This is a genomic window from Endozoicomonas sp. ALB115 (assembly GCF_049310245.1).
Classification (GTDB): domain Bacteria; phylum Pseudomonadota; class Gammaproteobacteria; order Pseudomonadales; family Endozoicomonadaceae; genus Endozoicomonas.
In genome coordinates this window covers 1-44639 of sequence record NZ_JBLYZG010000046.1, presented here as the reverse complement: position 1 = coordinate 44639, position 44639 = coordinate 1, and the positions used below count along the sequence as shown (strand labels likewise).

General features: G+C 47.2%; 35 protein-coding genes. 15 read left to right on the top strand and 20 right to left on the bottom strand.

What is annotated here, in order from left to right; genetic code table 11:
* Positions 1-1100: L-lactate dehydrogenase (locus ACO6VE_RS17825; protein ID WP_422462644.1), on the top strand; the 1100-nt coding region annotated here is incomplete at its 5' end.
* A gap of 119 nt (positions 1101-1219) precedes the next feature.
* Here the strand turns inward: ACO6VE_RS17825 and erpA are convergent.
* The 3 genes from erpA to ACO6VE_RS17810 all read right to left on the bottom strand — a co-directional run bounded on the left by erpA (position 1220) and on the right by ACO6VE_RS17810 (position 2878).
* Complete coding sequence (gene erpA, locus ACO6VE_RS17820; RefSeq protein WP_101747158.1) at positions 1220-1573, bottom strand: iron-sulfur cluster insertion protein ErpA; 354 nt, start codon at positions 1571-1573, stop codon at positions 1220-1222.
* Positions 1574-1689: 116 nt separating this feature from the next.
* A complete protein-coding gene (locus tag ACO6VE_RS17815; RefSeq protein WP_422450407.1) occupies positions 1690-2136 on the bottom strand; it encodes a bactofilin family protein in 447 nt (148 codons plus the stop codon).
* A complete protein-coding gene (locus ACO6VE_RS17810; RefSeq protein ID WP_422462642.1) occupies positions 2108-2878 on the bottom strand; it encodes a DUF6776 family protein in 771 nt (256 codons plus the stop codon). Before ACO6VE_RS17810 ends, ACO6VE_RS17815 begins: the two co-directional genes overlap by 29 nt.
* 661 nt (positions 2879-3539) lie before the next feature.
* Between ACO6VE_RS17810 and ACO6VE_RS17805 the strand changes: the two genes are divergently transcribed.
* Positions 3540-4181, top strand: coding sequence for a CDP-alcohol phosphatidyltransferase family protein (locus ACO6VE_RS17805; RefSeq protein WP_422462640.1), 642 nt, complete (start codon positions 3540-3542; stop codon positions 4179-4181).
* A 246-nt stretch (positions 4182-4427) separates the two neighbouring features.
* Here the strand turns inward: ACO6VE_RS17805 and ACO6VE_RS17800 are convergent, their stop codons facing one another.
* From ACO6VE_RS17800 to ACO6VE_RS17790, 3 genes are all read right to left on the bottom strand, one after another.
* The gene (locus ACO6VE_RS17800; protein ID WP_422450404.1) at positions 4428-5255 is read right to left on the bottom strand and encodes a hypothetical protein; all 828 of its coding nucleotides are present in this window, start codon (positions 5253-5255) and stop codon (positions 4428-4430) included.
* Positions 5256-5661: 406 nt separating this feature from the next.
* Positions 5662-6528 carry a hypothetical protein gene (locus ACO6VE_RS17795; RefSeq protein ID WP_422462638.1) on the bottom strand — a complete coding sequence of 289 codons (867 nt, stop codon included), beginning with the start codon at positions 6526-6528 and terminating at the stop codon, positions 5662-5664.
* Positions 6529-6581: 53 nt separating this feature from the next.
* Positions 6582-7421: a hypothetical protein gene (locus ACO6VE_RS17790; RefSeq protein ID WP_422462636.1), complete on the bottom strand. Its 840-nt coding sequence runs from the start codon at positions 7419-7421 to the stop codon at positions 6582-6584.
* A gap of 277 nt (positions 7422-7698) precedes the next feature.
* Between ACO6VE_RS17790 and ACO6VE_RS17785 the strand changes: the two genes are divergently transcribed.
* From ACO6VE_RS17785 to ACO6VE_RS17765, 5 genes are all read left to right on the top strand, one after another.
* The gene (locus ACO6VE_RS17785) at positions 7699-8688 is read left to right on the top strand and encodes a GNAT family acetyltransferase (RefSeq protein WP_422462634.1); all 990 of its coding nucleotides are present in this window, start codon (positions 7699-7701) and stop codon (positions 8686-8688) included.
* 352 nt (positions 8689-9040) lie between these two features.
* On the top strand, positions 9041-9814 hold the full coding sequence (locus ACO6VE_RS17780) for a hypothetical protein (protein ID WP_422462632.1): 774 nt from the start codon (positions 9041-9043) through the stop codon (positions 9812-9814).
* Positions 9815-10195: 381 nt separating this feature from the next.
* On the top strand, positions 10196-11092 hold the full coding sequence (gene ylqF, locus ACO6VE_RS17775) for a ribosome biogenesis GTPase YlqF (protein WP_422462630.1): 897 nt from the start codon (positions 10196-10198) through the stop codon (positions 11090-11092).
* 88 nt (positions 11093-11180) lie between these two features.
* A complete protein-coding gene (locus ACO6VE_RS17770; protein WP_422462628.1) occupies positions 11181-11825 on the top strand; it encodes a hypothetical protein in 645 nt (214 codons plus the stop codon).
* Positions 11826-12055: 230 nt separating this feature from the next.
* Positions 12056-12634: a disulfide bond formation protein B gene (locus tag ACO6VE_RS17765; RefSeq protein WP_422462626.1), complete on the top strand. Its 579-nt coding sequence runs from the start codon at positions 12056-12058 to the stop codon at positions 12632-12634.
* 282 nt (positions 12635-12916) lie between these two features.
* On the opposite strand, the gene ACO6VE_RS17760 is transcribed toward ACO6VE_RS17765, so the two are convergent.
* Positions 12917-14212 carry an ankyrin repeat domain-containing protein gene (locus ACO6VE_RS17760; protein ID WP_422462625.1) on the bottom strand — a complete coding sequence of 432 codons (1296 nt, stop codon included), beginning with the start codon at positions 14210-14212 and terminating at the stop codon, positions 12917-12919.
* A gap of 236 nt (positions 14213-14448) precedes the next feature.
* On the opposite strand from ACO6VE_RS17760, the gene ACO6VE_RS17755 reads away from it, so the two are divergent.
* The gene (locus ACO6VE_RS17755) at positions 14449-14628 is read left to right on the top strand and encodes a hypothetical protein (protein ID WP_422462624.1); all 180 of its coding nucleotides are present in this window, start codon (positions 14449-14451) and stop codon (positions 14626-14628) included.
* Positions 14629-14822: 194 nt separating this feature from the next.
* Positions 14823-15038 carry a hypothetical protein gene (locus ACO6VE_RS17750; RefSeq protein ID WP_422462622.1) on the top strand — a complete coding sequence of 72 codons (216 nt, stop codon included), beginning with the start codon at positions 14823-14825 and terminating at the stop codon, positions 15036-15038.
* A 9-nt stretch (positions 15039-15047) separates the two neighbouring features.
* Here ACO6VE_RS17750 and ACO6VE_RS17745 read toward each other — a convergent pair whose 3' ends face one another.
* The 7 genes from ACO6VE_RS17745 to ACO6VE_RS17715 all read right to left on the bottom strand — a co-directional run bounded on the left by ACO6VE_RS17745 (position 15048) and on the right by ACO6VE_RS17715 (position 23862).
* Positions 15048-15458 (bottom strand): type II toxin-antitoxin system VapC family toxin, encoded by a 411-nt coding sequence (locus tag ACO6VE_RS17745; protein ID WP_422462620.1) that lies wholly within the window; start codon positions 15456-15458, stop codon positions 15048-15050.
* Complete coding sequence (locus tag ACO6VE_RS17740; RefSeq protein WP_422462618.1) at positions 15455-15679, bottom strand: FitA-like ribbon-helix-helix domain-containing protein; 225 nt, start codon at positions 15677-15679, stop codon at positions 15455-15457. The genes ACO6VE_RS17745 and ACO6VE_RS17740 overlap by 4 nt, the downstream gene beginning before the upstream one ends.
* Before the next feature lie 366 nt (positions 15680-16045).
* Positions 16046-16579, bottom strand: coding sequence for a hypothetical protein (locus ACO6VE_RS17735; RefSeq protein WP_422462616.1), 534 nt, complete (start codon positions 16577-16579; stop codon positions 16046-16048).
* Positions 16580-16810: 231 nt separating this feature from the next.
* Complete coding sequence (locus tag ACO6VE_RS17730) at positions 16811-18598, bottom strand: sodium:solute symporter family protein (protein WP_422462614.1); 1788 nt, start codon at positions 18596-18598, stop codon at positions 16811-16813.
* Between the two features lies 1 nt (position 18599).
* A complete protein-coding gene (locus ACO6VE_RS17725; RefSeq protein ID WP_422450348.1) occupies positions 18600-18884 on the bottom strand; it encodes a DUF4212 domain-containing protein in 285 nt (94 codons plus the stop codon).
* Between the two features lie 314 nt (positions 18885-19198).
* Positions 19199-22732: a hypothetical protein gene (locus ACO6VE_RS17720; RefSeq protein ID WP_422462612.1), complete on the bottom strand. Its 3534-nt coding sequence runs from the start codon at positions 22730-22732 to the stop codon at positions 19199-19201.
* A gap of 374 nt (positions 22733-23106) precedes the next feature.
* Positions 23107-23862 (bottom strand): enoyl-CoA hydratase-related protein, encoded by a 756-nt coding sequence (locus tag ACO6VE_RS17715; protein ID WP_422462611.1) that lies wholly within the window; start codon positions 23860-23862, stop codon positions 23107-23109.
* A gap of 419 nt (positions 23863-24281) precedes the next feature.
* Between ACO6VE_RS17715 and ACO6VE_RS17710 the strand changes: the two genes are divergently transcribed.
* Positions 24282-25409, top strand: coding sequence for a hypothetical protein (locus ACO6VE_RS17710; protein WP_422462609.1), 1128 nt, complete (start codon positions 24282-24284; stop codon positions 25407-25409).
* Between the two features lie 230 nt (positions 25410-25639).
* Positions 25640-28723: a DUF4116 domain-containing protein gene (locus ACO6VE_RS17705; protein ID WP_422462608.1), complete on the top strand. Its 3084-nt coding sequence runs from the start codon at positions 25640-25642 to the stop codon at positions 28721-28723.
* 12 nt (positions 28724-28735) lie between these two features.
* Here ACO6VE_RS17705 and ACO6VE_RS17700 read toward each other — a convergent pair whose 3' ends face one another.
* Positions 28736-30241: a PDZ domain-containing protein gene (locus ACO6VE_RS17700; protein ID WP_422462606.1), complete on the bottom strand. Its 1506-nt coding sequence runs from the start codon at positions 30239-30241 to the stop codon at positions 28736-28738.
* 250 nt (positions 30242-30491) lie between these two features.
* Here ACO6VE_RS17700 and ACO6VE_RS17695 point away from each other — a divergent pair, with 250 nt between their 5' ends.
* A complete protein-coding gene (locus ACO6VE_RS17695) occupies positions 30492-31403 on the top strand; it encodes an HAD-IIA family hydrolase (RefSeq protein ID WP_422462604.1) in 912 nt (303 codons plus the stop codon).
* A 137-nt stretch (positions 31404-31540) separates the two neighbouring features.
* On the opposite strand, the gene ACO6VE_RS17690 is transcribed toward ACO6VE_RS17695, so the two are convergent.
* From ACO6VE_RS17690 to ACO6VE_RS17675, 4 genes are all read right to left on the bottom strand, one after another.
* Entirely contained in the window at positions 31541-32668 is a 1128-nt protein-coding gene (locus ACO6VE_RS17690) for an LDL receptor domain-containing protein (protein ID WP_422462602.1), read from the bottom strand.
* 343 nt (positions 32669-33011) lie between these two features.
* Positions 33012-35645, bottom strand: a complete 2634-nt coding sequence (locus tag ACO6VE_RS17685; RefSeq protein ID WP_422462600.1) for a hypothetical protein — start codon at positions 35643-35645, stop codon at positions 33012-33014.
* Positions 35646-35832: 187 nt separating this feature from the next.
* Complete coding sequence (locus tag ACO6VE_RS17680) at positions 35833-36894, bottom strand: LDL receptor domain-containing protein (RefSeq protein WP_422450339.1); 1062 nt, start codon at positions 36892-36894, stop codon at positions 35833-35835.
* Positions 36895-37075: 181 nt separating this feature from the next.
* On the bottom strand, positions 37076-39781 hold the full coding sequence (locus ACO6VE_RS17675) for an SEL1-like repeat protein (protein WP_422450338.1): 2706 nt from the start codon (positions 39779-39781) through the stop codon (positions 37076-37078).
* 489 nt (positions 39782-40270) lie between these two features.
* On the opposite strand from ACO6VE_RS17675, the gene ACO6VE_RS17670 reads away from it, so the two are divergent.
* Positions 40271-40894 (top strand): hypothetical protein, encoded by a 624-nt coding sequence (locus ACO6VE_RS17670; protein ID WP_422450337.1) that lies wholly within the window; start codon positions 40271-40273, stop codon positions 40892-40894.
* A 47-nt stretch (positions 40895-40941) separates the two neighbouring features.
* Here the strand turns inward: ACO6VE_RS17670 and ACO6VE_RS17665 are convergent, their stop codons facing one another.
* Positions 40942-42156, bottom strand: coding sequence for a hypothetical protein (locus tag ACO6VE_RS17665; RefSeq protein WP_422450336.1), 1215 nt, complete (start codon positions 42154-42156; stop codon positions 40942-40944).
* A 66-nt stretch (positions 42157-42222) separates the two neighbouring features.
* On the opposite strand from ACO6VE_RS17665, the gene ACO6VE_RS17660 reads away from it, so the two are divergent.
* Together ACO6VE_RS17660 and ACO6VE_RS17655 are read left to right on the top strand one after the other, a co-directional pair.
* Positions 42223-43245, top strand: a complete 1023-nt coding sequence (locus ACO6VE_RS17660) for a CobW family GTP-binding protein (RefSeq protein ID WP_422462598.1) — start codon at positions 42223-42225, stop codon at positions 43243-43245.
* Positions 43246-43580: 335 nt separating this feature from the next.
* Positions 43581-44501 carry a hypothetical protein gene (locus ACO6VE_RS17655; RefSeq protein ID WP_422450334.1) on the top strand — a complete coding sequence of 307 codons (921 nt, stop codon included), beginning with the start codon at positions 43581-43583 and terminating at the stop codon, positions 44499-44501.
* Positions 44502-44639 lie beyond the last annotated feature (138 nt).

Genomic DNA, 44639 nt, shown 5'->3' with positions numbered 1-44639 from the left:
GTCTGCAAATAAAAACATACCTGAAATCAGCCGCTGGTGCTTTTTTTTTCAAATTTGTTGATTTCTACCCACAGTTATCCCTGAAGAGCCACTTTCTTGAGGTATGCACATATTTCAGCTTATTGTTGCCAGGGCATACTTCAAAGACGCAGGCACTCACCATGAATACGAATAAAATTGGCATTATCGGCACTGGCTTTGTTGGCATGGCGGCCGCCTACTCCCTGTTCCAACAAAAGCTGGCCAATCAAATTATTCTTGTGGATAAGAACCAGGAGAGAGCCCATGGCGAAGCACTGGACCTGATGCATGGCCAGCCACTGGTGGGACGCTGCGAGGTCACCGCCGGTGACTTTGCCAGTTTGGAGGGGGCAGGCATCATCGTTATCTGCGCCGGTGTCAGTCAATCCAGCCCCGATGAGAGTCGCCTGCATCTGCTGCAGCGAAACATCAAAGTGTTTGAAGCCATCGCCAGAGAGCTTGACCAGCATGCACCCCAAGCCTTGTTGCTGATTGCCAGCAACCCAGTGGATATTCTTACCCATGCCATGCAAAGCCTGAGTCATCGTCCCAATAACCTGGTGATTGGCACCGGAACCCTGCTGGATACCTCCCGCTTTCGAACCCTGCTGGCCAACTACTATGATGTCTCACCCCAGTCCATTCACGCTTATATTCTCGGGGAACATGGTGACTCTGAAGTACCGGTCTGGAGTTCCGCCACCATTGCCGGGCTTGGCATCAAAGGCAATACGATTAATGGTCGTGAATACGATCCCGAAGCCCTGGCAGGTATTGTCACCAGGGTCAGAAAAGCCGCTTACGAGATCATTGCCAACAAAGGCTACACCAACTGGGCGATTGGTCTGGTTATTGCCTTTATCATTCGCATGGTACTCAATAATCAGCGCAGTGTTCTTCCGGTCACGGTCCGGCTGAATGGAGAATACGGCATTAGCGATATCTGTCTTAGCCTGCCAACCGTTATTGGCAGTGACGGCGTGGAGAGTATTATTGCCCCTAAGTTGGATGAGGAAGAACTGGCGGGCATTCGACAATCGTCAAACACCCTTAAAGTCTCTATGGATCAGCTGGTATAAGCCCCTTTTGTACGATCGGTAAAACACACAGATCACGCAGGACACATCAGAAGGTTTCCTCTGTGACCGGCGTGATCTTTGTGATTCTCAAAAGCCCTAAAGCGTTTCAGGCTATTCGTTCATATCGAGAACGAGGACCCACAGCCGCAGGTCGACTTGGCATTGGGGTTTTTAACCAGAAAGCGAGAGCCTTCCAGCCCCTCTTCATAGTCAATCTCCGCGCCCACCAGGTACTGGTAACTAAGGAAATCAACCACAATGGCTGCGCCATCTCTGGTAATCAGGGTGTCATCATCAGCAAGATTACTGTCAAACGTGAAGCCGTACTGAAAACCGGAACAGCCGCCACCGGTGACATATACCCGGAGCCTTTGATTTTCTTCGGTCTCATCTGCCAGCAATTCACTTACCCTGCGGGCAGCAGCTTCCGTAACACTGATTGGCTCCGGTATCACTGTTTCTACTACGCTCATTGACCCTCCCGTGCCGCCGCCCAGGCTCATGGCCATCACCTACTGATAACCCGTTAAGGCAGCGACCCGTCATTTACTCATTAGCGGGCTATTATCGGAGTAACCAACTGTTACAGTCAACTATCCACCGTTTCAATCACTTCCGCTGCAGGCATCTCCTGGTCAGCACGCTCCAGCAGAGGCTGAGGTCCGGCTGGCACACCATTCGAGTGATGCTCAAGACTGCCATTAACCTGAGACCCTATGGTCATTTCTATCACGTTGTAAAACACATTACCGGTAATCACGGCCCTGGAAGCAAGCTCCAGATGTTCTTCGGCAAAAACATTGCCACGAACATGGCCATCGACCACCACACGCTGGACACGAACATCACCTTCCACACTGCCATTATGGGCAATGGTTAACATGCCCTGATCAGCTGACACATTACCTTTAACACGCCCTTCAATATGCACGGAACCGGAAAAGTGAATATCGCCGGTAATGATTGTTTCTGACGATATGAGCGTCGTACTGCCATGTTTCGCGACGTTACCCGCTGTTTTGCTCTTGCCGAACATCCGCTAACAGCTCCTTATCCCATTGATAAATTTGTTCAAAACTCTGTTTGATTCCGCTGGTGATCCGCACCATAACCTTGACCTCTGTCGGCTGAAAACCTTCCGGTACAGTGAAGTCAAAGTACTCTCTGTCACTGGGCAGAGCCTGAAAATAGCGAAACCCCAAACCTGCGACAGCCTGATCCGACGCGATCAGCTTCTGCAGCGGTATGGTCTGTGCTTTGCCATCTTTCTCGCCAATCAGGGATACCGATAGTGTTCCTTTCAAAAACGGGTTGCTTCTCGCCACCTGGGAAATCACCAGTCGAAGACGGTACTGACCGGATTCATTCCCCCGAAGTAAACTGAAGCCCGCCACCCGCACACCGGTAGACATGTCTTCCGGAGCCAGGATGCTTTTGAAAAAAGTCAGCTCTTTATGCAGCAGCTCTTTCTCTTCCTCAAGCTTCTTTACTAACAGGCGAACATTATTGACCGCTTCACGATCCATTTTGCTGGCACTTTCCAGAATGCCCACTCGCTGCCGGAGCTCTCTGTTCTCTTCCTGCAATACTCTGGCCCTGTTCTCCAGAGTGGTATGCTGTTGCCGAAGCTGGTTCAGATTCTGGCCTGCATGATTTCCACCATACCAATAGGCAAAACCACCCAGCAAAGCAATAAATACCAATAGAAAAATTCGAATTAACTGATCTCGTTTCGGGTCATGGCGTATAACCCTGAGTTTGCTACTGTCGGGATGCAAAGCTATCCACCTTTTCCTGACCATGACTCGGGCCCATTAAATAGTTAAGAGCCAATGAGCCTGCAACCTTCCTTCAACAGCACCTATTAAAAGGATGCGCCTTATTCTGAAGAACTTAACCCGGATATTTCATAAACATGCTCCCGCTCTCGCTTGTCCTTTGCCGCTCTAAGGGAATTTTGTTCAGTCGACCGTACTCCCCGGTACGGCGCTCCCTCACAAAATCCCTTAGAGCGACAAAGTCCTCGGCTTTGGCATCCTGCGTCGCCCTATCTCCCACATCCATGTGGTCGTACGCGAGATTCGGGGCAGTTTATGAAATATCCGGATTAACAGCGGGACTATACACAAGCCGAAAAAACATAACAAACAAACCGGCAAACTTTCGCCACACCCAAAATTCAGTCCTGGCCAAACATCTAAAGAAGCAGTTTGGCACAGAAAAAAGCCAGCGGTATGATGCACTTTTAAGTAGTTGGCCAAATGGAATCGTATTTTCTGGCTAAGTGGGCAGTTACTATGCAAGGCACAACGTAGGGAGCATAGCCGTAGCTATGTGACCGGAGTTGTAACGCCGCAGAGTGACTGCCCACTTAGTCAGAAAATACGATTTCATTTGGTTAACTACTTACCGTTCATCAACACTGCCTTCTGATATTACATGATCGATAAATGGACAACCGCACTTATTCAGCCACCGTTGAGATTGGCTGCGTTGCAGTTAAAGCATCGTGGCATCACACCGGACCAGGTCACCGTTGCCGGTTTTATGATGGGCATGCTGGCAGTCCCATTGCTGGCCTTTGAGCTCTACTCACTGGCTTTAGTGATGATTCTGGGTAACCGGATACTGGATGGTCTTGATGGAGCACTGGCCAGACTGGGCAACCCCTCAGATGCTGGCGGGTTTCTGGATATTACCCTGGATTTTATTTTTTATTCGGCCATTGTCATGGGCTTTGCCCTGGCGTCACCGGCACACAATGCGGTGGCAGCGTGCGTCCTGATTTTCTCCTTTATGGGCACCGGAGCCAGCTTTCTCGCTTATGCCATCATGGCTGAGAAACATCAGCTGTCAGACCCGCGCTTCAAACACAAATCCCTGTATTACCTGGGTGGTCTGGCCGAGGGTACAGAAACCATTGCGCTGTTTGTGCTTTTTTGTCTGCTGCCCGGTTATTTTCCACAACTTGCCCTGGGTTTTGCCGTTATATGCATTTTAACCGCCGCTCTCAGGGTCTGGTCTGGTTACCAAAGTATTGAGCAGGCAGAGAAAGAAAAGCACCAAAAGCCAGCCTCCTAGCCCGGATATTTCATAAACTGCCCCGAATCTCGCGCCGGACTTTGTCGCTCTAAGGGATTTTGTGAGGGAGCGCCGTACCGGGGAGTACGGTCGACTGAACAAAACTCCCTTAGAGCGGCAAAGGACAAGCGAGAGCGGGAGCACGTTTATGAAATATCCGGGCTAGGGATTGAGCCATTTTTTAGAGTGTTTTTAACAAATTCAGGAAACTGCATTTGCAGCAACCCCTGATTTGGCCTTGGATACTCAAGCTAAATTTTCTTCACCAAGCGTTGCTATAAGGTTTCTTACATAATCTTCAGTGAGCTCAGCACAGCAGGTAAGCAACCTTCTTTCTACCGGACGTTTGGTAAGCTCATCTACATCTGATACGTGCATATCTTCAACTTTATGGAGTCCATTAAAGATGATGCTATCGCCAGGTTTTTCGTATTCAACTGTTTTTATGGTTTTTCCTACAGGAACGCACTTAGTATCTGATTCTTCTGCAAAACTTAATGCTCCACCAGAAAAACCATTGTTTTGTTGGATATAGGGGGATAAAAGAGTTGTCATGCTTAAAGAAGAGGCATCTTTATGCCAGGGCATATTACATATCTCTTGTTGTGCCGGGGTAAATATATACCTGAGCACTCCACAATGAACCTTCACAGTAAAATTCTTCCAATTGAGTTGGCGCCCCATGGATTGTAAGGCCTCTTTACACATTTCATTTATTGACTCTGTATGTGGCGCAAAATTTTGGTCAAAGCCCTCTGTACCTGAAAGCTTACCATTTTCATCAAATGTTACTGTTGAAAATACACGGTTCACATTTTCAGCTCTAATGTTGACTCGCTGCATTTGATTTCCATTGTTAAGGAACTTACAGGTAGGCAAACTATCAATTTCCTGATGTGCTTTTTCCATGGCTAATTTTGAAACAGCATTAGGCACTTTAATAATTATTTTTCCAGCATAATTCTTTCTTTCAGATTCTGTTACCTTTTGAGACATTAATATCTCTTCAACATAATCAGCATTAGCTATATTAGCTGCAATTAAATTTTCTTGAAATGGTTTAGCTGAATACATATAAAAATTCCTTACTATCTTAAAATATCATATTTAGATTTTAAGGTGGAATGATCTGACAGTGTGTTTAATAATTTTCACTGCGAGGGGTTAAGATAACTGACACCATTGAACAAAGAGAAATTATCCAAATGGCTGTAATCTTTCAGGTCAGGAGATTAAATAAGCTGGCTAATCGTCCACTATAAAATCAAGCAATTTCAATATAGTCTAAATTTTAAAAACTCCCAGCACGCCCTAAAAATTAATTTGCAAGCAATTAAGTTCAACTGGTTGGCACCTGACACAACTATGATTCGGGCGGTAGCCAGCCGGTTAATTTAAACTGTATTCTCCACCTGCCCATACCAGCCTTACAAAAATCCAGAAGGCTGAACCTGCAACACCCCTTGGTTTTGGAGTTAAGTTAAACTAAAGCTAAATTTTCTTCACCAAGCGCTACTGAAAGATGTCTTACATCATCTTCAGATGGATTAGTAAAGCAAACAAGCAACAATCTTTGCACGGGGCGTTCTTTAAGCTTCTTTTCATTCAATACATACATTTTTTTAACTTTATGAAGTGAGTTAATATTATCAAAGATGAAGCCGTCTCCTTGCTCTTTGTATTCAAATGTTTTTATGGTAGATTTTTCAGGAATACCAGAAGAACTTCTAGGAAGAGTACTAGAAACATTTGAATCTTTTGCAAAACTCAATGCTCCACCACAAAAACCATTATCGTGTTGATTATATGGAGATAACAGTGTTGTCATGGATAAAGTACATTTATCTCTATGCCATGGCATATTACATATCAATGTTTGTTCACTGGTGAATGGGTACCTGATCAAAGAGCACCAAGCCTCCACAGTACAATTCCTCCAGTGGAGTTTGCGCCCCATTGTTTGCAAGGCCTCTTTACACATTTTGTTTATTGAATCTGTATTCGGCTTAAAATTTTTATCAAAGACCTCTGTATCTGAAAGTTTACCAGATGCGTCAAATGTTACTGTTGATGGAAATAGATATTTATTATGTTTTTCTGGATCAATGATTGTGATATCCTGAAATTTATTTCCTTTGTTTTCAAAATCGATTGTAGCTAATCTATCAATTTCCTGAAACGCTTTTGCCAAGGTTGTTTTTGAAACAGTATTTGTTACCTTAACAATCACTCTTCCAGAATTATTTCCCGCCTTTATTGATTCCTTATTATCAGATAAGGATGAACCTTCAAAAGAATCAGTGAAAGCCACTGTAGACTCAGCACTTGATGATGCGGTTGAATACATATTAAAATTGCCTACCTGTTTTATAACTCATATCTGAATTTTGGATTAGGTGCTCAGACTAAATTTTCTTCACCAAGCGCTTTTGATAGAGCGATTACATCACCTATAGATGGCCAGGCAAAACAAAGAAGCAGCAGTCTTTCTACGATTTCTTCTCCATCCTTAATTTCACGCAATAGATGCATGTTTTCAACTTTATGCAATGATTTCAAACCATCAAAGATGAAGCCATCTCCCGGCTTTTTGTACTCAAGTGTTTTTATGGTACCCGCTACAGGAACTCCGGGAGAAAATAAGGAATTTTGTGCAAAACTCAATTCTCCACCAGTAAAACCATTGCCGTGTTGATAATATGGCGATAAAAGTGTTGTCATGGATAAATTACATCCATCTTTATGCCATTCCATATTGCATACCTGTGTTTGTTCAGGGGTAAATTGATACCTGAGCACATTACAACGAACCCCAATAGAGAAATCCTTCCAGTTAAGTTTTTGCCCCATTGTTTGCAAGGCCTCTTTACACATTGCCTTTATTGAATCTGTATGGGGCGCAAATTTTTTTTCAAATGCTTCTGTATCTGAAAGTTTACCAGCTGCATCAAATGTTACCTGTGTTGGATACTGTGAAACCTTGGTGTATTCTGAAGCAACAAGTTCAACCTGTCGTATTCTATTGCCACTATTGACAAAATCAGAAGTAGGTAAATTTTTAATTTCCTGAATAGCTTTTGCCAAGGTTAATTGTGAAACAGCATCTGGTGCTTTAACAATTATTCTCCCAAACTTGCTTGCTTTTTCGAATGATAAGATTTCATCAGACAAGGATGGATCTTCGATAGAACCAGATGAAGCCGCAGTAGAATGAATACTGGATGCTGTAGTCGAATACATCTTAAAAATTCTTTCCTTTTTTTATAAATCATATTTAGAAATCTCATGATAGTCTAAATTTTAAAATCCCACTTATCACTCTAGTCAACCAATTGATCCATTTTGAAAGGCAATAAATATACCCGGAACAACAAATACTGCGTGAGATTCGGGGCAGTTTATGAAATATCCGGGTTAAGCAGCAAGAATAACAACTTTCAGCATGTAAAACCTGCATCTTGAAACTGTCTGGTTATATAGCCTAAAGTCAATGCTATTGAATTACAGAGAATAAAACATGGATACCATTATCCGGCACGCCGAAACTCCTGACTTGCACGCTATTGGAGAGTTTTTCCGCGACCCGGGAGTAACCCGCCAGACCAGCCAGATCCCTTACCGCCCCCAGGCGTATTGGCACAATCTGTTCAATATGGACGACAAGAACCATATACAGCTGGTAGCCGAGTCCTCAGGACAAATCCTTGGCCTTCTCGGGTTACAAATACAGGACAACCCACGACGCAAACACTGCGCAAGTTTTGCTATTACCGTGCATCCGGATGCCCAGGGACAAGGCATCGGTAAACAGCTCATGTCGGCCATGGTAGAACTCGCCGACAACTGGTTGAACCTGGTGCGGATCGAATTAGACGTTTATACCGACAACTCCCGGGCTATCAGCCTCTACCAGGGCTTCGGTTTTGAGATAGAAGGTGAAAGCAAATGTGATGCCTTTCGCGATGGACAACTGGTCAACAGCTACCGGATGTCCAGAATCCGATTACCCGTAGCAACCCCGAAACCAGAGCACGCGCAGCAGCATAAAGCCCACCCCGGAATGACTGTTCGCGCCTTCAAACCTCAAGATACCGAAGCGGTTATCAGGCTATGGCAGCAGTGTGGTCTGACCACTCCACAGAATAATCCACAACGTGATATCGATCGAAAAGTGGCCATCAATGACGGCCTTTTCCTGGTAGGCCTGATCGAAAATGAAATCGTTGCATCGGTTATGGGGGGTTACGAGGGCCATAGAGGCTGGGTGAACTATCTGGCCGTCGCTCCCCAATGGCAACAATATGGACTGGGCAGAACCCTGATGGAAAAGTTGGAAAATCGTCTGGCAAAGCTGGGATGCCCAAAGATCAACCTGCAGGTACGCAGCGCCAACCAACAGGTTTTGGCCTTCTATCAATCCCTGGGTTACCAGACAGACCAGGTCATCAGCCTGGGAAAACGTCTGGTGCAGGAAAGCGCTAATACGCCTACACCCCGTTCACCCTGAGCGGAGTCGAAGGATGGGAGCACCGCACTTCGACAGCGCTCAGTGTGAACGGTATGGATATCAACGCTTGCCTAGTACATCTCTTCAATAATAAGGTTGAGACGTATAATCTTCGTTCACCCTGAGCGGAGTCGAAGGGTGATTGGCACGGTCTTTATTCAGAGTATGGTATTTACGCCCTTCGACTTCGCTCAGGACGAACGGAGTTTGGGCGTCATTGATAGAGGGAACCCATCAAATACATTGAAACCATGTACCAGGAGGCTGACGGGAATAGATTCCAAAAACTCTTTGCAACTCTCAGAGCAGAAAACAGTCTGATATTATGATTCCACATAATATGTAATACATCATGACTATTATCAGACGGCTTATCTCAATACTGGTTCTGCTCTCGTTTGCCACGGTGGGCAACACCGCCTCACAACGCCCTGTAGCCAACGATTTATCGTCGGCAGACTCCCGGCCCAAGCCAAAAGAAGTGGCATTCTCCCCCCGGAAACTCCGGCTGATTGACTATAATCCTGTGTCCGGAAACTACCTGTTCCGGGGCAATATGCCCGTTATCAAAGGCCGGTTTGCCTATCAAAAGCTTATTGACACCATGAACCGGAGAAGTATTGAACAGCTCCATACCCCCCTTCCCGAAAACATTTATATTTATGATTTTTCGTTGATCAGCAAGCTCGGTGAACGTCATTTACTGAAACAGGAACAGATGTTTGCCCAAATCAACCCGGACTTGATGCAGCTGATCCACCATCCGGTTTATGGTGCTGCTTCCAATCCCGACTATTACCCGACGTCAGTTCTCCACATCATGCTCAAACTTCCCTTTATTGGTGATGTATACAAACTGGTAGACAAGCTCAACAAATTACTTAATCAGGAGTACAGCAGGCCTGCCGCCATTTTTGTTCACTGTCAGGCTGGCAGTGACCGGACAGGCATGGTCATTGGCACTTATCAGATGCAGTTTCTGGGCAAAAGCTACCTTGAAGTGATTGAGGAAGCAGAGGAAATTGCAGGAAGACCGCTCAGGTCACTGCAAAAAAGAGCACTGAAATGGATCGCCTATTATTTGCGGGATAGTAAAGGAATTCAGAGTGTTGGTGCCATTTACTAGTACATTGTTTCAATGAGTTTGACGTGTACAATCTCCGTTCACCCTGAGCGGAGTCGAAGGGTGCTTGGCACGATCTATCAGAGTTCGGAGTTTTCGCCCTTCGACAGGCTCAGGACGAACGGAGTGCGGAGGCACGACAACCCGTCAAACTCATTGAAACCATGTACCAGGAGGCTGATGATCAAAACAGTTACCAGGTTCGGCTGACACAACGTTCTATTTCACGTCCCTACTGCCCTGCATGCGCTCTTGCCATTGCCTGGCGCATCACCACCATAACAGGTCAGCCGCTACCTTTTAATCTTTTCAAATTGGTGGTTTGTGGTGCATCCGATACATAGTAAAATAACTCGTTTTCATTCAGGCAAGATAGATCCAACAATGGCAATAAACTGGTATCCCGGCCATATGCACAAGGCCAAAAAAGAGATCCGTGAAGTGATACCAAAGATGGATCTTATTATCGAGGTGCTGGACGCGCGGCTTCCCTTCAGCAGCGAGAACCCGATGGTTGCCTCCCTGCGTAAAGACACACCCTGCATCAAGATTCTCAACAAGAGTGATCTGGCTGATCCGGCGGTCACCCAACAATGGGTAGACCATATCAACCGTACTTCCGGCATGAAGGCCATTGCCGTCAATCTGAAGCAACCGGACAAAATTCGCAGCATTCTGGATATGGCACCCGCTATGGTTCCTGAGCGAAATCTGGAGGTCAGCCAGCTGAAGGCCATCATCCTTGGTATCCCCAATGTGGGCAAATCCACCACCATCAATATTCTGGCCAGTCGCACAGTTGCCAAAACCGGCAATGAGCCGGCGGTCACCAAGCAGCAGCAGAGAATCAAACTGCCCAATAATATTGTCTTGCTGGACACCCCCGGCTTCCTCTGGCCCAAGCTTGAGCCGGAAGATTGCGGCTACCGTCTGGCCATCAGCGGAGCCATCAAAAACACGGTTATTGAGTTTGAAGACGTTGCCATGTACCTGGCCGAGTTTATGATGCAGCATTATCCGGATGCGCTCTTGCAGCGTTACCAGCTTAAGGACATTCCGCAAACCGGCATTGAGCTGTTTGACAGGATCGGTCAGCGGCGTGGCTGTATGCGCAGGGGCGGTATTGCCGATACCCATAAGGTTGCCGAAATTCTGATCAATGAGTTCCGGGATGGCCAACTCGGTCGTATTACCCTGGAAACACCAGAAATGATTACAACCCAGCTGCAGGCCATGGAGGCAGCAAAAGTGGCAAGGGAAGCAGTCAAGGCTGACAAATAACCAGCATATTTATCAGACACTGAGGTTTGGACAATGATAACCTCTCGATATTCACACCATTCAACAGGACTACAGGAAAATAATACCGATGAGAAAGTTGTTATTGGTACTTATGTTTGCATTTCCGATGATGGCTTTTGCCAAAGCGACGGACAGCGTTGAAAATACCAGCCGGTTTCAGGAAGGTCCCCATTACAAAGTCGTTAAAGGGCTTGCCCCTTCTAACAGGCCAACCGTGACCGAGCTGTTTTCTATTTACTGCGGAGGCTGCTATCAGTGGGAGAAAGGACCTCTGATTACCCTGAAGAGCTGGCTGAGTCAGCAGGGCATTGGGTTCAAACAGGCGCATATGAACTTTATGGGTGCCTATGCCAAACAGGCCACCCTGGCATTGGCCATGACCCAGGGTACACCGCGCCATAACGCCGTCAAACAGGCTCTTTTCAGTCGCCTTCATGTAGAGCGCAAGGGCGACTGGCGAAACGATGCGGAATTCTTCCAGACCCTGGAAAAGGCTGGACTGAAACAGTCTGACTTCGAGGCGAACCAGAATAACCTGTTAGTGATGAGAACAGTGCTGGACTGGAATCAATATGGCGAACACGTTCATGCCGTTCCCGGCTTTATGGTGAATAACCGTTACCTGATCAATATGGGCAGCTTGAAGTCCCATGACGAGCTGAATGCACTGATCACCTACCTGACCAAACTTCCAGCGGAAGAGACACAATAATACCAATTCCGCCTTCTAAATATGAGATCGAGCAAGTCATTTTGGACAGCTGGACAAGGCGGAATGACGAGTAATAGCAGGGCTATTGCGAGGAATTCCAACGAAGATCCAGCTGTTCAAAATGGCTGCGCAGTTCATATTTAGAAGGTGGAATTGGTATAACACAGCGCTGATGGCTTTTCGGTGACCCAACCGGAAAGCCAGAAGTAACTTCGAGAGGGATCCAACCATTGGCTGCTGAACAAAACCCCAATAGCCTCTTTCAACGTTTGAAAGACAGCCCACTGCAAACCGTCCACGGCTGGCAGCGTTTACGAGTCACCTGGCTTATTATGTTTGCCACCGCGCTCTTTCTGGAGCTGTGCGCCCTGGGCTTTCAGTATATTCTGCATATGGATCCCTGTGAGCGCTGCGTCTATCAGCGGCTCGCCGTTCTGGTGCTGATGTTTGCGCCATTGGTTATCATCATTTCCCCCACCCAGCTGTTTTTCAGGATCACAGGTTACACTCTCTGGATTGCTGGTGCACTGTATGGGCTGAAGGAAGCCATTGCCCAAATGGCAGACTACGCCGAGTTTAATCCGTTTTCTTCCAGCTGCAGCTTCCGCCCGACCTTCCCTTTCGACCTGCCTCTCTATGAATGGTGGCCCTCCATGTTTATGCCCACCGGACTCTGCGGTGCCGACGACTGGACCCTGCTTACCCTGAACATGGCAGAATGGATGGTCGTGATTTTCTCAATTTATCTGTTGGCTGCTGTGACCTGCATTATCAGCTCCCTATACGCTGCGCTCTTCAAAAAGCCGTGAATGGCTGTACATCAATTTCATAAATCACTCCATTGCCACCCTGCCAGGTAGAATTCACGATCTTTTACCTGGCTGTAAATTTCTGTGATACATCGCTAGGAGGCTGACCGAGAATAGACTGCCCTACTGCGGTGGCAGAAAATTGGTCTAAAAATCCGCTTTTGTTCGGCAAATAGCCCCGCTATTCACCTCACAAAACCGAATTTTTATCCTCAATTTTCTGCCATCCTCGCTACGGGCGCTATTCTCGGTCAGCCTCCTAGCCAAAGCAATCACGGCACGTTAACGGAGACCGCCTAACCGCCCGGGGTCTTTTGTCATCGAAAATACCGCGTGCATAAACTGCACGCAGTTGGTGTGCCCTTCATTGGTAGAAAGACCCAGCGGGCTCAAACCATTTTTCGTTAACAGCCTGATGTTTGCTCCGCGCTCCAGCAAGTGTTTCAGAATCTCAATATTGCCTTCTGAGGCGGCAATGTGAACTGGTGCCCAACCGTCATGATCGGTGATATTGATACTGGCTCCTTTTTCGCTCAGCAGTCGTGCTGCTTCAATGTTGTTATTCCACACAGCCATGTGCAGGGACGTATCACCGTGGTCATTGGCTGCATCAATCTTTGCCCCATGGTTGATCAGGATATGCATGCAGTTGATATGCCCTTCTTCGGTCGCAAGGTGGAGGGGCGTATGACCAAATATCCCGGCTTTGTTGATATCTGCCCTGAAGTGGATCAATTGTTCCAGAAACTCCGGGTAGCCAGAACCGGCTGCATTACATGCGGCCGAATAGCCCATGGCGTCGCCGTTATCAACATCGGCTCCACGGGAAAGCAGGTACAGCAGGCACGCCATCTGTTTCATAAACACGGCTTTTTGCAAGGGTGCATAACCGCGATTGTTGACGGCATTGATATTGGCTCCACCATTAATTAATGGCGGCAAAGAATCAATGTGCCCGGCATCGACCGCTTTATGGAGGGGAGTATCGCCGTGCTGGTCGGTTACCGTTGGATTTGCCCCTGCTGCCAGCAGAAGATCCATACACCTGATGTGGCCACCGTCGGCAGCCAAATGCAAAGGGGTGGAACCGTGATACCCCTCAACTCCATTGATATCGGCCTGGTTACGGATCAACAGATTCAGTATACGGTCATCCCCTTGCTCGGCGGCGATGTGCAAGAGCCCGGTGTTGCAGCACGTGTGAGCAGAATAATAGTGTTGCCGTACCATGTCCGGTTCTTGCTCCACAATAGTCTGTATGGCCTGCCAATCTCCGTTGCAACAGGCGACCAGTGCCGGGGACTCACAATAACGGGTGGTTGGAGCTAACCTGTCCCCGGCTACCTGCACCAGCGGTAAAGCACCCTGTGGACAGACAGCACAGGTTCGAAATTTAGGAAACCCCGACTGCCCGTCCAGGTGCCGACGTATACATTCCAGATGGAAAGTATGGTGGCAAGCTGTTTTGACTATTGAGCGTCCGGCAGATGTGCCAACTGCGTCACTGGTGCTGGCGGAATCAGCTTGCCTGGCACAGAGTAAACAGGTGGTTTCAGATGTAGCAACACCATTCATCATAGACAACACACTCCTGGGTTAGACAAGATTCAGTAAACTTTGGCAGCTATAAATCGGAGATCGTTTGATAGTTTTTACAGTAGCTGTAAAAACCTAACTCAGGAATAGCTCATCCGACCAGTATCTGCATGCCCTCACCACTTTATTAACCCAATCTAAATCTTTAACGACAAAGGCAAATAGATAAAATATGACAAATTCAAAGTAATGGATTCATTAGTGTCGGGACTAGCAACATGTTCAAACAACTCAATAACGCAACAGCTCAGCCTGTTGTGTGGTCATCTTACACAGCAGAAGTGTTGTGGGCAGATCCTCATATTGCCAGACAAATGATGGCCTACCATCTAAACCCGGATATCAACGCTGCCTCCAGATCGTTTGATTTTATATTTGATCACATTAGTGATGCGTGACTTCTGTGCCCTGAACCCGTCACAACGTTCCGGGTTGCTGGATAAGTTTAAGTCGATACTGAAGCCGAATGGGGTGATTGCCCTGGATGTCTATACCTCTACACGGTTTGAGAAACAAACCGAGGACGTGGTACTTGCCAGAAACGCCATGAACGGTTTCTGGAGTGCGCAGGAGGTGTATCCAGTCTTCCTTCTTGTACAGACCTGAACTGGTCACCCTGGACAAGTATGTTATCTGTGAAGCAGAACGGGAGTGGAAGGTCTATAACTGGCTACAGCACTTTACCCTGGACATGCTGCGCAGTGAGCTTGAGCAACACGGTTTGGAAATTCAGGCCACTTACAGTGATTTGCGCGGCAGACCCTGGGCTGATGGTGATGAAATGGCGGTAGTCATTGGTCTTAAATAACCACCGTGGTTATAACAGCGTCCCAGGCTCAACGGCTATCTCTGGAAATTTGTGCAACAGCTTTTTATCCCAAGTGACCAATGGGCAGTCTAACGTTTCCGCCAATACCACAAAAAACGCATCGTAGCCCGGGTGTTTTGCATACGTGGCTACTTCCAGTGCTCTGAACCATAACTGCTCACTACTGGTTACCGACGTTATCAGGGCTTCGGCTCTTTCGATTGCCTGTATTGCCTGTTGAAGACTCAGCTGCTGATGGGTTAGCCACTGCCAGGCAACATTACAGAACTCAGAGCGGAACAGATCAGGTACATGGATGTGCTCGACTTTTTCCAATACGACCACAGCTTCCTGCCGATGCACGGGTTCATTAAACAGAGCATAGGCAAACACCATCGTATCGATAACGGCCTGGGTCATGGCCGCCCCTCATGTCGCCAGGATTCTATGTCTTTGGCTGAGGTTTCCGGCAACTCTTTCCAGCTATTTCTTATAGCTTTAATCAGGTCAGACTTTTTCTGATAGCGAGCTTCCAGCAGTTCCCGAACCTCTTGCTCCATGGAGCGGTTGCCTGCTTTGGCACTGGCTTTTAATCGTTCTATCAGTTCGTCTGGCAGGTTTCGTATGGTCAGGGTGGCCATGAATTTTGCTTCCTTGAGCGATGCGATCCATTTCCAATGCTAGCACATCGCTAGCGAAGCAATTGTTTTATTATTTTGATGCTGTATCACTCTTCTTCAGCTGGAGCATTTAGGAGCGGTCCTGAAATAATTTCCACATTTCTGGGTTTCAAAACTACGTTCGTCCTGAGCCTGTCGAAGGGCGTGCACTCCGGCCTCATGTACTGTGCCAATCACCCTTCGACAAGCTCAGGATGAACGGAAATCGAGTTCAAAGTGTGGAAATTATTTCGGGACAATTCCTTAGGTGCTTATCGGTCTTAGATAACCACCATTTCATATAACAGGGGCGATAACATCGCCTCTGTTAAAAGCTCCATTGATAGGTTAATTGCTCAGTTCAGCAATGGTTCTCAAGGATTCCAATACGCCTCGGGCAGCCTCCCGGGCATGGTCATTCACCGGCTGATACCTGGGCTGATAGAGGCAATTTAATGGCCGGTCATAAACTGGCCTCATCTCATCATGAATAATGTCATGGTCCTGATAGGTCAGATAACGGGTTTCCAAAATGATGCCACTGGCCGGACCACCAAGTTTGCACATCGCCCAGCCTGGCTCAAGCTGCTGAATACCCTGGGAAAAGGTATCATAGCTGAATGAACGTCTCAGTTTATTCAATCGCCAGTAAGTCGAGTCATTCACGGCATCTATTTCAACCCCGTCAACCGTCAGCTTGAACTGGCCTTCCTCATTCGACATTACATTAGGATCAATCCCGGTGCCGTAGAAATTAACCTCTTTAACCACCTCATCGTCAAGATAGTGCTTCATACTTAACAACAACTTATGGTGATCATCCACGGCATTGGCCAGTGCCGACAGCAAAAGCAGAGATAGACAAATAGTTCTTGAAACCACGCTGGTTACTCCATAGGCAGAATATAACGACTGGCAGTTTAGACACCTATAAAGCACTTAAGTTCTGTATTTGGGAAAATGAATATCAGGTGCGACACAAAAATTGCAAGAAAATGAGATCGGGTACGATAACACCGGCTGACTGCAACAGAGGCGACCAGGATCAAAGAATCGAAAAAAAGCCGCGTTCCAACGGAAAGCGGCTCTGGATTGTTTATCGGTTCAGTGGCTTCATACCCGAACTGTCTCACCCTCCTCTACGGGCTCTGATGCTTTCCCGCCACGGCGGGGAATACGAATATCATCCACCATATCCTGCACCGCTTTGGGTGGTGCCTCCGTAGCATGGCAAACCACCAGGGAGACCGCAAAGTTGATCAACATACCCAGGGTACCAATGCCTTCTGGTGACACGCCGAACCACCACTGTTCCGCAGTGCCCCCCAGAAATTTGAAGTAGATAATATAAGAAGCCGTAAACAGCAGGCCTGTCACCATACCGGCAATCGCCCCTTCACGGTTCATCCGCTTGTAGAAAATACCCAGAAGAATCGCGGGGAAGAATGAAGAAGCCGCCAGGCCAAAGGCAAAAGCCACCACCGAGGCCACAAACCCTGGCGGGTAGATGCCTGCCAGACCGGCCACACCAATAGCAGCCGCGGCAGCAATACGGGCCGCCAGCAATTCTTGCCTATCGGTAATGCCGGGCATCAGATTCCGCTTCAGCAGGTCATGGGAAATGGAGGTGGAAATAACCAGCAGTAAGCCAGCTGCGGTAGAAAGGGCCGCCGCCAGACCTCCGGCCGCTACCAGTGCAATGACCCAACCGGGGAGGTTGGCGATTTCAGGATTGGCCAGCACCATAATGTCGCGATCAACATACAGTTCATTGGCGTTGCCAGTCTGGTTATTGCTGACAAGTCGTTCACCACTGTCACCCCGCGCGTCAATAAACGACGGTTTACCTTCAATCGGAGCACCGGGGTGATACTGAATTTTGCCATCGTCGTTTTTGTCGACCCAGGCCATCAAACCAGAGTTTTCCCAGTTGGCAAACCACTCAGGCAGCTGCTCATATTCAGCTTCAGAAACCGTCTGCAGCAGATTGATACGGGCAAAGCTGGCCACCGCTGGCGCTGTGGTGTAGAGCACAGCAATAAACAGCAGCGCATAACCGGCCGATTTACGGGCGTCACGCACCGTTGGGGTGGTGAAGAAACGCACGATAACGTGGGGTAAACCCGCAGTACCGACCATCAGCGCCATGGTGATAAAGAACACGTCAATGGTGGACTTGGATCCATCGGTATACTGGGCAAAGCCTAGTTCCTGAGACAGGCCGTTCAGTTTCTCCAGCACCGAGAGCCCGGTGCCTTCAACGTCACTGCCAAAGCCCAGCTGGGGAATCGGGTTGCCGGTAATCATCATGGAAATAAAGATCGCGGGCACCAGATAGGCGAAAATCATCACACAGTATTGCGCTACCTGAGTGTAGGTAATGCCTTTCATGCCCCCCAGCACAGCGTAAACAAAGACAATACCCATCCCGATCATGACCCCGATATTGATATCCACCTCCAGGTAACGGGAGAAGACAATACCGACGCCGCGCATCTGTCCGGCAACATAGGTAAAGGAGATAAAGATAACGCATATAACAGCAACCACCCGGGCGGTCTGGCTGTAGTAACGTTCAGCGACAAAGTCCGGCACAGTGAACTGGCCAAATTTGCGCAGATAAGGTGCAAGGCACATGGCCAGCAATACATATCCCCCGGTCCAGCCCATCAGATACATGGCCCCGTCACGCCCCATAAAGGAGATAATACCGGCCATGGAAATAAAAGAGGCCGCCGACATCCAGTCCGCTGCGGTTGCCATACCATTGGCGACGGGATGAACGCCGCCACCGGCCACATAATAGTCTTTGGTTGAGCCAGCCCTGGACCAGATAGCAATACCGATATAGAGCGCAAACGATAACCCGACAAAAAGGAAGATCAGTGTTTGAGTCGCCATCTCACTCTTCCTCCTGAACGTTGTATTTTCGGTCCAGACGGTTCATCAACCCGATATAGACAAAAATCAGAACCAGAAAGGTATAGATGGAACCCTGCTGGGCAAACCAGAAGCCCAATGGAAAGCCGAAAAAGCTGATTTGATCCAGCTGGTCCACGAACAGTATGCCGCAACCAAAGGAAACGGCGAACCAGATCACCAGTAAGGAAAGTAGTATGCGTATGTTCTCCCGCCAATAGGCGGCAGCTGCACTTTGATGATTACCACGGGAAGGATCAGCAGACATGAAAAGACGCTCCTGAAAGTATTATTGTTTTTCTTATCTTCAGTCACTGAGGACTGCCTGAGTCTCAGACAGTAACAAATGTGGGGACATGAGCATCTTAGACTTTAGGCTAATACCGGTTTAACACTTTGTCTCAACCCTGTTAGCCCGGATATTTCATAAACGTGCTCCCGCTCTCGCTTGTCCTTTGCCCCTCTAAGGGAGTTTTGTTCGGTCGACCGTACTCCCCGGTACGGCGCTCCCTCACAAAATCCCTTAGAGCGACAAAGTCCTGCGCGAGATTCGGGGCAGTTTATGAAATATCCGGGTTAGGCTTACAGTCTCTTAAATTGGGGCAGGTTATTGAAAGTACTATTTTTAGCCTGCTCCTTAAGATAGCTCTCAGCCGTTAGCAGAACAGAAGTATAGGATTTATCAGGGCTGTGCCCCGGCAATATAGATGATAAATATTCATGGAGTGTCGCAAGATTAAGCCACCTCCTTTGAGCCGGGCCTATACTTTTCTCTAAACTCAGTAGGCACCGAAAATCATAGCTTCCAACTTCTCTACCCAAAAAAGAGCAGACTTTTTCAATCAACGACTTAAGAAAGTTTACTCTCCCATGTACTTCCCCTTTGAAAAAAACAGCATTTATTCTTTCACTAATCATTAAATATCCAATTGTTTGAAGCTCCTTTCTGATTCTAAGCACCTTTTCCATGACACTTTTATTTTCAGAGGGTTCAGAAACACTTGCTGTTGCAATCAAGGCAGGAAACTCGCCTGCTATTATATTGCATCTATTTTCTCCCACAACCCCACTACCGTTTTTGCCGGTATTCCTTGCAATAAAAAGCCTTGCCCTGGTAACAATAGCCACCGGTTCATTATCAACTTCCTCGCCAGCTGCGGATAATATTTGCAAAAGATAATCAAGCGTAAAAGCGATAATCAGGACTCTTTTATGTGTATCATGCAAGCTGGGGAGACCAAAAATATTATTGCGCTGCAGGTAGCTATCAAGCTCATTTGGACGGTTGGAAATCCCGCAGATATTTTCTATGGCCTCTTTGAGAATCTTTAACCTGTTGCTGGCTTTCGTTTTGCTTGATACGTCCATTGTCCATATACCCTGCAACACCATGGAAAGCATCTCGATTGCAACCTTGAATTCATACTTTTCAATTTCATTTCTGATTAAGTTAGCCTGCTCTGCCAAATCCATTGCAGCAGTATCCAAAACAGGCATAGAAACACTCATCAATCGTTGTTTCTTTGTGGGAGGGCCAGAAAAACCCGTTTCCAGTGCTGCTTGCTTTCTTTTCAGAACAGATGAAGTTTGAACTTTACTACTTCGAGCAGCCTCTTTTGCCACTATTGAATAATAATTTTGACCGAGTGTTGATGCATGAGGTGGGCTATCGTCTTGAGAAAACAGGAGTTCATCAGTGAGCTTTTCATCACATTGTAATTCAAGGTCCATTGATTTGCAGGAATTCGATATAGCCAAAGGTGAATCACAGGATATTTTCTCACCTGAATCCCGCACTGAGAAAGCTTTTGTTACATCAGCGATAGCAGCAGAGACTTCTTCACAGGACTCCCCTGAAGCCGATGATAATAACGACTCTTCCTTGCGATGCGATGTATTTGAGCCAGAATCATGGCATGCTCTTTCATTGTCAGCAGAAGCCAAAAGTAATGGCTTCGGAAAGGTCATGACAATCCTGTTAAAACGTCCTGGCTCCATCAAAGACTCCATGACTTCAGTCTTGACGTTGCAACATCCAGCACCTCTATCAATATCAATGGGCTCTCCCTCAGACGCAGGTTCTGCTGGCAGAGACTCTGGTTCTCTGTAGAACCTCTCACCAAAGTGAAAGGGAAAATCAGATCTCACGGTCTTTTGCAATAATTTCAACCGGGCATCAAGCCGTTCAATAACATAGCCGACATCCCTGCGAACCCACAAGCTTCCAACATCGGAACAGGGATCAAGATGATTATTTAAAAACTGGCACCAGCGCCACAGTAGTTTATTCCTATTCATAGTCGTTGTGACGGGCCTTATCTGCTTTAACCAAGCTGTCAACTCCCTGCTTTGATTTCGCCACTTTAAAACAGCCGCTTCAGACCATGTATTTAAATCTGCCTCCATGGTGATGAATTTTTTGTATCGCTTTAACATTTTCAAATCATTGGCATTAATTTCTATATCTGAATACATTGAATCCTTTAACCATCGATTTACCACATTTTTTCTCATCCGATCAAAATCAGCCCTGAAAATCCTGACAAACAAAGGTATGAAATTTCTGATCATATCTTTCCATAAGGCAAAAGACTTATTGGTTTTACAAAAGGCGGCCACATTAAAAACCTTATTAGTTTCCGTTTCATAAAACCTGTACCTCAGGTAATAGTCTTCCAATGTTAACTTTCTGGCATGACTGACAATGGTTTTTTTTTGCTGATTAGAAAGAAGAGCCTGACTACCCTGATAAAACTTCAGAAGAACTGCAGGTAATAATGTTAACGGCAGACTACCCACTTTGATATTTACCGGAAGCACCTTTGCTTCCTTACTGAATTTACCTGCACCTTCCTTATTGAATGCCTGATAATCAATCAGAGAAATTTCCGAATCAGAATCTCTCACCAACTGGATAAAAAACGGGTCAAGCCCATTGCGTTCTTTTTCAAAGGACAGCAACACCTTAAATGCTGTTATTGAGCAGCTGTTATAGTCTTTCTGAAGATATCCAGACGCTGGGGTGGTCAAAAAGTACAGGCTATTGTCTCGAATATTTTGTACAGAATCTGATATCGCGGCAATGATAAAATTTCTTATCTCCTTAGCTACACAGCTTTTCGGCTGTATTGTTTCATGCAAATAAACAACAATTTTATTACCTGTCTGGATAAATCTGACGGCAATCATGTGTGCAGCAGAATCATTAATAACAAGCATACTGAAAACAGCCTGTCCTCTGCCATTTTCAAGATGTTCAGAAGTGTATTTTTTTAACGCATTTAACGCGCCTTTATCACTGATACGACCACAATTAAAGACCGCAGGGCAGATTCCATGTTTTCTTTTAAGCACAGAGAGTTCTTCAATCGCTCTGACCGGAAGATGGTATTGCCCATTACTTATCGCTATATCTTTAAAATCAAGTGTCTCCTGGAGCAGAGGGTTCATCTGAACCGTTAGATCTTTATTTTGATAGGTAGCCACTATTTCCCAGTATGGTAAACCCTCATCAGAGAATTTATACTCCAATATCACACCTTCACCGGAGGATAATGTGATGAATTGCCCCTCACTGTAATGAAGTTTCGTCTTGTCATGATTTGCTAAATCTGGATGATAAACCCCAAGATAGCTGCCCTTCTTCAGTATCTGGCTGGTTGAGCATCGTACCTCGTTTACATTGGCATGAGCAGAGAGGGCATCAAGCACAGTGACTACTGAAGAAGCATCCAGACACTCTGACTCTCCACTACCTTCCGTTGTTGGTAAATCAACGTTATCAGCCATCATTGGTTCAAGGTAACATTTAAATGCAGCATTATCATTTTGATCCAGAAGCAAGGTCATTACTCGATCAATAGACCCAAATTGCTGTTCAGGATCATTTGTATACGTTATTCGACCTACACTGTGCCGTTGCTCTAACTTTAATAAAGGCAAAGGGGGCAACAGTGGATCCCGAATTTTATTGGGGAGTTGCAAAACAACATGCGACAAACCATCAATCACATAGCGTGATTTGGATCTTTTAATATCACGGATTAATAAGGTGTCATTCGCCAGAACCGACTTTTCCAACACCGTCATTGGCTTAATAGATGAATCAACAGGCAAAACACTAAGGCTCCCGAAATTTTATAGGTAAGAACATATTTTAGATAAACTATTTTTCCATTAGTTCACTTTGAAATTAATGATACCGCATTCCTGATAGCTATTTTGGACATTTGATCAAGATAGAATGAGGAGCCATACCATTTGGGAATTAGAAATTTCGCTTGTTATAATAGCAGGACTATTTTGAGTCATCGGGTATTACGGAGCATTCCAATGAAAATCCTGCTGCTCAAAATGGCTGCGCAGTTTACCTGGGAGGTGGAATGGTGATGACTGGCAGCTCCCGCACTGCTGGCTACCAGTGGCGATACCATGGCAACCAGAATCCCTGTCAGGTGAGAACCATAACCGTACTGTCTCAGTATACCTGACTAAGACTTACCGGAAAAAAAGGCCGCCATTACCTGTCGAGCTTCTTCGGAGACCATTCGCTCAGCAAAGACGATCGCTTCATCATCAATGCGTTGTTGAACATCGCTGCGACGGTTCCGGGTAATCAGCTGTTTGGTCAGCAACAGTGCTTCACGGGGCTTTGCTGCCAGCTCTTTAGCTTTTGCCAGGGCAAAATCAAAGACTTCTTCATTGGCTATTACCGCATTGGCAATGCCATATTCATGGGCGCGCCGGGCATCAAAGAAATCACCCAGCATCAGCAGCTCTGAAGCCCGCTGTCGTCCCATAATATCCGGCAACAGCAAACTGGAGGCGGCTTCCGGCACCACGGCGAGATTCACAAAAGGCAAACGCAGCCGGGTGTTTTCCCCCACATAAACCAAATCACAATGGAGCAATAACGTCACGCCGATACCCACGGCAATACCGCTGGCTGCTGCCACAATCGGCTTTTTCTGTACCGCGAGCTGGCGTAGCATTTTTATGGCTGCCGGTTCTTCAGAGGTGTCCCGGGTCAGAAAGTCCTTGAGGTCATTGCCAGCAGTGAACATATCAGGCTGGGCAGCAAAGAGAATCACTTTAACACTGTCATCCTGATCAGCGGCGATCAGTGCGTCAAGAATGGCTGCGTACATCGCTGTGGTCAGTGCATTCTTTTTCTCAGTGCGGTTGAAGCGTATCGTCAGGATACCCTCCTGCTGTTCGATCAGTATATGCTTCTGCGGATCTGACATGGCTCATACTCCCTAACACTTTATTGTCATTATTCTGTCGTTCATATTCTATTACAGCTGTTTGCCAATTGGCAGTAGAGAACCTAGGAGGCTGTCCGAGAATAGACTGCCCTACTGCGGTGGCAGAAAATTGGTCTAAAAATTCCGTTTTGTTCGGCAAATAGCCCCGCTATTCACCTCACAAAACGAAATTTTTATCCTCAATTTTCTGCCATCCTCGCTACGGGCGCTATTCTCGGACAGCCTCCTAGCCATCTGTTGTGTGGTTAGCGAGGAATGATTATGACCGTGGTGGCTGGTTGCTCGAATTGGCTATTTTGTTGAACTTATCAGTATCTGTCCGGTCATATTAAGGCATTACCACGAATGCGGATATACCTACACACTAATTTATACAATGAATTCAAGGAGCACCTGCGATGATTCCACAATCCACCCAAATCCCCGCAAGCCTAATTCCACCTGAGTTCAGCACCGCAAGCGACGTTCAAACTTCCCCCCCCCTCGTCCCCCCGGAACTAAAACAGCTTCAGGACTCTTTTGCCGACCGGTTAAGCGCGGCAAAAAGTGAGTTATCCAAGAACCCTGAGGCGCAACAGGCACTCACCGAAGCACTGGTGGACCGTTTTGGCATTTTTCGCGACAGTGAAAGCGACAGGGAGAATAAAGAGAATTTCCTGTCCATTGCCCTGGCCCAGTGCAATCTTGCCGACCAGGGAAGCATTGAAATACTCCAACAAGTCGTAAGTCTGCAAAATCAAATTTCCGCCTTCGTAAAAAAAGGGGGTGACTCAGAAGGCATACAAAACGAAGAACACATTCTGGAAAATCTGCTAAAAGATCTGGGGGCAAACTCAAGGAAAGACAATAACGAGCGTTCCGGTTCCTTTAGTATGGGCGTTGAACGGCAGGGTTTTGTAGAACAGCATGTCGAAGAATGGTTTCCGAAAGACCTGAGACAGCCCGTTAAAGATGCACTGATCCTCCTGAAGAACCAGATGACATCGGGTACCGATATAGGCCCACTCCCGAAATTCATCACGGATCGAAAGTTTGGAAAGGCGCAGGACCTGGCCTATTTTGCCATTTATCTCAAATCCCCTAACCATTTCGTTTTTACCAAGGCAGGGGGTGAATTTCTGCTTAATTCCGGCAAACTGGAACGGCATTTTGTCAAGAATGATCAACTGGCCACTGTATTAGCAGGCAAAATCCCGGAAGATAAGATGGAAAAGGTAATACAGGCATTATCCCGCCCGGTATCAGAAATGAGCACTGAGGCACTGGTGCTGGCTGCAATCATCACGGACTCCTCACAGGAAAACCTGAAGTCATACCTGAAAGCTGCCCAGATTTTGTCGCTGAAAACACAGGCACAGAAAGACGATCCCAATCCTTCAGATGACACTGCCGTGGCATTCGGGCTAGAGCGCAGTGATGCCATGGTTCGAGGGCACTATAAAAGTGGCGCAGCCGCCCGGAGTGCTGCTGATACGCTGCTTAAAAGCTTGACGCCACTGCCTGAAGATATGGCTACAATGGCCTGAACTTGCCGGTGCTCCCCTTGCTATCTTAAAGGGGCGGCGCTTCCCTGAGAGACTTGCTGAGAATAGCCACCTGCTGAACTTCCCTGCTACCCGTAAAGCTTCACCCCTTGTTTTTCACTCACTATTTCCTGATGCAACTATGATTTCTGGAACTTTTTGCTAACTTTGAGATCTTAGTTTATTTAAATACCATATAAACACAAAGCGTATTATTACAAGGCTGTCAGCAAATGAATATTTCAGGGAGCCCATCTCCCCCTATTGATCAAAACCCGAAGGAAACTCGGGAACATCAATCCCAGCAGATGGATCAATTCGGGTATTCATCAGGTCAACTCTGGTGCAAGCACCTTGTTAAAGAGGCTCCAGGGACTTGTGTAGAAGGCGGCTTATCCGTCGGCACAACACCTTATCCTTCTGCCAATACAGCCACCCCTATGTCATGGTCTCGTGTGCAAGCCTGCCCCGGTGCCACCCATGACCTGCCACAAGGCAATCTTGGTGATGCATTAAAAGCGTTGCTGCAAAGAGTTGCCGAATCCACGGACAAACAGCAGCCATTGCCGGTCAGTGACTATAAAACATTTATCAAATACTTCGGGGAGTTTCCGCCCGGGGTCAGTCCGGATCAGCTTGATAGTGAAGATTACTTTTTAAAAATCAAAAATGATCCTTGTTTTTTTAGTGAAGTACCCCTGGAAAAGTTAACACCAGAAATGTGTATACAGGCATTTGTAACAGCGCCTTATGCGAATATACAGTACATACCCGACAGTATGAAAACCAACGAACTGTGTCGAGCTTTGGTCATTGATGAGCTTAATGCCATTGATCATGTACCTGGTGAGATAATCAAACAATGGCTGAACGATGGTTTTTTTGACTTCCTCCTTGAAAACTATAAAGGAGCCATTAAATACATTCCCGAAGCAGCAAGAACTGATGCACACTTTGAAATTGCCTGCAAAAAATCCCACGTTGCGCTGAATTATTACCCGGAGAACAAGCCCGTCAGTGACCGATTATTAACCATCGCCATCGAACACACCGGGGCCCTGGAATTTTACCCGGACCATAAAAAAACAGCAGAACTTTGTCAGGTAGCCTGTCGACGTAATGGATTAGCATTAGAGTATGTTCCTGAACAACTGAAGACCGCTGAATTATGCCAACTGGCTGTTGATAATAATGCCAGAGCACTCGAATTCATTCCGGAAGCCGTCAAAACATTCGATATGTGTCTGGCCGCGGCTAAAGGTGGAAAATTATCCGGGACGCTTCCCAAATTTCTAACGGAAACACAACGAACAGAAATATACCGTACTGCCTGTACCAGTGGATACTTTGTCTTGTATGATATTCCAGAACAATATATTACTGATCATTTCCTCAAATCAGTCATTACCAGCCAAGAGTACAGGGACAACCCTCTTAAATTCGCTGCAACTGACAACCTTTCAAAGTGGGTAGGTGCTGATAAGGCGTCTGAGCTGTATGCCCTGGCCGTTAGTCTGTCTTCCGAAGCGCTGCGATATGTACCCAGCGACTTTAAAAAAGGGGCAATCCTTGATGCGGCGTTAAAAAATAACCTGTCGGCATTCCAACATGTTTCCCTGGAACACCTGAGTTTCAATGAGCTTTGTCTCATGGCAGCCGTTACCAAAGAGATCGTTAAACCTTTATGTTCGAAGGAGGAAAGACTGTTATTCAGATTGATCAAGCTTAATCAATTACCCTATGTACCAACGGATGTTCAGTTGAAGTTTTTAACCTGTCCCGATATTTCATTGAAAGACAAAATAAGCTTCATTGAATCATTAGATGCCCCGACTTATACCTTTCCAGACAAGGCCCTGGCGGCACCACTGATCTGCCAGCAGTCTCCTTTACCCATCTCATGTACCAATCTATTTTTGATACCCCTGATTTCTACCGCTCACCAGGTTACCGGATTTGCACTGCCCAATGCCGCTGATGGGGAGCAGATCAACCGGTATATTGCCGAAAATATGCCGTCATCGTTCGGGCTGAAGGATGTCCCCGAAGCACTTGGCCAGGCAAACAACCCAGCAATCCGGATAGTCGGTGGGCGGACGATGCAATGTCTGCAAGCCGGTGGCCAGGCCATCTATTTTAAATTCCAGAGAGCCGGGGAACCCCTTGAGACACTGGCCAGGGAGGGCCTGCTTTATCAAGTCATCGCCAATACTCCCGAGCTGGCAGGTAAATTTAATAGCGTGCTACCAGAGTATCGCGACTTTATGCGGCTCCCCCTGGGCAAAGACCTGGAGTACCTGATTAACCAGTTTGATGACCCGGTGGAGATCACCGAAAGCCATGGCCAGCGATACATCAATGTCTTTTGTTACACAGCACCCGTCGCCTATGCCCGGTATGCCCATTCGCCAGACACAGCAGAGGACTGCCCCTGGCAGCGCCCGGAGCAGGGCATCCTCAGGGCCTGTCACGATGCAGGTTACATGACCAGCATGGGATTGGTACCGACCAGTATGTTGCAGTGCCTGCACAACACTGAGGCAGGCCGGGGCTGGGTCGCCTTGCATTCGGCCATGAATCTGATCTCTGACAACGTACACGCAGGCAAATTGACAGCATGGAACACTCAGGCCACCGAAAAGATTGATTTCGGTCACTGTGGCATGCGTGACCTGGGTGATTATGAACGCTTTGGCCATATCCACAGCTGTTTACGACAGAAAGACACGCTTGAAACCTGTTACATGCCCAAGGTCTCACAACGCATTGCCCTGGCTAACAGTATTTGCGAAATCATTGTGTCGGCGGTACTGGTAAGGTCACGCTTACGTCAGGGCTTTGCCGGTTATCACTACAAAAACCCTCAGGCACTTAACGAAACAGCCGCATTTGTTGAATCGGCCTGCAACCAGTTTCTGCTGGGGCTTATGCCCACAGCAGCCGCGCCGATCAGCCTGCGGTTTCTCCTCGGACGGGACGATAACGAGTATCAGGCCTGGCTTGTCCGGGTCGCGCAGGAAATTCTCTACTGGACCGCATTGCAGCCGGATGCACCCGGGTTTGCCCAACTCCCTCTGGACGAGTATGACCCCACTGACTGCTATATGAACCACATAAACGATCAGCAGCACCTCAGTAAAGCGCTCTACCCTTATGACGCTTATGCCTGCACACGTCACGCGAATTTTTATGATATTTATGGCCAGTTAATCTTTGGAGCCGATTTCTCAACATTTCCACTGATATCGTTAATGAATGGGCTGACCAAAATGTGTACTGATATACTGAAACAGCTGAATCATTCAGGCAGTCGATAAAATGTTAAACATTCATGACTTACTCACTTTTGCAGGTATTACCACCTGCAGCACTGCATTTTTTGTCCGGAAGTTTTTAGAGCGATCATGCTGAATACCGTTAAGCCACATGACCTCCCCATTAACGGTATCTGCCAGGTGAGTATTCAGGACAATTTTCTCCAGCCCCCTGTAGCCGGTGTTGAGTTCCAGAAAATCCTCCTCTGTTGATTCGATCAGGTTGACCAGCTGCCTGAGGTTTCTGACTTTTTCCGAGCCAACACTGTCAACCCTTCTCAGAAAGATATTGTGATAACCCCGGTTGGCCTCATGGGGCAGGACTTTCAGGATGACAACCACTTCATCTTCATTGGCAAACCGGAAATTATTGAGCAATACCGGCGTCAGGCCTGCGTAGGAAATCAGGTCATGGCCAGCCCCCATCAGCAGCTCCCGGGTCACTTTGGTAAACACCAGTCCCTGGTAGATAAAGTATGAAGGAGCAGACTGACCATCAAAGCCGAGCAACAAATCATTATTGACCGGCTGAGTGAGCGTAACCGTCAGATCAAGGACCTGTTTGTCACGAATGACCCGAACGCCAAGTTCCTCTCCAACCTGCCGTGAGTGCACCACATAATCCATGGAAACCCGCTCACTGCCCCGGAACACAATGGTTTTATCATGGCCAACGGCATACCCGTCCAGCTCCAGGATAACATCATCCGGCTGCAGCACACCGTCAGCCGCAGAACCCGGTATGACATGGCGAACCAGAACGCCCTTGTTTTCTTTCACCCCATAGACGGTTTTAAAAAAGCCATTTTCAAGCTCTTCCGTTTCAATCCCAAGGCTGGGAATCCCACTGTAATGCCCATCAGCAATATCCTGTAAAAAGTGTCTTATGATATTCACCGGCACAATATGGGCGATATTACTGGCTTCGAAAGGACTGTAACCCTGCATTAACACGCCAATGATCTCGCCATTAACCACGGCAGGGCCACCACTGTTGCCCGGGTTACTGGCGGCATCAATTTGTCCGGCCAGAAATGAGAAGCCGGAATTACTGTAAGGTTGATATTCCAGACGGGAAAGAACCCCCTTGGTTGCACTGATTGTATCGCCACCAATGGGATAGCCAAGCAGCATCAAATCCGTTTGCAGAGGAGGAAGCTTACCCAGGGGGATAGGGTTGGTACCGCTGAAAAACAGCGCATTCTCATGGTCATGGAAAGGCACCAGCAAAGCCAGGTCCAACTCGTGGGAAACCCACAGGGGCCTGAGTTTGTAACGGTCCGTCTGACCATTTTTCCTGCCTTCAATATAGGTATGGGCACTGACTACATGGCTGTTGGTCAGCACAACCCTCTGGCCACTGTCTGGCAGCTGGATAATGGCACCGGAACCATATTTCTGCCTTGGGCCAACGTTGCTCCATGGATTCTGGTGGTCATATTGGTTGAATGAGGTATAGATTTTGATGATCGAATCCCTGACGCCCTGATCTTCTGAAAAAACCGGCAAAGAATGCGTCATTAACGGACCGGCCGCATTGCCATATATCGAGACGGCAAGCAACAGGAAACAAAGGGCTTTAACAATGCAATTCAGCCTCACAACCAAACACCTCAAGGGCTAAAGAAAGAAAATTTCAAATTAGCACAAAAAAAATATCCTGCTTGTCCGGGGCTAACGTATGAAATGCTTTATAGATATTTACCTGTCGGACATCTGATATAATCAGATGCATTGAGTGACGTTCATTTTCAGCATCAGGCAACGCTCCATGATTGTTCTTTCTCCCGACTCTTTGAACGAGATATACGCCCGTCATCCTGACTGGTATCCAGCCATTGCCAACCCGCAGTCTGCCCCGGTGTTTATTGATGGACTGGCAGATATCATGGCGCAATTTGACCTGATCCTGCTGGACTCCTACGGCGTCCTCTGCCGGGGCAGCTCGCCTATTGCTGGTGCCGCTGAGGCCATTCAGCAGCTCCGGGCAAACAATATCCCATTCTGCGTTGTCTCCAACGACACCCTGACCAACCGATCCGTTGCCGCAGAAAAGTACCAATCCCGGGGGTTTGATTTCACCGCAGATGAAGTACTGACCAGTCTTGATATCACTGAACAGTACCTGCAAGGGCTCACGAACCGTAACCGTGTTGGCGTCATTGCACCGTTGGAGCACCCTTCCAACCACCTGCTGGAAGGCATGGTCCGGCTGAATGGCTGTAATGGCGAGATTCCGGAAAATATTGCTACCCTGCTGTTCCTGACCGGTGCAGGCTGGACGGCAAAAATGCAGGAAAACATGGTCACTACGGCCAATGGACGTCAGTTTGAACTGCTGGTCGGCAACCCGGACATCGGTGCCCCCCATGGTGACCATGTCACCGCAACACCGGGCTACTTTATCGCTGACCTGGTAGAGCAAACCATTCAAAAGGCAAAACCTGTGCTGTTCGGCAAGCCCGATCCTGTCATTTTTTCAATGGCTATCAAGCAACATCAGATTACCGATCCATCCAGAGCCCTGATGGTCGGGGATACCCTTTATACCGATATTCTGGGAGGCAATGCCATGGGATTCAAAACATTGCTGCTGCAATGCGGGGTTTACCAGAATGAGGATATTATGGAAGTGATTGCCAGCACGGGAATAAGTCCTCACTATGTAGCACCCAGACTATAGTGCAGCCAAGATCTGTTATGCATACACAAACATCTCGTTCACACGGTCCCGAGATTGCCGCAAAAGACAGATCAAAAGCTGCTTTGCAGACTTCCCCCGGACTCCCCACTTTGTATGGCATGGTTTTCCCCCACCGGTCAGCCCCTGGTCTCGGCGATGGCCTCTTCATAGGTTGGGGGGGCCTCCCGGATTATCTGCTGGTAGGCAGGTAACCCGGTTGCCTGCTGATAGGTAGGCAACCGGTTTGTCTGCGTAGGTAACTCCGTTGCCTGCTGGCAGGAGGCCTGCTGAGCTTCCGACGATTGGCCAGGATGCCCCGGGCTGGCTGGTGGCACAATGGCATCCTCGTGGGCATCAATCGGAACAGGCTGGTGTTGATGCCTGAAATTATGCAGCTGTCTTATGGCCATTTGTATAAGCTGACGGGTTGAGGCTTCAGGGTTGGTAGACCGCAACGCCTTAACGCTTCGATAAACGGAAATACAGTAAAAAGTAGCTGCGGATGCGCAGCATATACCAAGCACCACAAATAAGGGAGACGCGTGCAAGTATCTATCGTACGCTGGTAACGATGTGTCCCCAGTGCTGCTTTCAGGTGTCAGCACAGTGGGTGGTGAGGTTTCAGTTGCCTGCGGGGTGTACTTATCCCCACACCTCCAGTAGTATTCATCCGACCAATCGCCGCAATCGTCAACTGAGTCACACATCTTATTAGAGGGGACACATTTCATACGGCTTGGGCAAAGAAAGTCATCCTTCACTTCACATTGGCTTAACCTGGTACAATCAACTTCATCATATGGGGGATTACAATCTTCGATGCCGTCACACCTCTTACCACGATGACAAGCCTCAGTAGAATCGCACCACACTTTTCCATCTTCACATTTCTTCTGAGGATAACCCGAGACCAGTGTCGGCAATGCCAACAGAACCACCAGGCTCTCTTTTAATCCCGGACAGACGAGACCAATCTCCGGTGACTCCATTACTTGCTGAAAAGCAAAACCCGCCACACTGCGCATCAGGCTGTTGCCGACCTGCATGGCACCTTTAGCGAGCTGGCAGACCCGGTAATCGGACAGGGTAGATATCAGGGTCTTGTTGCCCGGATATACCAATGGACTGGCAGGTACCTTCGAGATGGTTCTGCCATCAGCGGTTCTACTCTTGCGACTGCGACTGCGACTGCAACAAACAGTACCACGGGCAATGGTCTGTGGTGTAGACGGGGATAATGGAAGCTGGCAGGAAATCGGTAGCATGGGTGTAAGGACCTGCTTGGGGAGGAATACTCAGTGCTTATCAAAGACCATCAGATCACAGTTAAGTTCACATCATTATGGATGCAATGGATAGATCCCGGGAGGTATTGATACCCTGCTGTTCCTGACCGGTGCAGGTTGGATGGCAAAAATGCAGGAAAATAGGGTCAGTACGGCCAATGGGTGTCAGTTTGAACTGCTTGTCGGCAACGCGGATCAGCGCACCTCATGGTGATCATGTCACCGCAACTCCAGGTTACTTCTACATTTCTACAGACGACGCTACCCGCTGCCCGAAAAGCCAGAACCACTTGTGCTTTTGCGGGCAGCGGTTAGTGAGTGATTATTCACCATCCATGCCCAATTGTTCCTCTTTGTTCAAATCCAATGACTCTTCATTATTCAAACCCATTTGAATGGTATCCAATCTTTTTAACGCTTGACTAAGTGCTGCATGCTTGCTTTTCAAATCAGCAGACTCGGTTTCAAGTTCAGCAGACTGACGCTCAAGATTATCCATCTCATTCTGAATACCCTCCAGATCACCGCCTTTGTTTGTGGCTTTATCAAGCTTCCCCTGGCACTTTTTAATGGATTTTTGAACAGAGACATACTGCTTATCCTTAGCGGTATATTGCACCTTCATATCGGCACACTGCCTTTTGGGATCTGAATATTGGTTAACCAGCTTAATATCCATATCGAATTGAATTTTATAATAACTGTTTAACGCTTTATTAAAATCCATATACTCCTGTTTTCGTTCATCAGATTGCCTGACAATGTCAGCAGACTCTCTTTTCAGGTCATTCATTTTATTCTGAACATCATCGAGAGGTTTGCTTTTACTTTTGCCTTTATTTTTACTTTCAGCTTTATCAAGCTTTTTCTGGCATTCCTGAATCGATTTCTGAACAGAGGCATGTTGTTTATCCAGGTCATTACACTGCTTCAGCAGATAGGCACATTGCATCTCCGGGTCGTCATAGCTGGTGACCAGCCTGATCTGATCATGTACCGGCTTCATCAATTCTTTGAGCGCTTTGGCCCTGGTTAACACTTTTCTGTGCTTGAGTATATCAACACCATCGCTACCATTTTCCTCGTAAGCTTTCATCACTTTATCTAAATGCTCTCTGTTTTCCTTTAAATGCTTACAGCGCTGTTCATAATGCTCTGCCGCATCTTTAAGCTTGTTACCAACATTCTGCTCCCGGGAATTGAGCGTATCCAGCAAGCCCCTCATATTTGTTTTGAAGTCCAGATGCCATTTTGTTGCATCTGAATAACGTCGAAATGTTTGTGAGAGATGTTTTGCCAGCCATTCAACCCTTAATTCTTTACGGAAACCGTACACATATTGTGGATCTTTCAGGTATTTCAGCGTTTGCAGATATTCCCTGTCACTGAGATGCTCCATATCATCCAGCTTGTACAGATGCTCCAGGTATTCTGAAGAATCCCGATCTTCCTGATAACCCGCTTTTTCCAGATGTTTTTGCAGTGCAGGGTGTTTTTCCAGATGCTCCCGTGCTGCAGAAGGCCCCATACCTATTGTTTCAACGGCTGCTTCAAGGGCAGACACATAGGCACTGTCGTTAATGTATGGATCAACCATTGGCTCACTGCCGTTATGCCCAAGAATATTCAGTTCCTCAAACAAAGTGGCCTTTAATGTCTGGATCTGCTTCTGTAAAGAGTGGGTTTCCTCCATAGCCTCCTTTGCCCACTGAGCCCTATCCAGTTGTTCCACAAATAATTTTTTTGCGGCAGCATATTGGCTGGCGGTGGATAACGACAATTCAGACTCAAGGCTTTTCACCAGTTCATCAGTACCGTTGAAATCTCCTTCAACCTTTGCCATGACAGGATCCATTACAATATCTTTTACAGGTTCCTTTTCCGGTGTTTTTTGCTTTCGTCGTACCGGGTGAAGCGGTCTTTTCTGGTGAATAGCCCGGTCTACTATTTCCTGAAAAATCTTACCCGCTCCCAGCTTTACCGACTCCACGCCTTCTTTTCGGGATTTTTGTTTCAGTTCCTGTTGCAGTCTCTTTTTTCCCCTTGAAATCCCCATGGCAGCCTTGCCACTCAACAGATAATGTTCAATTCCACGGTCATCATTATGGGTATTTTCAGCATACACCGCCTCAAGCCTGCCAAGCTCTTCTAAATGCTCACTTTCCCTTTTGCCTTTATTTTCATCAAGTTTTTCTACTGATTTAGCCTGGCGCTGACAGCCAGCAAGCAACGCATCATGATTTGGCAGCCTGGAGGTTTGCACACCGGGGTCAGAGTTCACCCGTTGATTGGCACTGCCTTTATCAATGCCCGTTTTTTGCCTTTGCCGCTTCCTTTTTTTAGATACCTTTTTCAGGGGGCTGGTACTTTCAGTTCGTGCCGGTAGTGGGCGCTCTTGTTGCAGATCTGGAGCATGCACCCCGGTTTCGGCTATGGGACCAGGCTCTATCGCTTGAATGGCCAGACCACTCAACGAGCTTGCGTCATCCTCAATACCACTATCGTACTCTCGCTCTCGATTGCTGGCTTTGGGAGAGTGAGGCGGGCTATCAATACTTTCATCCTCACTGATACCCGAATCCTCAGCAGCCTCGTTGAGTTCTTCGCTTATCTTCCTGTCTTGATGTTGGCTATCCGCAGCAGAGAGGTATTTTTTCATACCCTCTTCTGCCTCACGTTGCTTTGCCCGTCTGCGCATTCTGGCAGAACTATAAGGACCTGACGCGCCAGTGCTGCTGTCTTGTTTTTTGATCTCTCTATGTTCAATCAGCGTGTCATTTTTTTCACTCAATTCATCTTGAGATACCTGACTCTTTTTAGCGACTTCACTCACCCTGGAAACCCGTGCCCCCCGGTATGTGGCGTTGCTGTTTTCTTCCGTCGGCTCTACTGCACCACCTTCACTGCTTGAGGTATTACCCCCAACCGGTCTTTGGCCTTCAATCCCTGGTGGCATGTTTATATCCTGTGATTTTTGATCAACTTTTGATTCCTGTATTTCCTCATCGGCTGAAATCAACTGGAGTTCATGTCACTGGTTTAAAGTTGCAAAAACGTCAGAGAAATATATTGCATTCCATACGCTACGGTTTACTGCCTTTCCCAAGCCTGCCCACATTGGTATGGCATGGTTTTCCCGTCGTTCAAACCAAAGTCTCGGCAATGGCCTCTGCATAAGTTGGGAGCCTCCGGGTTGCCTGCCGGTAGGTAGGTAACTCAGTTGCCTGCTGGCAGGTAGATAACTCAATTGCCTGCTGGTAGGTAGGTAGCTCAGCTCCCTGCTGGTAGGTAGATGACTCAATTGCCTGCTGGTAGGTAGGCAGCTCAATTGCCTGCTGGTAGGTAAGCAATTCAGTTGCCTGCTGGTTGGAGGTGGGCAAATGCATTGCCTGCGGGTGGACCGCCCGCTGTGCTTCCGGCCGTTGTGCAGGGCGCTCTGGGGCTGGTGGCGTAATATCATCCTGGCGTGTATCAATCGTAACAGGCTGGTGAGGAAATCGGTAATAAAACGGCTTTACTGAGGCCATTTGTAAAAGACGACAGGTTGAAGCTTCAGGATTGGTGGTCCGCAAAGCCTTAACGCTCAGATAAACAGCTCTACAGTATTTGCTCACTAACAAAGCACAGCACAGCCCTCCAAACATCGCGAAAAAAAAGGGCATTGGCCGCACGGGGTGCGGGGGTACAGAGTCACACAAAGCCACGGCTTCATCAGAAGCATCCGCGCAATCGTACAGTGAGTCACAGGTCAAATTGATAGGAATACACTGTATGGCATTGTTGCAAATAAAGTTATCCTGAATATTCTCATAGCATTGGCTCAGCCTTTCGGAGCAATGTGCCCCTTCGTCTGACTTATCAAAGCAATCGAATGTGCCGTCACACACCCGATTTTTCTGGATGCATTCATCGTTGCTGCACGGCACTTCTCTATCGAGACATCCCTGATTAGCCGTGACCAGCGCAGGTAATGCAGACAGCACCACCAGGCTCTCTTTTAACCCCGGACAGACGAGACCAATCTCCGGTGAATCCATTATTTGCTGAAAGGCAAAACCTGCCAGATTGCGTATCAGGCTATTGCCGAGCTGAATGGCACCTTGAGTGAACTGGCAGATCCGGTAATCAGACAGGGTGCATCCCCGGGTCTTGTTACCCGGGTATACCACTGGGCTGGCCGGTACCGTCGAGACGCTTCTGCTCATGTAACTGCTACGGACAGCTTCTCGGGCAGCGGTATGCGTGTTGGACGAAGATGTTGGACGCTGGCGGGGGATCGGTTGCATGGGTGTGAGGGCCTGGACAGAGTGGATAGCTGACTGCTCTTCTGACTATCTGATAACGGTTAAGTTCAGGTCGCTTTCACCATCAATATAACCCGGAGCCTCAGGGTGTCCGGTAGAGGCGCTTTAATGAGAACCAGCCACGGTTGAGGGAGGCGATATGCTCACTTCCGGGGTACAGCAGCTTGAACGTACTGAAAACATGCCCGAGACTTCTGGCCTGACAGACAATACCGAATAGCCATTCGGTGATTTCAATGGGGGTCAGGCTCGGGGTGACCCGTTCAGCAATGCTCAATACATCCACCTCAAAGTTTTCCGGATCCGGTAGCTGCTGGTATTGAATACCTGTTTTTCGGATGATGCTCTGCAACAGCAGATCGCGAGCCTGGTTCAGATGCGCAGCGCACGAGTTGCAAGCATTTTTTTGCCCATGCCCAACATCCTCAAACAATGGCTGCTCTGCTGCATTAATATGTTCCCATGCCAGGTGTTCCATCAAGACTTCGCTGCCGTGCTTTCTGCGGATTTTGTCCAGCTTTGGGCTGAGCCAGGCGATCTGCTCTTCATGGGTGTGAATCAATTGTTTTTTCCGGTTGAAAAACTGCTGTAACAGGCTGTGTACCGAACGATCCCATTGACTTGTCAGTCGATTCCTGACAAAACCGGGCAGGTCTGCCCTGCGCTCTTTATTGGCAACAGGGTCAGCGTCTTTCAGGAGCGGTGGTTGGGCCCTGTCCTGCTGAACCAGTGGTTGCTTCGTTGGGGCACCGGGGCTGCCCGGGGCTTGATCGGCTGCAGGTGCAGCGATGTTGCAGTCGGCATTGCAGGTATCATTATCCACGCCCTTATCCTGAAACAGCGCACTGCCATCCGCTGGCTGAAGGTGCCTTGCCGGGCACTGCGGTTGATTGCTGGCAGGTTCACGCCCCTGGTGCTCGGTCGGGGAATTTTTCCGCTGACGTGTTCCGTGACGGTTATCTTTCTCTCCGTTGATGTATTGCTGAATATCCTCTGGTGTCAGGCGACGCAGGTAGCGCGTATCTTTTGCCTTGATTCGGACATATTCAATTTTTGACCGCAAATAATCCTGAAATGACGGGCTGAGATAACCGCAGTCCTCCGTTGCCGGGTCCTCGTCGGGGGGATCCACCAGCGTTTGCAGTTGCTGATCCATCTGCTCATAACATCGACAGGCATTGCAGTAGTCGCCGATTTCTGCAAACAGGTCACCGGCCCGAAGATTTAATGGAATGAATTTTCCCCGGCTGGCGGCTTGTTCATACCATGTCGCCGCCTTCTCCGGTGATGGATGGTTAATTAATTGCTGCTCATGGAGCCAGCCCATTAGAAAACAGGCGTAACCATGGAGACTATCCGGTAAGGGCGGTTCGCTGCCCACGGCCTGTTTCAGCAGTTGAAAAGCCTCCATCACTTTCTGGCGATGCCGGGGCATGTTGTAAATGCGGGTTTTGTCATTAGGTTTGGGGTAGGTCATGACGTTGAAAATATAAGCGAATGCCGTCACCAGGTCCTCAGGTTCCGGAAACGGTTTTGGAAACGGTGTCTCGCCCTTAACCCAGGTAGCAGAGGAAGCAGCCTGGCCCTCTTTTTCGTTTCTGACAAACACTGCCTGAGCGGTTTGAGTGGTCATTTCCACATCCTTAAACCATGCAACATCGGCTCTCTGGGTAACGATACTGGCGGCTTTACTGGCTGGGGTAGAGCTTTGCTGGTCGGCAAATGCATCGTCTGACACACCCAGGTTTATTGCTGTTAACTGATGAGTCGTGCGGGCGTAGTCATAAGCAATAGCAGTATGTAATGCCTTGTATAGCAGTCCGTGTTCATCGTCTGGCTCAGGAAGATAACCGGGTTTATCACGCAGGTGCCAAAGCAGAAATTCATATCTGGAAAACAGCAAAACCGGCGAATCACAGGCTGAGTAAGGGTAAAGATTATTGATTACTGTGGATTGACGGGCTATGTCAGCCAGCCGTTGCGCTATGGCAAAGGGAGATGCCAAAGGTTCGGTGTTGGGATACAGACCACTGTCGATGAGTAGTTTGAACCATTGATCCGACAGCCGTTCCTGCTGACCAGAGCGAAACTGTTTTATTTTCTCTACATCACTGGCCTGGCTGATTGCGCCGTTGTTTAAAGCGTACTGTATCAACCAGGATCTTAACTGGTTCCGGGTTTGCCCGGCATCCAGTATGCTGGCAGCCGCCCAATGCCTATAAGCCTTCTTGCGTTTGCTGCTGGCCTTTTCCAGCAGTGATGATGAGGTATCAGCCGGTGCCTTTTCCAGGTGCTGCTCATGCATTTTCAGCAACCTTTCTGACTCAATCAGGTGGCATGCGCCCAGTGCCAGCAGCGCCCCGGGGTTGAGGCTGGCGGGCGTATCCGTCGGGCCGACTTTAACAACCCTGCGCTCGTTTTCAATCAGGGTACCGCCCACCTTCTGCCTTGGATAGAGTTGATGCACTTTCCTGCAGGTACAGATGTAGGGTGGTTTTATATCTTCTAACGGACAACAATCACCCCAGAACCACAGGTTAAACCTTCTTATTCCGGTTTTATCATCAAGTGCTGGAGAGAAGTTGCTGTTAACAGCAACGTCCAGCAGTGTTTTGGCCTGATCATTAAACGACCAGTGTTGGTTTGCCAGGCACATTGACCGAACGACATCATGATCAACGCTGACTTTCCTGCCCGCAAAAAAATGCGCTTCGGCAGTCGCGCTTACTGTATCGCCCCGGTCGATAAGCGCCCTGTCCACGAGTTGGTTATAACTCAGTCTCTGCACAGTTCGGTCCCGTACAAAACAGCCTGGAGTATAAAAAGCTGCTCATCTGAAAATAAGAAAGCTAACTGGATTAACAATCATGTAGACAGGATAAAGAAAAGATCGTTCTGTAAATAAAAAAAAACGCCTCCGCAATTGAAGATGTTGCCGTCGCAACAGAGTGGATGCATCACTGCAGTCGTATATTTCATTTGGTTACGAAGGGAACTATTGGCGGATTAAACAGACTAAACGTTGACAGCATAAGTTCTTTGTCTGTGCAGAGTGATTAAGTTATTCAGCCCCCATGAACAGCAATAAGTAGCTGGCCATATGGAATCATATATTTCTGGCTACTTGGGCAGGTGCTATGTGAGGCACAACGGAGGGAGCATAGCCGTAGCTATGTGACCGGAGTTGTAACGAAGCAGAGTGCCTGAACAAGGAGTCAGAAATATATGATTTCATATGGTTAGCTACTTATCTACGTCTCAACAAAAAGGTTTTTTTATGCTTGATCCAATAGGAGATAATAAAACTGTTTATACCATGCAATCGACTGACCCTCCCACTGGCCATGCTGCCATGGCAGGAATGGCAGAGGAAAGTGCGACATTTAATAAGTCATTAACAACCGTTAAACAGAATGTTGTTACTCTTGTTTTACAAGCCGCTGAGCAGAATAAATGTCAAGCAGACCAGATTGTCAGTCCACTGATTGATCATCTTATAAAACGTTTTCAACTGCCTGAACCGAACCGTCTGCAGGTCAGTACCGCTGCAAGAAACCCTAATAAACCCGATGACTGGCTATGGGACCAATGGCAAGAGAAACATTATGAACCCTCCTGGTCGGGGAAAGACTGCTACTACCCAAAATCACAGGAGAATGTAAATAAAGTTATATGTGCACTTCACGCTCAAATAAGCTTCGATGACACATTTACAGCCTGTCAAAGTCTACCTTATCTAAGGGAACAATTTGGTCTTGCCCCAGTTCGGGAGAGCCAGAATTTTCTGGAACTTTCACAGCTATTTAGCCAATCTTTAAAACCACTGACACCATTTATTCGCCAATGCATTGCGGCAGGTTTGTTCACAAAAAACTTTATTAATGAATTGTATGCGATGTGAACGTCCCGGTTTCAGGTCTCGAACCTTGAATAAACTGACGAATTATTTTATCGACCAACATGACGATAAAAAACCTGAGAAAAACATTCAGGCAGGGAGCAAACAGCTCTTTTAACTCTTGCTAAAAACATGGCCGTTGCCATACCCGCATATTCACTAAGATGAAACCGATTTGCTAATGCTATTGCTGACATATAAAGGACTTTTCCACCTCCTTCAAAATTTCCCAGAATCGATCCGTCGAATTTAGGCTCATGCCCATCATTTAACGACGTGACGAATTCCGGCTGAGATAGAATTCTTGCAATAGCTTCATCCTGACTGATATTGTACCGGTTCATTGCTGTACTTATCAGCCAACCAAAAAGGCTGCTGGTATCTCCTTTATCCATCTGCATAACCCCTCTAGCCCCAGGGGTGTATGAGCTTGCAGCAACGATCCCTACGCCAAACAACCATTGGCTTACTTGCATTCCCATACGCTGTATCTGATATTTTTCCGGATACTTGGCAATCAGCTCAGGATTGACAAAAAAACTATCCTCATCTGGCAGGTTCTGCCACCCCTCATCTATTCGTTGCAGCATGAGTGAAAAGAAATAAGAATCTAACTCATCAATATCGGAGGATATCGTTTCGAGGCCTTCAACGACCCACTCTTCATAGGTGCCTCGAATATCAGCAATAACAGCATCAACAGCAGCCTTCATCGCCTCTTTGTATTTTTTACCATTATCTTCGCTTGGTATCATCGTAATTCGGAAGGGCCGGAGCTTACTCCCCACAAGATCGGCCAGATTATCATCAAAAACATGAAGATCTTTTTTAAATTCATCCAGTTTGTCTCGAAAAGCGGGTTTTATTCTTTGTCCATTTAGTCTGTCAAAGGTTCTATAGATGATTTTCTTTGAAAAAAGCTCTGTTTCTATATCACTTTGCACCTCGATCTCTTTCTCTTTAGCAATATGTGCTTCTGCATCTGTCTTTAATCTTATTGTCCGTCCGAAAGCCCCTCCAGTGTCCTTCCACTCACCATTCAAGCATGGTGAGCGATGCCTTAGACAACAACTTCCAGATTTCACACCGGTGTTAATCATTGTTAGAAGCCCTGTTTTGGTTTTCAGGAACCCATGATCAGAAACGCCAGGCTGATCAATAAGCTTCTGAGCAACCAAGATAGCACTTCCTGTAAAAATGAAAGGCTGGAGTAATACAATAAGTGCAAAAAGCCAACGTGCAGACATCACCACCAATTTATTCACTTACATTTATAATTCACGATACTATTTCAAGTTCCAGTTCCAGAAAATTGCAAGGCTGTTAATACAATGCAGAAAAAAATTCCTGCCAATTTGATCACCGGTTTCCTGGGCTCCGGTAAAACCACCGCCATTCTGCACTTACTCAGGCAGAAGCCCGAAAACGAAACCTGGGCTGTGCTGGTCAATGAGTTTGGCGAAGTCGGTATTGATGGTGCCCTGTTACAGGGCTCTTCGGCACGTAATGATGTATTCGTGCGAGAAGTGCCCGGTGGCTGTATGTGCTGCGTGGCCGGGCTCCCCATGCAGATTGGCCTTAATATGCTGATCGCCCGCAGCAAACCGGACCGGCTGCTGATTGAGCCCACCGGGTTGGGCCATCCCCAGGAAATTATTAACACACTGCAAGGAGAGTATTACCGTGAGATTCTGAGCCTGGAAGCCAGTATCTGCCTTGTGGATCCGCGCAACCTTGAAGATACCCGATACCTTGAGAATGACAATTTTCGGGATCAGATTCATCTGGCCGATGTTCTGGTAGCCAACAAAACTGACTTATCCTGCGAAACTGACCGTAGGCGTTTTGAGCAGTTTGCAGACCAGCTACCGTTGCCAAAACCAGAAACGGCCTGGGTAAAGCAGGGGGCACTTTCCGTAGAGTGGCTGGACCTTCCTCACCGTGATCGTGTGGCGGTTAACCCCAAAGCCCACCATGCACATCAGAAAAGTCCTGATCAGCTCCAGACCACGGAAGCCATGGTTCTCAAGCTACCTGAAGGCCAGCTTTTTCTCCGCAAGGAAAACACAGGCCAGCATCATTTCAGCTGTGGCTGGCTGTTTTCTGAAAGCACTTCGTTTTCATTTGACCGGCTGTTTTCACTGATTCATGCGCAAACTGCCCAGCGCTTAAAAGCGGTGGCAAAAACAGACCAGGGGGTGAAAGGTTTTAATATGCAGGATGGCATTGTCAGTGTGATAGAGATTAAAGAAACGTCAGATAGCCGCCTGGAAATCATCAGCAGCGCACCTATGGACTGGGATGACTTTGAAACCAGGCTACAGGAAACCATTATTTACCAACCGGCAGCATAAGCCGGTTTTTTCAGTAAATTGTGCTGTTATTTCAGTAAGAACTTTCTCCTGAAAAGAGCCGTCATCTGAAAACTCCATCCATGCATCGGGGCTCCAACCGGGAAAAAAGAATATCCCGATAAAGCTGGTTACCCTCTACCACTTCTGCAAGAAAAGCTTTTCCTTCTCCTGCCTGCCAAAAAATTACTCTTTATCTTATGTCTAACATTTATTAGACCCAGAATTTGAACTTTCCTACCCGACATCTTGTCAATTTAAGTGATAAGTAGTTAACCAAATGAAACTAAATCAACAACATATTTTCATATTGATAATAAATTCTCAGGATAATTGTGATGAATTTCGATAAAATAAACCTCCGCCCTGATTCTGGCAATGGTTTCAGTGCACACTCTCAAGATACTGAAAGCGGGCAAGTCGATTTTGGCCCCTTTTGTGTAGATATATCCCCAACCCCGGCTGACACTCATTTGTCTCAAGTAGGTGGAGTTTCAACTGAAGCTGATCAGGATAATTACACCTTCAGATTTGAAAACGTTGATACTTTTTCATCTGATGAAGCCGTCAGCCACCTGAAGGCTACCCCTGCATTGATTGCAAACACTGGCAAAGTTGTTGAAAAAAATGGAAAATTCCCCGTTGAGTTTATTAATGAAATTACCGACTTATTGAAAAAAAACCATACTCTTACAGAATTTTCCGAATTGATAAAATATAAAAATTCACTGATGTTATTACTGAAACCCCAAGAGGCAAAGGACGAGGACAATATAAGCTGCAATGAATACGTAGATTTAAAAGATATTGTTATTAAGGGCGTCCCGATAACATCAGATTTAGATTTGAAGGAGCATTTACTGAAGCCAGACACTGAGCCAGAAGTAGAAACAGTTTACTCATTTTATAATGGTGATTCGGATACTTCTGACTGGCAAGATACGCGGATTGCCTTTGGAATTCTGAAAAGCGGTGATTCATTCCAGTTCCAATATTTTTTCAATGTCAGTAGACAGAGTTTCGATTTAGATAGCCCTGACCTCATTATTGCACCTGACTGGAAAATTTTGATTGATAATTTAGCAGATGATGATCTGAAAACATTTGTAACAAATATGAGTAAATCCAATTCCGCCTTGTTACACGATTGGCTTAACCCACTCCCAACAGTCAGCCTTACTGATACACGTGAAAAATTAAAAATTGTTTTAAATCCCGATTTATTGGATAAGTTTTGTCAACAAGTGATCAATAATTGAGTCACCTGCTCAAAACGGGCTGTTGCACACCCTATTCACAGGCCAGGTAAGTAGCTGGCCATATGGAATCATATATTTCTGGCTACTTGGGCAGGTGCTATGCGAGGCACAACGGAGGGAGCATAGCCGTAGCTATGT

Excerpts from the sequence above, each read along its gene's own strand:
- ACO6VE_RS17755 (WP_422462624.1), top strand. The coding sequence starts at position 14,449 with ATGTTCAAACAACTCAATAACGCAACAGCTCAGCCTGTTGTGTGGTCA.
- ACO6VE_RS17805 (WP_422462640.1), top strand. The coding sequence starts at position 3,540 with ATGATCGATAAATGGACAACCGCACTTATTCAGCCACCGTTGAGATTG.
- ACO6VE_RS17815 (WP_422450407.1), bottom strand. The coding sequence starts at position 2,136 with ATGTTCGGCAAGAGCAAAACAGCGGGTAACGTCGCGAAACATGGCAGT.
- ACO6VE_RS17690 (WP_422462602.1), bottom strand. The coding sequence starts at position 32,668 with ATGCTACCGATTTCCTGCCAGCTTCCATTATCCCCGTCTACACCACAG.
- ACO6VE_RS17730 (WP_422462614.1), bottom strand. The coding sequence starts at position 18,598 with ATGGCGACTCAAACACTGATCTTCCTTTTTGTCGGGTTATCGTTTGCG.
- ACO6VE_RS17740 (WP_422462618.1), bottom strand. The coding sequence starts at position 15,679 with ATGGCCACCCTGACCATACGAAACCTGCCAGACGAACTGATAGAACGA.
- ACO6VE_RS17655 (WP_422450334.1), top strand. The coding sequence starts at position 43,581 with ATGAATTTCGATAAAATAAACCTCCGCCCTGATTCTGGCAATGGTTTC.
- ACO6VE_RS17770 (WP_422462628.1), top strand. The coding sequence starts at position 11,181 with ATGAGAAAGTTGTTATTGGTACTTATGTTTGCATTTCCGATGATGGCT.
- ACO6VE_RS17685 (WP_422462600.1), bottom strand. The coding sequence starts at position 35,645 with ATGCCACCAGGGATTGAAGGCCAAAGACCGGTTGGGGGTAATACCTCA.
- ylqF (WP_422462630.1), top strand. The coding sequence starts at position 10,196 with ATGGCAATAAACTGGTATCCCGGCCATATGCACAAGGCCAAAAAAGAG.
- ACO6VE_RS17695 (WP_422462604.1), top strand. The coding sequence starts at position 30,492 with ATGATTGTTCTTTCTCCCGACTCTTTGAACGAGATATACGCCCGTCAT.
- ACO6VE_RS17715 (WP_422462611.1), bottom strand. The coding sequence starts at position 23,862 with ATGTCAGATCCGCAGAAGCATATACTGATCGAACAGCAGGAGGGTATC.
- ACO6VE_RS17790 (WP_422462636.1), bottom strand. The coding sequence starts at position 7,421 with ATGTATTCGACTACAGCATCCAGTATTCATTCTACTGCGGCTTCATCT.
- ACO6VE_RS17780 (WP_422462632.1), top strand. The coding sequence starts at position 9,041 with ATGACTATTATCAGACGGCTTATCTCAATACTGGTTCTGCTCTCGTTT.
- ACO6VE_RS17745 (WP_422462620.1), bottom strand. The coding sequence starts at position 15,458 with ATGACCCAGGCCGTTATCGATACGATGGTGTTTGCCTATGCTCTGTTT.
- ACO6VE_RS17680 (WP_422450339.1), bottom strand. The coding sequence starts at position 36,894 with ATGAGCAGAAGCGTCTCGACGGTACCGGCCAGCCCAGTGGTATACCCG.
- ACO6VE_RS17705 (WP_422462608.1), top strand. The coding sequence starts at position 25,640 with ATGAATATTTCAGGGAGCCCATCTCCCCCTATTGATCAAAACCCGAAG.
- ACO6VE_RS17800 (WP_422450404.1), bottom strand. The coding sequence starts at position 5,255 with ATGTATTCAGCTAAACCATTTCAAGAAAATTTAATTGCAGCTAATATA.
- ACO6VE_RS17670 (WP_422450337.1), top strand. The coding sequence starts at position 40,271 with ATGCTTGATCCAATAGGAGATAATAAAACTGTTTATACCATGCAATCG.
- ACO6VE_RS17725 (WP_422450348.1), bottom strand. The coding sequence starts at position 18,884 with ATGTCTGCTGATCCTTCCCGTGGTAATCATCAAAGTGCAGCTGCCGCC.
- ACO6VE_RS17710 (WP_422462609.1), top strand. The coding sequence starts at position 24,282 with ATGATTCCACAATCCACCCAAATCCCCGCAAGCCTAATTCCACCTGAG.
- ACO6VE_RS17700 (WP_422462606.1), bottom strand. The coding sequence starts at position 30,241 with ATGACGCATTCTTTGCCGGTTTTTTCAGAAGATCAGGGCGTCAGGGAT.
- erpA (WP_101747158.1), bottom strand. The coding sequence starts at position 1,573 with ATGAGCGTAGTAGAAACAGTGATACCGGAGCCAATCAGTGTTACGGAA.
- ACO6VE_RS17760 (WP_422462625.1), bottom strand. The coding sequence starts at position 14,212 with ATGATGAATGGTGTTGCTACATCTGAAACCACCTGTTTACTCTGTGCC.
- ACO6VE_RS17785 (WP_422462634.1), top strand. The coding sequence starts at position 7,699 with ATGGATACCATTATCCGGCACGCCGAAACTCCTGACTTGCACGCTATT.
- ACO6VE_RS17660 (WP_422462598.1), top strand. The coding sequence starts at position 42,223 with ATGCAGAAAAAAATTCCTGCCAATTTGATCACCGGTTTCCTGGGCTCC.
- ACO6VE_RS17795 (WP_422462638.1), bottom strand. The coding sequence starts at position 6,528 with ATGTATTCAACCGCATCATCAAGTGCTGAGTCTACAGTGGCTTTCACT.